This is a genomic window from Verrucomicrobiaceae bacterium (assembly GCA_016713035.1).
Lineage (GTDB): Bacteria > Verrucomicrobiota > Verrucomicrobiia > Verrucomicrobiales > Verrucomicrobiaceae > Prosthecobacter.
Genome location: JADJPW010000014.1, coordinates 1 through 57671, shown reverse-complemented (window position 1 = coordinate 57671; position 57671 = coordinate 1). Strand labels below are relative to the sequence as shown.

Genomic DNA, 57671 nt, shown 5'->3' with positions numbered 1-57671 from the left:
CACCCTGCCCTTGGATGTCCTGCGTGGTGGCAAGCACATCACCATCAACGTCACCCTTGAGGAACTCTCCGAAGAGGCCCTCGCTGAGAACGGTTTCTCACGCCCCAGCCTGCCCAAGAGCAAAGGCAAAGGTGCCAGCGCCACCGTCGAGCTCGTCACGGGCGTCACCGTCCAAAACCTCTCCCCTGCCCTGCGTGAGCGTTACGACGTGCCAGAGAACGCCAATGGCGTCGTCGTCACCAAAATCGACCCCAACAGCCGCGCTGCGGCCATGGGGCTCGAGGTCGGTGACGTCATCAGCCAGATCAATCGCCAACCTGCCGCAGACGCAGCCGCAGCACGCAAACTCGCTGAAAATAGCGATCAAAGCATGCTCCTACGCATCATCCGCAAAGGCGATACCATGCTCCTCATGCTCGGGAACAATTGATGGCCCCGCCCCCGCATGCAGGAACAGGAACTCCTCGAAAAACTGCGCAAAATAGAGCGCCTCTACGCAGGTGCGGCTACGGCAGGTGAAAAAGAAGCCGCAGCCGATGCTATGAAGCGCATCCAGGCCCGCCTTCGCGATCAGATCCATCGCGAAGGCGACAAGCCTGGTGAGTACAAGTTCACCCTCGTCGATGGTTGGTCGAAAAAGCTCTTCATCGCCCTGCTTCGTCGCTACGACCTGAAGCCCTACCGTTACTCACGCCAGCGGCGCAATACCGTCATGGTCCGCGTCCCACGTAGCTTTGTGAACGAGACTCTTTGGCCCGAGTTCATGGAGCTCAGTCGAGTCCTCCAGGACTATCTCCGCGACATCACCGACCGCGTCATCGCCCAGGGCATCCACGGTGACACCACCGAGGAAGAAATCATCAGCGGCGATTATTTGGAGTGATCTGCGCCACGGCCACAGCACGCATCAGCCGCTCCTTCGCCTGCTCCACTGCCGCCGTATCGCTGAAATGGTTCACCATCAGCGCAAAAGCCAGTTCACGGCCACTCGCGACTCGTACATAACCTGCCCAGGTGCGCACCGCACTCATCGCTCCGCCTTTCCAGCGTAGCCCATCCCGCGCAGGCAAAGAATCACGGTAAATCCCACCCGCACTGCCCAGCGCCGCCAGATGCTGCACCTGCGCCAGATCATGCGGCGTGATGTAATCTGCCCTGGCCAGCCCACAGCCATCCGCTAGCCGCAGATGCTGCAAATCCAGCCCACGAGGCTGCCAGTGAGCGCGGATCACCTCCGCTGGCGCACGCCCACCATGCACACCAAGCATGCGAAAGACGCACTCCGTCTCCTGATTGTCCGAAGTCTCGTGAATGTGCTTCACCAAGTCTGCCAGCGGCAATGAATCATGTTGGAGCAGAGCGTGCCGCGCAGTGGCGACGGGCCGCTTTTCACCCCCGATGCGGATTCCAGCCTTTTGCATGCCCCGGACGAAAAAGTGCACCGCCGCAGCCACCGGATCTGGCAGCGCACCATGCACTTGGAAGAGCTCGCGCTGCTGTGGCACCGTTCCGCGCATCCGCAGTGTGTCCACCATCTCACCGCCATACATCATCACACCATCCCCAGAGCCTGCGGGGCCGGTTTTGACCTCATTGATCAATCTCACACCTGGGACGGCATCTTGGCAGGCAGGATCGAGCGCCGCAGCATCGCCCACACGGCCTCCCGGCATCAAAAGCGCTGCCCAGCGATTGTGATTCACATTCAGCCCACACACCGGGCTGCCGTAGCCGTTGCCGATGTCGCCCCAGTTCCAGTGATCGTTGTACAGAGCTTCTCGGAAAAGGCTGCCATCACCGCGCACACGGCCAGTGATGCGCTGCACACCACTCTGCTTCAGTTCCATCGCCATCGCCTCCAGTGCGGCATCATCGAGTGTGGGATCACCACCGCCCAGCAGCACCACATCACCGTCGATCACACCCTCACGCGGTGCTGCTGTGGCCCGCAACTCCGTGCGGAAGACAAACTGCGGCCCCAGCATCTCCAGCGCCGTCGCCGTCGTCAGCGTCTTGATCGCTGAAGCCGGGATGAAGGCCGTACTCGCATTCAAATCGCCCAATACAGCCCCACGCTCATCAAGCAGGCAAAAACCCACCGCAGCGCCCCTCAGCGCCGGATCATGCTCGAAGGACTCCAGAGCCCGCTCCAGCGGTGTTTTGCTCGGTGGCGGTATTTCAGCTCGCGGTGCTTCCACTCGTGGCGGCACAATTGGGGCCACCGGTGCATCCACCAGCACCTGCGGGACCTCTTCTTTGCGACAAGAGCAGAGGCCTAGGAGGAACAAGAGCGTGCAAATCGTCTTCATGCTCGTGGAGTTGGTGGAGCGAGCAAATCTGGGCGTATCGCTCGTGTGCGCTCGATGGACTGTGCTTGGCGCCAGGCGGCGATTTGGGCGTGATTGCCACCCAGGAGCACATCTGGCACGCGCAGTCCGGCCCACTCGGCGGGTTTGGTGTATTGCGGGGCTTCTAGCAGGCCGTTTTCACCGAAACTCTCTTCCACAGCACTCATTTCATGCCCTAGCACGCCGGGGAGTAGGCGCACGATGGCATCCATGACGACAACGGCGGCGATGGCACCGTTGGTGAGTACGTAATCGCCGAGACTGAGCTCTTCATCGACCCAGTGATCGATGACTCGCTGGTCGATGCCTTCGTAATGACCGGAGATGAAGATGAGATGCTCCTCCGCACTCAATCGCCGTGCAGTGGCCTGATCAAAGCGCCTCCCAGCCGGTGACATGAGCACGATCCGTGCGGCGGGCCTGTCGATCTGCTCCAGCGCGGCCCACATGGGCTCTGGGCGGATGACCATGCCCTGCCCACCGCCGTAGGGTGTGTCATCGACGTGTCGGTGCTTGCCCATGCCATGCTGGCGGAGATCATGCACATGCAGTTCGAGCGCTGCTTTCTCCTGCGCTCGGCCCATGATGCTCGCCCCCATCGGGACGGTGACGATTTCTGGGAAAAGAGTGAGGACGTCGATGCGCATGAAATGGGAGAGGGGCTTTCTAGTTCACAGCTTGCTGCGCATGAGCTGCAAATCACGCAGCAATGTGATGAGGTGATGCGCCTGCTGCGTCGGCGGCATGTCAAAGGCGGCTTTGACACGGTCTGTGGGCAGATCGCAGCGTGTGGCGATGCTTTGGATGAAAGTTGGGCTGGTCTCCGGTGCATACGGATCGATATCGGGATGATGAGCGCGGAGTTTTTCCCACACGGCATCACGGGCGGCTTTCAGCAGCACCTCTGGGCGGCGCATGCGCCAATAGAAGTGGCCTAATGATGCGACGTGGCTAGCAAAGTGCCGCGTGTCATCGAGTTGCACGGGGGCTAATGGGCCAAAGCGCGGCATGTGACGCCAGAGCCAGAAAAGGATGCAGGCGGCGAGTGTGCAGAGCGGCATCCAGCCGCGATCCCAGAGCAAGGCGATGAAGCTGGAGGTAGCAGCGGCGATGAAGCGCACCTCACGCGAGTCCTGGTAGTTGCCATACATCATGAGATCGGCCAGCCAGCGTGCGTGATCGTGCTCAGCGATCCAGCGATTGCGAAAAGGGCGTGCGTGCGGCAGCACGGTGACGCGGCCACTGCCGTGGACGAGATGGAGTGCCGCAGCATTTTCTTTTTCACCGACGGCGAACTCTGCGGCACCGAGTTTCCGCTTTAGAGACAGGGAGTGAAATCCAGCGAGCTTAAGGGTGTAGTTTTGATCGCGCCACTTGAGGTCAAAGGTGGCCATTTGGTCCTCCACGAGCGCATCGACGAGTTTTCCGGCCTCTTTGAGCATCTCGGTGGGTTGGATTGTTTTCTTGTTGGGATCGCTTTTTTTCGAGTCGGTGGCTTTGGAGTCTGCTGGGGCCTTGGGGAGCTCTTTTTCGAGCTTTTTGCCTTCTTTGACGATGCGCTTGGCGGTGGCCTCGATGGACTTTGAGAAGTGTTCGGGGTCCCACTTTGTTATTTCGATGTCGAGGCGCTTGAGCAGTAGGTCGCCCTCCTTTTCAATGACGTCTTCGAGGATGCTCATGCCGAGCTCCAGGCCAGAGGCATGATCATTGTAGGCGCGGCAACCACTGAGGCAGTAGATGAGGTGACCGCCATTATCGACCCAATCGAGTATCTGCGTGGTGCGGCCTTCGGAGACGCCGCCTTCGCCTGAGAGGATGATGACGGCATCATTCGATGGCAATTCTCCGAGGTAGAGCCTGCGGGAGGCATCATGGCCGAGCTCATCGAGCATGCGCTCGGCGGCGAGGAAGGGATTCACACGTGCTTTGCCCTGATAGCCGGTGGTTTTCTCCACTTCCTCCCATTTGCCTTTGCAGGAAGAGAGGCTGAGTGCGGAAAGCAGGGCGCAAAGTGCCACCGTAGCGACGCGGACTGCGGGGCTGTTGCTGCCCGACGCTTGAGTTTTGCCGAAGGGCCATGCTGCGCAGAGTGCGGTGATGTCACCACGCTGAAGCGGGATGGTGGCGTAGGCGGTCTGCACCCAAGCTCCCGTGATGGACTCAAAGAATCCTGCCTCATTCGCAGGTGCTGCAACGCGGACGTGATGGAGGCAGTCCTCCTCCGTATCGCTGTCACGGATGGGCACACGGCGCTGGATGACGAGCCAGGAAAGTGAGCCGCGATAGAGGAGGCTGAGTGCCTCACGGGCATTCCCTGCATCCCAAGCGGCGAGCGCAGCAGCGACGATGTCGTCCGGCAGGCTCTCGCGGGTGATGTTCATGCCCATGATGACTTTCGGGGCCTGGTAGGTATCTATTTTCCCACCGAGTGAGGGTGCACGGAGCAGATGCACATTGCGCACGATGAACCACACGACCCACGCGACTGCCGCAGTGACGAGGAGCCAAAACAGAACCTCGCCGATCATCCCGACGAAGCTGAAATCGACGTTTGGTTTATCGACATCGAAGTCTGGTATCCATTCCCACTTTTTTGTTTTGTGAACGGTGAAGTCAGGACTCTCGAGGATGCGTTTGGCGATTTTCGCGGGTTGATCGCTGTTGGCATCCTCTGCGGCTTGGGAGCTGATGGGGCTAAAAAGCAGCGTCAGCATGCCCAGCGCGGCCAAAACGGTCGTCACAGGCCGCAAACGAGCGGCGAGCTTGCGAAAAGCGAGTTCCACGTCCCAGCCTTCGATGCGAGTGCGGCAGTTCAGGTAGAGCCCGAAGCCTGCTCCCACATAAAAAAGCTCCACAAAGCTCACCGCGAGCATGTAGCAGGCATTCGACCACCAGAGCAGTGCGGGCCGATCTAGGCCTGCGGCCTGCGGAGCCGTGAAGATAGCACTCGAATCGATCTGCCAGTCTTCTGGCAGAAAATCATAGGTGGTGAAGAGTAGCGCGATCCACATCACGGCCTCCAGCTTTAAAAAGGCGTAGGAAACGAATACGCCGGAGCTGCCACCATCCATGGAGAGAGTTTTGACACGCTTGCGCACGGCAGCGCCGCGCAGGCCCTCCAGCATCTGCGCGGGCATGGCAAAGCTGCGGATGAATGAAAGTCGCCGCCAGAGCAGCGCGGGCAGAAAATTCGTGAACCAGAGGCGCGGCCACTTTTTGAGCGTCTCCCACAGACCTGGGCGCGCACCGAATGCGGCCCGACTCAGGAAAAAGAGCGGCACGCGGTCATAGAGCGGCTTTAGCCACCAAATGAGAAAACCAACAAGCATCGGGGAGTGCGGCAGAAACACGCAAAGCAGGGCCCAGACAGGAAAGACGGTGCAGGCCCATAGCGCAGCGAGGCGTGCGAAATCACGCCGCACCATCGCGCAGCCGAGATCGACAGCCTCCCACGGCAGGCGTGGGCGGAGCACCACGGTCATGTCCTCAAGCCGCATGTGTCGCTGCGCCCCTCCTTCCTGCGAAAAGGAAAAACGCCGCGATGATGGCCCACTGCACGGCTCCGAAGCTATGCTTGATGAGTGGTGAGAACTGGCGCGGTGACCAGAAGCCTTCGATCACTGCTGCGAGCGTGGTCATGACGGCAGCGCCGATGATGAGCGGCAGCGCACGACGTCCCGCGAGCACCAGCGCCTCACGCCGCAGCATGCGTCCCGGTTTTAAAATGGAGAGCCCCAGCCGAAAGCCTGCGACACCGGAGATCACCATGCCTGTCATCTCCAGTGGCCCGTGCCCGCAGACCCAGAGCCAGAAATTGGTAGGATCACCTGCATACCAGATGTAGCCAGCAAAAGCACCGAGGTAGATGCCATTAAAAAGCAGCACCAGCAGGGCACCCACGCCACCGAGTAGCCCACCCGCGAAGCAGCGGAAGTCGATGCTGACGTTGTTCCAAATGTAAAAGCAGAACATGGCGAAGTCGGAGCCGAATTTCCCGCGCAGCTCCTCGATGAGATCCGCTCCTTCGCCGTACATTTGCTCGGCATCGGCCATGCCATCGGGTCCGAGTAGCGCCATGGCCCACTCTGGATAGTGCGGAGTGAGAAAAAGCAGCGCGAGGAAGGGCACATACACCACCGCGCTGCACCACCAGAAGAGCCGCCACTCCGCACGCACGAGCTGCGGGAAGGTGACGAGGATCATGTTGAGGAAGCTCTCTGCTCCGCCCGCAGTGCGGCGCTCCAGCACGCGGTAGCCACGGATGACCAGCTCATTGAGACGCTGCACGGTGCGCTGCGGGCTCATGCGATGCTGGGCGACACTGAGATCATGACTGACTTCGCGAAAAGCGGCTGGGAGCACGGTCACATCTGCCTCAGCACGCCGGGAGGGCGTCTCTGCCACCTCGATGAGGTGCTGGAGTCGCTGCCAGCGCGGGAGGATGTGTTTTTCGAACTGCGAAGGTGTCATGGCCGGTGGGGATTAGACTTTGAGCCGCGTGAAGCTGTCTTTTTTCTCGGGTTCCTGAAGCCAGAGCGCCATGCCGCAGAGTCGGCTCAGGCCCTCATGGCCGATCGACTGCGTGAGTGGCTCCACCACATTGGCTAGCTCCACCCGGCGCTCATCGGACCAGTGTGGAGCACGCTCGATGAACTGGAGCAGCGCAGCCTGCTCCTCGCGTGTGAGCACCACGGGCGGCGCACGGCGCTCGGCATGGATCTGGGTCTGATTCAGCGTCACCGGCGGTGGATCGGCATAAACCATCACGGTGCCAGCGACCAAGTCACCGAGGCGCTGAAACCGCCGCGTGAAGAGGCAGGCGAGGAAGCCCGTGAGATACATGAAGGGCATGAAGTCGATCACGCGCAGAAAATTCCGCAGCACCGCCTGGGAGACCGTGACGGGGCCACCGGTGAGGCTGACGACGCGGATTTTCATCGCCTTTTGCCCAGGAGTGCGGCCCCAGCGGCTGGCCTCGAAGAACACATTATAAAACCACACGCTGACAAAGAGAACCAGCGCCGTGAAGCCCTGGGACATCTCAAAACCAATCCACTGCGCCACAAACAGATTCAGAAACAGCAGCAACGCGAAGACACCGGCGCAAAAAATCAGCAGATCAATGAGCCAAGCCGTGCTGCGCACTGCCGGACCCGCCACACGTAGCTTAATCTCCACGCCGTCCGCGAGTTCCACAGGTTGCAAGGTATCCAGGCGTGTCGGTGCTGCCATTCGGCCTGCATTGAAGCGGCGACGCTCCCTTTTGACAAGGTGATTTGCCGTCGAGAGCGAGAAGACTCAGGCAAAAAGCCCCGTCACCACCTCACCATACACATCGGTGAGGCGGAAATCTCTTCCGGCATAGCGATACGTCAGCTTCAAGTGATCGATGCCCAGAAGATGCAGGATGGTGGCGTGGAGATCGTGCATGTGGACTTTATCCTTCACGGCGTAGTAGCCGAACTCGTCCGTCTCGCCGTACGCGTGGCCACTTTTCACCCCACCGCCAGCGAGCCACATGGTAAAGCCCTGGGGATTGTGATCACGGCCGTTCGCGCCCTGCACGATGGGCGTGCGGCCGAATTCACCACCCCAGACGACGAGCGTATCCTCCAGCAGGCCGCGCTGCTTCAAATCGGTGAGCAGGCCAGCGATGGGGCGATCCACGGCGGCGGCATTTTTGCTATGGCCTTTGATGAGGTCGCTGTGCTGGTCCCAGACATTCGGGGTGCTGACCTGGATGTAGCGCACGCCTGCTTCGGCAAAACGCCGCGCGAGCAGGCACTGGCGACCGTAGTTGTCTGTCACGCTATCACCGATGCCGTAGAGCGCTTTAATGTGCGCGGGCTCGTTTTCGATGTCCATCACGCCGGGAGCCTCACGCTGCATGCGAAAGGCCAGCTCCATGCTCTGGATCATGCCCTCGACGGGTGCGTGGCGCGTGCGCTGGAGGTGCTCACGGTTCATCGCTTGGAGCAGAGTGAGCTTTCGATTCTGATCGGCGGAATCACCACTGGCATCGAGGAAACGGAAGGTGGCGTCTTTGCCGAGCCTCCCAGCACGACCGACGGTGGTGCCCTGATGCGCCGCTGGCAGGAAAGCGCTGCCGTAATTCCGCGGCCCACCATGCGTCGCAGCGGGGCTGATGCTCACAAAGGCTGGCAGGTCCGCATTTTCACTGCCCAGACCATAGCTGATCCAGGAGCCGATGGACGGACGCACGAAATTGTCCGCGCCAGTGTGCATCATGCACACTGCCTGGCCGTGCGACTGGCCTTTGCTCTGCATGGAGCGGATGACACAGAGGTCATCCAGGCGTTTCGACACCTCGGGGAACAAGTCGCTGCCCCACAGGCCGCTCTCACCATGCTGCGAGAATTTCCATGGCGAACCGAGCAGCTTTGCTTGGCTGGTGGACGATGGATCGAGATTCTTTGCCGGAGCGAAGGGTAGTTTTTTGCCATCCATCTGCGAGAGCAGCGGCTTGAAGTCGAAAGTATCCACCTGCGACGGACCGCCATGCATGAAGAGAAAGATCACCCGCTTCGCCCGTGGCGTGTGGTGCAGCCCACGCGGCAAACTAGCCGCCGTGGCGATGCCATCGAGCGCCAATGCCCCGAATCCGCAGGCGGCGCTTTGCAGAGCGTGGCGACGCGTCATGTAGCCCCCTTGTCCCACAAGATGCGCCTTCGGCATGGCCGAAGCGGAAGACTGACGGGGCTGAGGAGGCGTAGTCATGATGAGAAGGGGACTTTAGTCGAAAAACAGGAACTCCGTGGAAGCGAGCAACACGTGCGCGAGGTCTGCGAGTGCTTTTTCACGGTCTGTGTTGCCGGTGTTGACGAAATCATTCGCACGCTCGGAGGCTGCGGCACTGGGTGCGTGGCCGAGGATGGTCTGGTGGAGCCATGTGACCGGATCAGCCTGGGCGTAGGCTTGCTGGGCGAGTGTGGCGGCACTTTTCTGCAAAAATGAGCTGTTGAGCAGATACAAGGCCTGCGTGGGCACGGTGGTGAGCGGGCGGTCGCCGCTGGTCATCTCTGGATTCGCGGCGTCGAAAATTTCGAGGTCGGGCGCGAGGTTGTTGCGAGCGACGGGGAGGTAAATGCTGCGATGGGTGAGTTTGTCGATTTTCATCGGGTCATCGAGATCTTCGCCATAGGTGATGGCGGTGGCGGCGGCTTGATCAGTCTTCAGCTCTCCGGTGAGCATGAGCAGGCTATCGCGGATCTCTTCGGCGGTGAGGCGGCGGTAGGCATGCCGGGCGAAGAGTTTGTTCTCTGGATCGGCGGTCACCCGATGAGATTCACCTTCGGCAGCGAGCTGGTAGGTGCGGCTGAGGACCATGTCGCGAATGAGTGCTTTGATGGAGCCGCCAGAGGCGCGGAATTTTGCAGCGAGGTGATCGAGCAGCGCGGGATGGGTGGGTTTCTCACCTTGCACACCAAAGTTATCGACGGTGCTGACGAGGCCACGGCCAAAGAGCTTTGCCCAGAGGCGATTCACGATCACGCGATCCAGCAGGGTGTTTTCGGGGCTAACGATCCATTCCGCGAGCTGGAGGCGTCCGCTCGATCCGGTGGCGATTTTTGGTGCGGGGCCACGGTGGAGCACGCTGGGGAAGTTTCGCGGCACTTTGGGGCCGAGTTGGTTCACCTCGCCGCGCACACGGAGGTTTAAATCACCTGCGTCGCGGAAATCACGCGGTGCCATGGCTAGCTCGGCGGCTTTGAGTGAATTGATCTGTTGATCGAGTGTTTTGGTCAGTGCAGCGCTGTCCATCATGAGCAGTGGGTCGCCTTTTTTGCTGCCACTGACCATGGCGATGGCCATGGACTCGCGTGGGATGTCCTTTTCGGAGATGAACTGCACGGCATCGACGATGACATACTCGGTGGTGCCTTCGGTACCGACGATGACATTGACGCGCCCGCCTTTTTCAAAATGAAATCGACCAATGGGCTCAAACAGTCCGCCGATGCTGGGTTTCTTGGTCTGGTTAAAGATGATCTGATGCACGCCATCGAAGGCTTCGACGGTGATGGGGACTTTTTTGTCGCAGTTGCCCTTCGCGGGGTATGCGATGCGTACTTCGTAGATGCCGGTTTCTGGCAGGGCACCGCGAAACAGGGCTTTTTTTGCGCCTTTGCCCTTTTTGTCGTCGTGGATGTAAAAATCGCCGAAGCGGTTTTTAGAGAGACTGGACTGCCGCCAGTCACCGAGGAGCTCTGCGCTGGCTTCATCATAGATCACGCCTGCGAGAGGCAGCTTGGTGAGGGCTTTTTTGCCAGCGACGGTTTCCATGAAGTCGCGCTCGACTTTGAGTCGCATGGCGAGCTCTAGTCGCTCGATTTGCAGCTTCAGATCGGCATAGGCAGGGCCGGGCTGCGGGAGCGGCTGCTCGACCCAACTGGCGACGTTTACGCAGCCGTTTCGCGTGCCCATGACGACCTCTGTGCCGCGCAGGATGCCTGCGAGGGCGTAGTAATCGCGCTGGGTGATGGGATCGAACTTGTGATCATGGCAGCGGGCACAGCCGAGCGAGAGTCCGAGCATGGCTTTGCCTATGGTGTCGAGCTGCTCATCGACGGTATCGAGGTGGAGCTTTTCTTTGTCGCGTTCGGTGAGCATTTTCGGCCCGAGGGAGAGAAAGGTGGCCGCGATGAGCTGCTCGCGGCGTTGCGCATCATTTTCCGCAGGCAGCAAATCACCGGCGAGCTGCTGGCGGATGAAGTCATAGTAGGATTTGTCGCGGTTGAAGCTGTCGATGACGTAGTTCCGGTAACGCCAAGCTTGGTAGAAGGTGTAGTTCCGATCACCGCCATTCGAGTCGGCGTAGCGTGCGAGATCCAGCCAGTGGCGGCCCCATTTTTCGCCAAAGGCGGGGCTGGATAGCATGCTGTCGATTTCAGCCTCCAGATCGGTGATTTCCGCATCATCTGGCGGTAGGCCGGTGAGATCGTAGCTGAGGCGGCGCTTCAGGCTGCGCAGATCTGCATCTGCGGCAGGAGTGAGGCCTTTGGATTCGATCTCCGCGAGCACAAAGGCGTCGATGTCATTGCGTGGCCAGGATGTGGCCTTCACGGCTGGCACGGCGCTTTTTTGAAGCGGGCGGTAGGCCCAAGTTTGGCGTGCAGCGTCGATGTCGATGGTTTTTTTCGGGGCTGCGGTGCTGGGAGTGCTGGTGCGCGGATCTGGTGCTCCGATGGCGATCCAGTGCTCGAGGATGCGGATGGCATCTGCGGGCAGTTTTGACTTCGGGGGCATTTGCAGGTCTTCGTCTTCATAGCGGATGCTATGGATGAAGAGACTCTTGGCCGGATTCCCAGGCAGGAGTGTGGGGCCGGAGTCGCCGCCTTTTTGCCAGCCAGCGCGGTGATCGAGGAGGAGTCCGCCTTTTTGTTTCCCTGCTGCGATGGAGTGGCATTCGTAGCAGTGCTTCACGAGCAGTGGGCGCACCTGAGTCTCAAAGTATTCCACGCCATCTGCTGCGGCAGCGACTGCTGGGATCGCAAGGGCGAGAAGGGCGATGGTATGGATGAGGCGCACGGTGGTTCTTTTGCTTGGCGTGAGCAGCTGGGCCGCTCCACTCAGGCCATCGGATTGCTGAGGGTGCCGATGCCGTCGATGGTGATGTGGACGATGTCGGCGCTGCGGAGGGTGAAGTCATCCCCTGGGACGATGCCGGTGCCGGTCATGAGGAAGGAGCCGGTGGGGAAGGTATTGTCACGGAAGAGAAAGCCTGCGAGCTCGCTGGGAGTGCGCTTGAGCTGAGCGAGGGTGGTATCGCCCTCAAAGGCGGTGGCGCTGGCTCGCTCGATGCGCAGGTGAATGCGTGTGGTGGAGGCGAGGGGCTCACTGTGGATGAGGAGGGCGGGACCGAGTGCGGCGCAGAGCTTGAAGCACTTCGCCTGCGGGAGGTAGAGGGGATTTTCTCCTTCGATGTCGCGGCAGGAGAGGTCATTGCCGATGGTGGAGCCGATGAGCTGACCGGAGCTGTTGATGGCGAGGGTGAGCTCGGGCTCTGGGACCATCCATTTCGAGTCGGCACGGAGATGCATGGCCTGCCCTGGGTGTGCCACGCGCTGTGGTGTGGCTTTGAAGAAGATCTCTGGACGCTCGGCGGCATAGACGCGGTCGTAGAAGCTGCCGCCACCGGCGTCTTTGCTCTCCTCCATGCGTGCGGTGCGGCTGCGGAAGTAGGTGACGCCTGCTGCCCACACTTCCTGCGTGCCGATGGGGGCGAGGATGCTGTCTGCGGCGGGCGCGGGCACTGCGGGTGTGCTCTGAGTGATCTGGGTGAGATGCGCGGCGAGTCCAGGCATGTTAAAAAGCGTGTCCCAGTCTGTGGCGGGGACGAGATGCCAAGAGTTGCTGCTTTGGAGGTAGATGCCGTTGGTGGTGCGGTAGAGGAGCATGGTGGGAGAGAGAAAAGTTAGAGTGTGGCCGGTGTGAGGCTAGGCGTGAACAGATGAAAGACGCGGCGGAAGAGCTGGCGGATGTCCTCCAGGACGAGGTAGGCCATGGGGACGAGGTAGAGGGTGATGATGGTGGCGGTGAGGCTGCCGTATCCCATGGCGACAGACATGGGCGTGAGGAACTGGGCACTGGTGGCTTGGGCAGTACGGTTGTCACCGAAGATCCATTCAAGAATGCCTTTGATGATGGGCGGTGAGTGATCGACGAGCGGCCCCATATTGAAAATCAGCGGAACGAGGCCGACGAAGGTGGTGATCTGCGTGAGGAAGATGGCGCGGAAGCGTGAGGCGCTGCCTTCGGTGACGGCGTGCTTCATGTCGCCCGTTTCGTCACGCAGCTCATTGATGCGATCGACGAGGACGAGGGTGTCATTGACGATGACGCCGGAGACTCCGAGGATGCCGCAGAGGCTCATGATGCTGAGGGGCATGTTGCCATGGAAGACGTGGCCGAGCACGGCACCGACGATACCAAAAGGAATGAGGACGAGCACGATGATGGGCTGTAAGTAGCTCTTCAACGGGATGGCGATGAGGGCGTAGAGGGCGAAGAGGACGAGGACGGAGGAGAGGAGGAGGGCGCTTTTGCTTTCTCGCTCAGCACGGGCCTCTCCTTCGAAGCTCCACTGGATGTGCGGATGGGTAGCGAGGAGCTCCGTGAGGTAGGGTGTGATGGATTCACGCACCGCAGCGGGGTTGGTGGTGTTTTTGTTGACGTCGGCGCTGATGTTGAGGGCACGGCGGCGATCGACACGTTTGATGGAGGAGAAGCTTTTGCCGACTTTGGCCTCTGCGACGCGGGCAAAGGGGATTTCCATGCCGTTGGCACCACGCACACGCATGTTGTCGAGTGTGGCGAGGTTTTGACGATCTGCTTTGGGGAAGCGGAGCATGACTTTGACCTCATTGCGCCCACGCTGGATGCGCTGCACCTCATCGCCATAAAAGACGCCGCGCACTTGGCGTGCGAGGTCATTGACGGTGATGCCGAATTGCTGCGCTTCGGGCTTGAGGCGGAGCTGGATTTCATTGCGCCCGCTGTCGAGGCTGTCGGAGACGTCAAAGACGCCGGCGAGGGTGTTGAGGTGGGCTTTGATCTGATCGGAGAGGGCGAGGAGCTCGTCTGGATTGGTGCCACTGAGCTGGATGTCGATGGGATCACTGGGGCGCATGATTTCTGCGCGGAAGTTCATCTCCTCAGCACCGACGATGGGGCCGCCGTAGTAGTCGGTGATGCGTTTGCGCCAGTCATCGGACATGGCGATGGTGCTGACTTGGAGGCTGCGCTCCTCTGGGCCGTAGGTCTCGATAGTGACCTCACCGACGTGGGAGCCACCGCCACCTCCACCGCTGCTGCTGCCCCCACGGCTGCCCATGCTGGCGCCGGTGCTGGAGATGATGCCACGGATGACGGGGCGGCCATCTGTGCCGACGTAGTCTTTGCGCATCTGCTCGGCGATGGCGTAGATGCGGCTGATGTGGGCATCGGTGGCTTCAAAGGGTGTGCCATCGAGCATGACGAGGTTGCAGGTGATGCGCTCGCTAGCGACGCGGGGGAAGAGTGTGGTGGCGATGCGCCCACTCCAAAAAATGGCGAATAAGACGGCCAAACCGCCAAAAAAGGCCGCGAGCACGCTGTAACGGAATTTGAGGCAAAAACGCAGCGTGGGCCGGTAGGCGATATCGACGGCTTTTTTCAGTGTACGCTCGGAAAGCTGGTGCAGGGGCTCTAAAACGTCTGCGATGCGGCTGAGGATGGGTGTGCGGTGAGCGAGATGGCTGGGGAGAATCAGTTTGGTCTCCATGAGGGCCAAAAGCATGACGCTGACGAAGACGATGGCGATGGGGGAGAGGTAACTCCCAAAGTCACCAATGCCGATGAGCATGGGGAGGAAGGCGACGATGGTGGTGAGGACGCCAAAGGTGATGGGAGCTGCGAGGCGGCGAGTGCCCTCGATTGCGGCCTCGAGCGGCTCTAGGCCCTGCTGGCGCATGGTATCGACCTGCTCAGAGGTGACGATGGCATCATCGACGACGATGCCGAGGACGAGGATGAAGCCGAAGACGCTGCTGAGATTGATGGATTGCCCGAAGTAGGGCATGAGGGTGAAGGCTCCGAGGAAGCTCATGACCATGCCGAGGGCGACCCAGAAGACGGCATCGAGCCGCAAGAAGAGGCCGACGCAGATGAAGACGAGAATGAGGCTGCTGCGAGCATTTTGGAGCAGCAGGGTGATGCGGCCTTTGACGATTTTGGAGCGATCGTTCCAGAACTCGAGCTTTACGCCCTGTGGGTAGCGCTGGGAGGCCTCTGAGATGTATTTTTTGACGGCTTCGGCGATGTGGATGGCGTTTTGGCCACCTTCACGCATGACATTGACCATGACGCAGCGGCGCCCATCGAGCCGGGCGATGAGTGGGTTTTCGTTGAAGCCGTCGTTGATGGTAGCTAGCTCACCGAGGGTGACGCGGGTGCCATCTGCACGGGTGAGGATGACGATGCGTGCGTAGTCGTTGCCAGTGTAGGCACGGCCGCGTGTGCGGATGGAGACGTCACCGGCCTCTGTCTGCACGACACCTGCGGGGAGGTCGATGGCGCTGCTGCGGATGGCGGTGCTGATTTTTTCCAAGGTGAGGCCGTATTTCCGCAGGGTGGCCTCTGGGATCTCGATGCTGATTTCATACTGCCGCACACCGCTGAGGGTGGAGTGAGTGATCTCTGGCAGGGCGGCGATTTCATCGCGTACTTGCTCCCCGAGGCGGCGGAGGTCGCGCTCGGCCATATCGGCACTGAGGACGATGCTGATGACGCTGCTCATGAAGTCGTCATGCTGGATGCTGGGCCGCTCGGCGAGTGCGGGGAAGTTCGGGATGGCATCGACGCGGATTTTGACGTCGTCGATGATCTGGCGTGCGAGGGAGGCGTCCTCCATCTCGATATTCACCGTGCCACCGCTGGAGGATGAGGTGGAAAAGATGCGCTTGATGCCGGGCACCTGGGTGATGGCCTCTTCGATGCGGAGGACGATCATTTCCTCGACCTCCTCCGGGGTGCCTCCAGGATAGGGGACATTGACGGAGAGGAATTTCGATGGCGTGTCTGGGAATACCTCCAGCGGGATGCGGTCGGTGGCCAGTGTCCAGATGCCGAGCCCCATGACGGCGAACATGAGGAGATTTGCGGCGACGGAGTTACGGGCGAACCAGGCGATCATGCTGCATTTTTGATTCTAGATTTCTGATTTTCTGCCACGGAAAGGCCGACGACGAGGAGTAAGGCTGCTGGCCCGTAGTCACGCTGCGATCAGCGGAGCTTGGAGAGGCGTTCTTTGCTCCAGGTGAGGGCGGTTTGGACGACTTCATCTCCAGGTGAGGCGGGTGCGAGCCGCTCCCAGATGACGAGGGCTTTTTGGAAGGCTTCTTTGGCCTCTGTTTTTTTGCCGGCAGCCTCACTGGTGTGTCCGAGGGTGCCATAGAGCTGGGCGAGCTGGCTTTCCCACATTTTGCGCTCGGGGGAGAGCTTGGTGCCACCTACTGGCTGGGCGGCGATGAGGCCCTCGATGGAGGCGATGGCTTTTTGGACGTAGGGGAGTGCGGTGGCGGCACGGCCGAGGTCGGAGACGATCTCGCTGTATTCACCGAGGAGCTTGGCGAGGAGGAATTGGTAGCGGACGTTGTTTTTGTCGTCGGCGAGGATTTCGTTCACGAGCTCGATGGCGTCTTGCTTCTTTTTGCTGGCCTCGCCGGGCTGCCCGGCATCGCGGGAGAGGGAGGCGAGGGCTCCGTAGTTGCGAGCGAGGAGGTATTTCACATCTGCCCACTCGGGGAGAAGGCGATTGAGCTCTAGGAGGATGGGTACAGCTTGGTTGTGGGCTTCTTTGGCATCTGCGGCACTGAAGTGGCGTGCGATGAGGTCGGCGAGCTCGGTGTAGCCTTCGGCAAGGAGGAGAGCTTGGTCCTGATTGCGTGGACTGCTGCCGAGGACGAGCTGGCCCATTTCTTTGACGCTTTCGATGAGAGTGTCGAGGGCTTCTGGGATTTTACCGGAGTCGCGTTGGCTGATGCCTTTGCCGTAGCGAGCACGGGCGAGGATGAATTTTTCATCGCCGAGGAGATCTCCACCGAGGAGCTGTGGGTCCAGGATGACGGGGATGCGAGAGAGGGCGGTCTCTGCATCGGCGGAGTCGCCATTGCGCTGACAGCGGAGGCCGTATTCGAGCCAAGCGCGGGCGGATTCGTCGCGGGCGAGGCGATTTTTCGGATCGGCGGCGAGTCCACTGTCGAGGTTGGCGGTGGCATCACGCAGGAGGGAGAGGGAGTCTGCATGGCGACCTTCACGAGTGCGGATGTCGGAGAGGAGGAGGCTGTAACGCCCGAGCCACTGCTGGTAGAGGGGTGTCTGGGCAGAGTTTTTGCCTTCTTTGATGAGTGAGTCCGCCTGATCGCGTGCTTTGGTGAGGAAGGTGATGGCCTGGGCGGTGTCGTGGAGGCGGAGGTGGATCTGGCCGATGTTGCCGTAGGCGCGGAGTCGCTCGACGCCGAGGCTGGGGTCGTTTTCCAATGCGGGGAGGCCACGGGTGCAGAAGCTGAGGGCGTCTTGGAGCCGCTCGCGGGAGAATTCTGCTTCGAGGTGGTTGCCCGAAGGTGTCTGGAGGAGCTGGGTGAGGAATTGATCGACGGCGCTCTGGGAGTGCTGGAGATTGGTGTCGGCGGTGAGCTTGGCGGTGCGGGCCTGATCACGCTCGCCGGTGAGGGTGGTGATCTGGGTGTGGAGGCCGTCGGTTTCTGTTTTGTGGCTGCTGTGCAGGGTGTTGATGGTCATCTCTGCGTTCTGAGCACGGCGCAGGGTCATGAATCCGTAGAGGATGGTGAGTGCGAGCCCGCCGAGGAGGATGGCGGCAGCGGCCTGGAGGCTGCGGACTTTTTTGACCTGGCGGACACGCTCGGCGGTGGTCTGCTCGCGGGATTCTTCGAGGAGGTAATCGCTTTCGAGCACCTCGAACTCGCGGACGATCTCGCGTGCGTCGGTCCAGCGCTCGGCAGGATTGAGGTCAAGGCAGCGCTCGATGATGTTGCGGCGGCGGTCTTCCCATTTGGACTGGGCGGGGTGCGGCCAGGTGATCTTCGGCTGGGCGCGGATGGCGGCGATGACTGCGGCACCGCTGATCTGGTAGGGATGGCCGGTGCTGGCGGCCTGATTGGCACGGGCGAGCTGGTCGTCCCAGGCTTTTTGCCCACGGGGGAGGGTGCCTGTGAGGAGCCGGTAGGCGAGGACGCCGAAGGAATAGACATCCCAGGAGGCTCCGTAGCCGGCAAAGACACCGTCGGGGTTCTCGATTTGATCGGGGCAGAGGTGGACGAAGTGGTCGTGGATGTCGAGGTGGTGGATGCCACCGATCCAGCCCTGGGCCGCATCTGCGATGCGGATGGAGGACTCGGCATCGTCTTCGAGGAGGACATTGGCGGGACGCAGATTGCCGTGGGGGAGGCCGTGCTTATGCAGCCAGGAGAGGGCATCTGAGGTCTCGTAGATGTAACGCCAGGCCTGATCCGCAGGTAGGCCGGTGCAGGAGGCCTCCAGGGTGGGCGTCTGCCAGAGGCGGCGGCCATCGCTGTCCTTGGTCATGACGCCGACGAGGGGCATGACACTGTAGTAGGGGCTTTTGTCGAAATTAAAGCTCTCCACGCTGAGGATGCCACGGTGGCGTGGGATTTGCTGGAGGGACCGCAGGGTGGTGGAGAGGGCCTTGCGGTTGATGGCCATGCTGCTGAAGACTTTGACCGCACAGGCTTTGCCACCAGCGATGGCGCGGTAAACGGCTCCGCAGCGGCCACTGCCCACGAGGTCTTGGAGTTCATGTCCAGCGATGTCGGGCAGGCTCATGTGTAAAACGGGCTGAGTGGCAGGGTTTGAGTGGCTGTTTCCGACTGTCTCCGGGAGCAGACGGGCCGGGATGATGGCTGCAATTGGGAGTTTTCTCAATCTCCGATTGTTACGAGATGCGTGAAAATGACAAAACAGGGCCTCTAGCTACCCCCATAGGGTCATTCCAGATCGAGCATGAGAATCTGGAAAAGGTCGTGATGGCGGTCTGTCCAGACTCGGGGGTGGATGAGGGCCTCCTTTTCCAATTCGTCATCCGAGGGCGGCTGGGGGGCATGCGCGGAGAGAAAGGCCGCGTTGTTGGTAAAGAGGATGTAGTCGGTCGTCTCCTGATCGAGGTGATCGGTCTCCGTGGTGATGCGCAGGGTCTTGTAGCCGACATCGGCGGCGGTATTCTCCATGAGTGGCGCGAGGCGGAGGTAGCTGTTGGTGATGTGGACGGCGATGATGCCATCGGGCTTCATGTGGCGCTGGTAGATGGCGAAAGCCTCACGGGTGAGCAGGTGTGCGGGCACGGAGTCGCCAGTGAAGGCATCCAGCAGCAGCACATCAAACTGCTGCGAGGGCTCATTTTCCAGGGCTAGACGTGCATCACTGACGACGATCTCCAGCTTCGCCCCGCGTGCCTGGAGGTCTGGGAGGTAGGAGAAGTGCTTCTGCGCGAGGCGTGGCACATCGGGATTGATGTCGTAAAAGCGGTACGTCTGGCCGCTCTCCGCGTAGCAGGCCACCGTGCCCGCCCCCATGCCGACGACGCCCACGCGGGCATCCGGCTTGAGCTTTAAGCTATCGAGAGCCAAGCCGATACCCGTCTCATGCCCATAATAGCTCGTGGGCACACGCCGGGAGGTCGCATCCAGATTTTGCTGACCGTGGACGATGCCACCATTGCTCAACTCACGCGAATGCCCCTCCTCCCCCGCATTCCACTCAGAAACCATCAGCGTCCCATAAAAGTTACGCACCAGCTCCAGGCGATTCTCCGTGTCTTTGAAGCCGAGGCGGCCCATCCACAGCAGGCCTGCCGCCATGACTAGGCCCATGATGGCAAACAGAAGATTCCGGGGCAGACGCCGCTCCAGACCGCACCAAAAACCACGCAGCAGCACCACGCAGGCCACAAAGAAGGCCACCATCAGCCCACCGGGCCACTCCGCATGCGTCACAAAGAGTTTCGGGGCCGCTAGGCTGACAAAAAGCCCCCCGAGAGCTCCCCCAGCAGACATGTGGAGGTAAAAGCTCGTGAGACGGCTCGGGCTGGGCTTCAGCCGAGCCAGCTCGCCATGACAGATCATGCAGGCGAGGAACATCGCCGCAAAGGCCCAGCCCAGCTCGAAGGCGTAATTCGGATCGAGCTCAAAATTCTCCAAATCCTCTCCCAGCACAGGCTGGAGCCAGGATTCGTTCGCTGAGAGCCAGGTAGTGACCTTGTCCCAGCCGTTCGACTCCTTTTGCAGATTCTCCATCGTGCAGGTGAGAAAGAGGATGGGCAGCGCAGGTAGAGCCCACAGCAGCGGCACCCTCGCATACCAGGCCTCCCGCTCAAAGCAGATGATGAAAGTCACCAGGTACAGACTCAGCGGCACCACCCACATAAAGGGGATCACCGCCACATCGCGGGAAACATGGCTGGTAGCCCCCAGCAGCACCGCACTGGCCAATGCAGGCAGAAAAACCCACATCATCCGCCGCCACAATGAAGGGGGCTCATCCAAAACGGGTACTTTTTCCTGCGCAGAATTTTCCGCAGCATCCGTGCGGCAGCGGTCTAGCCACAGTGCTGCCAAAGTGAGCACGGCATACCCCCCAAAAGCCCAGGACCACGCCTTTGCCAAAGTCTCCACATCCCAACGCGGCTCAAAAAAGAAAGGAAAGCTCAACAGCGCCACTAGGGAGCCGATATTCGACAGCGCATAGAGCCGCCAAGGGCTGCTACCCGGCATGCCACGCGTGAACCACACCTGCACCAGCGGACTGGTACTAGAGAGCATGAAATACGGCAGCCCCACACACACCAGCAGTAGAGTAAGGATTCGCCAGCTCGGCTCTGCACCGTCTGCGGCAGGCTTCCAGGCATCTGTCGGGATGATCGGCAACAGTGCCGCTGCGAATGCCAACATCGTGAGGTGAATGATGGCCTGCCTGCGGCCCGGCAGCCGCCCCAGGATATGGGCATAGGTGTAGCCCAAAAAGAGCGTGATCTGGAAGAAGAGCATGCACGTCGTCCACACCCCTGGACTGCCGCCAAACCAGGGCAGGATGTATTTGCTGATCAGCGGCTGGACCTGGAAGAGCAAAAAAGCACTCAGAAGGCTCAAAAGACTCAAAATGAGCGAAAAAAGGATGGGGGAGGGAGCTACGCGGCGCATGGCCCTGAGTGGGGTAAAAGTGGCAAAAAGCCCGAATAGTCTGCGGGAGACAGAATGGACGGCTGGGGAGACAAAAAGGCCCCGAGGCTCCCACAGTCCGCCGTTTTTGGGAAGGACGATTTCCGGCGTTCAGTCGAGAAACCGAATATTTTATAAATTTTACCATTTAATCCTCATATATATAGAATACGTGCTTTTTAACTCTTGAAAGAACCTGTGAGATGTTATATTTATGGTAATTAATATTTTATAGCCCACATTACGCCATGAAGTTACTCTCGAATTTTGCGCCCAATCGCCTCTCCCGACTGCGGAGAGGGTCCATTGGCCCGAGTGGTTCCCCCTTGGCTCAAAAGGCGAGGTCATCGCTCCCTGGTGGTTTTAGCTTTGTAGAGGCCATTTTCACCATCGCCATCATCGGCATCATGTCCTCGATCGTAGTGGCCTCCATCAGTCGCGTCGCCTCAGATGCGAACCGTGCCGTGGCTAGGAATCTCCAGGTCAGCATCCAGTCTGCTCTGACGCAGTATGTCATCGACCAGACCACCAATTCCACCACGGGGCGGCTGCGGAGTCTGGAGGCCGTGCGGGCCGAGTACAATGATAGCGGCCTAGAGACGATGCACCGCTTTAACCTACTGATCCCGCGGCCTGCATCTGGCTCGACGCCAGCGAGCCCAGGCTATCTCGATCAAACGACGGTGGATCACATTTTAGAGTACTCCACTGGCCAGACCCAGAAGCTACGTAGCGCCGCACTCGATAACTTGGGCGAGTGGCTGGAACTCCCAGATTGGGAGACCGGCGGGGAGCCGACAGTCATTTTCAAAAGACCCTAAAGTAGCGGCAACTGCACAACGACTATGAATACCCCTACCCGACTAACAATATGGCCCGCTGTGTGGAGCACACAGAGTCTGCGCCGCGCCTTCTCCCTGGTGGAGATGATGGCCTGCGTGTCGATCATCGGCATCGTGGCTTTCATGGCCATCCCATCGGTCACGCGCATGCACTCAGAAAGCATCCGCAAGAACGCCATCTCGAAGTGTGAAGGGCTGAACATGGCGAAAGCCAGCTTCATCCAGATGTATGGCCGCACCCAGGCCAATGCGGTGTGGCAGGCGAAAAATGACCAGCAGCGCTATGACCTGCTGCGCCCCTACCTCTCCTTCGCAGAGGCTCTTTTCATCAATTACATGCCAGAAGGCTTCAGCACGAACCTGTCGGACAACAGCCTGCTGAATCTCTCCAAGGTGCCGCTGGTGAATTCCACGTCGAACGAAAGCATCTCCTACTGAAGAGCCTCTCCACATGCGCTTTTTCGCCCGCTCAACTTCCGAAATCTGCTCCGCCCGCCCTTTGCGCGGACGCAGTGGTTTTTCAATGTCGGAGCTGGTCATCGTTATCTCCATCCTCGGCGTCTTGAGTGGGCTGGCCGTGTCTGGTTATGGAAATCTGCTGGAAAGCTCCAAGGCCGTGCTGGCTCAGGAGCGAGTGGAGGCACTCAACCAATCGGTGTACCGTTTTGCAGAAGAAAACTTCGAGCAGACCTTCCCACGTATGAATGGTAGCGCGGTGGACGAGACAGCGGTCTTGCAGATGCTGCAATACGAGAACCCCGAGCCTGAAAATCCGGCACGTCAGCGCTCCATGCCTGCGGCCCCTTATTACGATCCACGCTATCGCCCCGTGGCCACAGCTGAGACGGATACTTACCGCATCCGCTGGACCGGACGCATGTATGAACTGATCCGCAATGGCAGCACCGGTATCGGGCTGCTGATGAACTTCGACGGATCGGACTTCACGACTCCTTACACCTATCCAGAATCCTATCGGATGTCCGGCAGATGACCGCAATCACAGGCCGCCAGACTCCAGACCGCGCACCCCATGCCCGCCCTTCTCAACATTCCCAATACGGCACAATCCGCCTCCAAATCCTTTGGAGAAGCGAGTAGTCCGTCTGCGCCAAATATCGACAATCGACCCGCCGCGATCCTTTCCATCGAAGGACTCGCACTCCAACATAACATGATCCCTCTCACGCTGCTGCGTGAGAGCTGCTCCCCCGAAGCGGAGCGAATGGTGCGCAAGCTCGGCCGCGTGCCGTATGTGGCCGATCCGTGGCTACCGATCACGACTCTGGGGCCACTACTCGTCATGGCCCATCATAATCCCAGGGCCGGAGATCTCTGGGGCGTGCCGCCATTCCTGGTCATCAAGGTACTCATCACCGCCGAGCAGTATCAAAACACACGCAAAGAGCTGGTGCAGCGCTTTGGCCAGATGCCGATCAATCAGAGCAACACGATCGAGTCTCTCCAGCCGGCCAATTTCAAAGAGCTGGGGCTCGAAGGCACCTATCAATGGCTACTAGCACATTATCCCTACGAACCTTCTGAGATCACCAAGCTCAACGGCTTTTACGAAGCGCAGAAGGGCAAGGCAGACAAACTCGCCATCACGCATTTCAATGTGATGCAGCGTAATTTGGGCATCGCATTGCAGCACCTCGTCAGTGGTGGCAAGCAGATGGTCTTCAGTGCTGCGGAGGCCCAGCGCCAAAATCATTTCCCCCTGCCCTTGCTGGAGCGTCACTGCGTCTATCCCATCTACATCGGCAAGAATGTCGTCTTCATGCTCAGTGACTCGGGTGATTGCTATCGCTTCGAGGATGAGTGGGTCTCCATGGGCCATCCCGTCGTCAAAATCGTGCCCGTCCTGGCCGATCTGGCCACCATCCGTGATGCCATCAACCGTGCCGGGGCCACCTTCGATAAAAGTGGCGTCGCTGACATGGAGAGCGTCACGCTCAGCGTCGTGGATGATGCCAATGTCGTCGAGATCTACCCCGATGACATGAACGCCATCAATCCCCAGGCACAGGGCGTCGCGCCGGAGGATTTGGTGAAGTGGGCACTCTACACAGCCATCCGCTGCCGTGCCTCCGACTTGCATCTGGAGAAATTTTACAGCTTCACCCGATTCCGTGCCCGCATGGACGGCTGCATGAAGACCATCCTCACCGCGCATGAGAGCCAGCTCAATCGCTTCGTCGCCCTGATCAAAAACTGGGCCGGCATGAGCCAGACCCGCGCAGAGTGCCAAGATGGCCGCCTCGCACTCTCGATCGGCAAGCGCCGCGTGGATGTCCGTATCGCTGCGGTGCCCACTCGCCGCGAGTTCCAGAAGGTCATCATGCGCTTCCTCGACAAGCAGGATGGCGTGAAGCGCCTCAGCGACTTCAACCTCGGCCAGCGGCAGATCGACATCCTGACCCGCACCATGCAGCGGGATCAGGGCCTCGTCCTCGTCACTGGCCCTACTGGATCGGGTAAAACGACCACGCTTTATGCCCTGCTCAACAGCGTCAATGACGAAGGCGTCAACATCCAGACCATCGAGGACCCCATCGAGTACGAGATCGAAGGCATCAATCAGACGCAGACGAACAACTCCCGCGGGCTCGATTTCGCCAACGGCCTCCGCTCCCTCCTCCGTGCTGACCCAGACATCATCCTCATCGGTGAATCACGCGATGCCGAAACTGCGGGTGCCGCTGTGAATGCCGCCCTCACCGGCCATCTGGTGCTCACCACTCTCCACGCGAACGATTCCCTCCGCGCCATCACCCGACTGCTGAGCATGGGCGTGGAAAAATACCTCCTCTCCGACTCCATCGCCCTCTCCCAGGCCCAGCGACTCGCCCGCAGGCTCTGCACCTATTGCAAACAGCCCATCCCCGTGCCGCAAGAGGTACAGGAGCTCCTCGCCAAGCAACAAGTCATCACCGCACCCGTCACCACACCCATCTTTCAGGCCCGTGGCTGCGATGAGTGTCATAACACCGGCTACTCAGGCCGTGTCGCCCTCATGGAGATCTGTGAAGTCAGCACCGAGCTACGCGACCTCATCGAAGAAGCTGCTCCCATGTCCGCCATGCGTGCTGCCGCCTTCAAGACCGGCTTCCGCTCCCTTTACCAAGAGGGCCTCGTCCAGGTCCTCGCCGGGCATACCTCACTCGATGAGATCAAGTGCCTCAGCTACACCGCCATGTGATTTCCAAGTTCAAATAAGCCCTCTCAACCCATCCTCATTTATGGAACTCCCCACCGTCACCATCACTCGTGAGCCTACACTAAGCCCGAACAGCCTCCTGCTGATCGATGACGAGCCCCATGTCCTCGCCGTCGGCAAAGCGATCCTCTCCTCCCAGGGCTTTAGCGTCATCTGCGCCACCTCTGGTGAGCAGGCACTCGACCTCATCCGCCATGCACACAGCATCGGCAAAAGCTACGCCGCCGCCTTGCTCGACCTCACCATGCCTGGCGGTGCCTCTGGCTTCGATGTGCTCGAAATGATCCGCGCCGTAAACACGGACCTACCCGTCATCGCCTGCAGTGGCTACTTCCAAGAAGACGCCCGCGAGCTCTGCCAGGCCATCGGCTTCTACGACATCCTCTCCAAGCCTTTCCATATCGAAACCCTCGCCATCACCGTGCGTCGCGCCATCAACGGTGAGGCAGCTCCCCGCAGTGTCGCCGCACCCGCGTTCGCCTCTGCCCCGATCACACAATGGGGCTGATCGCCGCAGCACCTGCCTCCACACATCGCCTGACATCTCTGCACCGCCTGCATGAAATCTTTTGCCCTGTTCATCAATCGCCACACCCTCCTAGGACTCAGCTCCGTGGTGGTCGCGGTCGTTGTGAATGCGGCTGTTTTCTTCTGGCAGGAATACGCCACGCTCAGACACTCCCAGGCGGGCTACCTCGGTGCCGTCGCCCTCTCGGGCCAGTTCGAGCTCGATCGCATGCAGATCACGGAGGAGCAGTTTGCAGGCCGCACACCGCTACCCGCAGATACCGCATCACTCCTGCGCATGCGGGTCGATACCATCGAGATAGCGCCCTCTCTCACCACCCTCGGTCTTGAGTGCCTCTTGGTCCCCGTAGATGTCCCAGGACTCGCCGACATGGTCAAGCCACTCATCCTCCGCGCACCCACCCACGCCTGGGATGCACGCCAGACAGATCCAGGCGTCATTGAGGGCCTCATTCAGCGTGTCCGCCAGGGAGCCACCCTCGTCACCGCAGACTCACGTCAGCAGCGCTCCCTCAGCTACATGGATCATAGTCTCTGGAGCCTCGCCGCCGTCCCCATTCATCGCAAAGGCGACCCCCGCACCGCCGCAGTCCTCCTCGTGCGTCAGCCTCTCGTTCAGCTAGGCCACATTCTTTCCCCTGCACGGCTTTCCATCCCCCTGCTCGCCACCTTTTGCGGCATCTTCATCGCCGTGCTCGGCTTCATCGCCATCGCCAAGGCCAGCTCCTCCAAGCTCTCCGCCATCGTCCAGGCATTCCGCCAGATGCGCCTGGGCAATCTCGGCATCCGCCTACCCCAGGGCGGCATCGGCGAAATGGCAGCCCTCTCCCAGGAGTTCAATCAGACCCTCGAGCGCATCCAGGAAGAAGACCTGCGGAAGCAAACCATGCTCACCGAGTTCGAAGGAGCCCGCAGGCAGGCAGAAGTCGCCACCGCCGCCAAAAGCGACTTCCTCGCTAACATGTCGCATGAGATTCGCACGCCCATGAACGGCATCATCGGCACCACCAGCCTCCTCATTGAAATGGGCCTCGATCCTGAGCAGGAAGAGCTCGTCCGCATGATCCGCTCCTCCGGTGAGAGCCTCCTCCACGTCATCAATGACATCCTCGACTTCTCCAAGCTCGAAAGCGCCAAAATGGAGATCGAAAACATCCCCGCCGACATCGAAAAACTCCTCAGTGAAACCATGGACGTCTTCTCCCACCGCGCTGCGGAGAAAGGCATCGAGCTCAATGTCCACATCGACCCCGCCCTCACACGCCGCTTCATGGGCGACTTCCAGCGCGTGAAGCAGATCCTCGTCAACCTCGTCGGCAACGCCCTAAAATTCACCGAAAAGGGCGAAATCCTCCTCTTCGTCCGCCAGATCGCCCGTCAGGTGCCCGGTGGCGGCGAAAAAACCGTCCTCCACTTCTCCGTCCGCGACACCGGCATCGGCATCCCCGCAGAAAAGCTCGGCATGCTCTTCCAGGCCTTCACCCAGGCAGACGCATCCACCACACGCAAATACGGCGGCACAGGACTCGGACTGGCCATCTCCAAAAAACTCATCCGCCTCATGAATGGCGAGATCTCTGTCGTCTCCGAGGTCGGCAAAGGCTCCGACTTCTTCTTTGAAATCCCCCTCACTGTCGCCCCAGATGGCGAAGAGCGATCCGAAGAAATCGCCTGGATCGACGTCGTCAAAAACCGCCCCGTCGTCTTCCACAGCGGCCATCCCACCACCCAGCAAGTCCTCAATCAATGCCTCTCCGCCTGGAGCATGCGCATCAGCATCCTCAAAGAGCGCTCCATCGACGACCTCGACACCCTCCTCGATGAATCCGGCATCTTCATCCTCGACTGCACACGCCTCCGTCCAGAAGACGCCCAGCCACTCCTCCGTCACGCCGCAGCCAAAGGGGCCGCCATCATCACCCTCCTCCCCATCACTCGCGCGAAGCTCGACCGCGAAAAATTCTCGCCCCCCGTCGGCTGCCGCCACCTCACCCTCTCCAAGCCCATCAAGCGCCGCGACATCCTCCGCGCCCTCTCCGAGCTCTATCGCATGCCGCGCCGCGTCGTCGTCGCCTCCCCCGTGCTCAATGCACCACCGCTCTCCATCCCAGCACCCATCCTCGTCCCCACAGCCGCGCCCGCCCCACCCGTCCTGCGCTCCGCAGCATCACCGCCCGCCTTCCAGGGCACTCCGCAGATGCCACTCATGGCCCAAGTGGCCACCTATGCCTCCCAGCAGATCTCACCACCTACCCACGACTCCGCTGCATCTGTCCCAGCCTCCCCACAGCCCTTCAGCGACCTCCAGAGTAGCTTTGAAACCAGCATCGTAGGCTCCCGTGCAGCCGCAGGCGGGCACGATGCCCAAATCTCCATCACCACCAACCGCGCCATCGCCAAAGCCGCCAAAGCCGACGGCGGTGACAACTTCGCACGTCAGCACCCCGCCACCATCCTCCTCGTCGAAGATCAGCCCCTCAATCAAAAGATCGCCTGCATGCTCCTGCAGCGCCTCGGCTACACCAAAGTGGACATCGCCAACAATGGCCAAGAGGCCGTGGACATCAGCGCCTCCAACTCCTACGACATCGTCTTCATGGACCTCCAGATGCCCGTCATGGGCGGCATCGACGCCACCCGTGCCATCCGCAGCAACTTCAATCTCAAAAAACAGCCCAGCATCATCGCCATGACCGGCCACGCCCTCGTCGGCGTCAAAGAAGAATGCCGCGAAGTCGGCATGAACGCCTTCCTCACCAAGCCCGTCAGCCTCGATGACTTCCGCCGCGCCATCCCCCCAGCCCTCTCCAGCGGTGCCGCCAAAGTGCTCCTCACCCTCTGAAGGCCGATTTTTCGTCCAAAATCTCCCCGGTTAAAACCTATTGGATGTGACGTTCTCATCCCACTACCATGTTTTGCCGCCGAATCGACCACCCACACTCTCGCCGCGAATTCCTCAACCGTGCCGGTTGCGGATTCGGAGCCGTCGCAGCCGCCGCGCTAATGAATGAGCCCCTTTTGGCCGCACCGAAGGATCTCAGCCCCATTTTGACCAAACTGCCCAACAAGCTCGGTCAGGCCAAAAGCGTCATTTTTTGCTTCATGGAGGGCGGCCCCAGCCATCTCGATACTTTCGACCGCAAACCGCTCCTCAACCAGCTCGCAGGCCAAAAACTACCCTCCAGCTTCAAAGTCCCCGTCTTAGCCATGGGCGAGAGCGACGCCCCGCTCTTCGCATGTAGCCGCACCTGGAAAAAATACGGCCAAAGCGGCCTCGAAATCAGCGACTGGTTCAAACACGTCGGCGAACACGCCGATGACATCGCCGTCATCAACTCCTGCGTCTCCGACGGCATCAATCACGCCGGTGGCGTCTGCCAAATGAATACAGGCAGCATCTTCGGCGGCAGACCATCCCTCGGCGCCTGGGTCAACTACGGACTCGGCAGCGAAAACCACGATCTACCCGGCTTTGTCGTCATCAAAGACAGCGAAGGCACCGTGGTGAATGGCGTGCGCAACTGGGGCAGCGGCTTCATGCCCAGCATCTATCAAGGCGTCGAATTCAGCTCCGAAGGCACCCCCATCAAATACCTCGACAACCCCAAAGGCCTCAGTGACCGCCGCCAACGCGACAAGCTCGACCTACTAGCGACTTTGAACCGCGACTACGCCTCCATCCGCAGCGACAACACCGAGCTGGAGGCCCGCATCCGCTCCTACGAGCTCGCCTACACCATGCAGGCAGAGGCCCCCACCGCTGTCGATCTCAGCAAAGAAAGCGAAAGCACCAAAGCCCTCTACGGCATGAACTACCCAGAAACCGCCGTCTATGGTCGCAACTGCCTCCTCGCCCGCCGCCTCGTCGAGCGTGGCGTGCGCTTTGTGCAGCTCTACAGCGGCGCCGGAAGCAAATGGGACAGCCACTCCAAACTCGAAGAAAACCACGGCCGCCTCACTGCCGCCGTCGATCGCCCCATCGCAGGCCTCCTCACCGACCTCAAACAGCGCGGCCTCCTCGATGAAACCCTCGTTATCTGGGGCGGCGAATTTGGCCGCACCCCCATGAGCGAGCAAGGCGCAGGCCGTGACCATAATCCCACCGGCTTCACCATGTGGATGGCCGGCGGCGGCGTCAAAGGCGGCCAAGTCCTCGGTGAAACCGACGACCTCGGCCTCTACGCCGTCCGGGACCGCATGCATGTCCACGACCTGCACGCCAGCATCCTCGCCCTCATGGGCGTCGATCACACCCGCCTCGTCTATCCCCACAAAGGCCGCCCCGAGCGCATCGACCTCAACGAAGGCAACGCCAACACCAAACTCATGGCGTGACCGGTCGGCTGCGCCGGAATGACGAAACCGCACCTCTCCTCAGCCATTCGTCATTCTGCATTCAATTTCGTTAAGTGATGAAGGGATTGCCGCAGATTCAGGAAAGCCACAGACTGGATTGTTCAGAGAAGTAATCTGCGGCAAAGATCATGGGTAATCGTAACTTAACGACATTCTGCATTCGCCATTCTCTCGCCCATGAGCACCGACATCGACCAAACCGAATCCTACCTTCGCCTGCTCACCCAGCATGACCGCTGGCTCGCGGCCTACGTGCACAGCCTCGTCTCCCACACAGCCGATGCAGAAGACATCCTGCAGGAAGTCAAAATCACCCTCTGGAAGCAATTCGCCCGCTTTGAACAAGGCACAAACTTCCGCGCTTGGGCACGCACCATCGCCACGCACCAGATCCTCAATTACCGCCGCGCCAAAAAGAAGCACCAGCACGAAGAAATCGACGAAGCCTTCATCCAAGCCGTCGCCGCCGAAATCGACCGCCGTGGCGACTCCCTCGACCAGCGAGCCGAAGCACTCTACACCTGCCTCCGCAAGCTCCCCGACGCCCACCGCAAAATCGTCCTCTGGCGCTACCAAGAAGACTGCGGCATCGAAGACATCGCCGCCAAAAGCGGACGCACCGTCGAAGCCGTCTATCGCCTCCTCAGCCGCATCCGCCTGAGCTTGAACGACTGCATCACTCGGCAGCTGACGCATTCATGAACTGTGCACGGTCACCAGATCGGATGAACTAGGCTAAGGGATTTCGCCTTAGGGAGCGAGTTTTATTGGGGTTAAGATGAGGGGGCTTTCAGTCAGCCAGACGTTTTGACACGGTGAATCCGTGAAGCAGCACCCTTCCTTGTATTTCATGCTTTGATGCCTGCCAGGATTCAATCATTTTGCCAATATTAGTCTTTCGAGGCTCGAGTGTCGGGTCATAGGCAAGAACCTCCTCTGCAACCTCTAGAGCTGCGTCACGATCGTGTTCACCTCGCAGAATTCCGTACCAAGCAGAACGCCGTATCGAGCCGATGGAGTAGTTCCCTGGAAGAAGCGTAGGGGTGTCCAGGCGCACCAGGACTTGGCGCAATCTTGTGAGATCTGCCTCACGCATTGCCATGGCATCATAAGCGCTCAAGCTCAGGTTATCCGTGGAATAGACTCCATCGGGTGAATGTTTTTGTGCTATTTCCAAAAATAATAGGGATGCAGCTCTCTCTATCGTTTATTTGTCGAAAACCCTCCCGCTTTTTCTCGATCCCGAGTCCCAGGCAAAAAAAACGCGGACCGTTGCCGGTCCGCGCTTGGATTTGACTCGATGGTGGTCTCTTAGACGTAGCTGGCTTGTTGGCCTTTGATGTCGCGCTTCTTGATCCAGGGCATCAGGCTGCGGAGGCGGGCACCGGTCTTCTCGATGGGGTGCTTCTCGCCGTCTTTGAGCAGCTTGTTGAACTTCTTGTAGCCGGTTTCGGTCTCTTTGATCCATTCCTTGGCGAACTTGCCGGTCTGGATGTCTTTGAGAGCGGCTTTCATGCGCTTCTTGACGGATTTGTCGATGATTTTCGGTCCGACCTTCACATCGCCCCATTTGGCTGTTTCGGAGATGGAGAAACGCATGCCGGCGATGCCTGCTTCGTTCATGAGATCGACGATGAGCTTGAGCTCATGGAGGCACTCGAAGTAGGCCATCTCAGGGCTGTAGCCAGCCTCGGTGAGGACTTCGAAGCCTGCCTGGACGAGGGCGCTGGTGCCGCCGCAAAGAACGGTCTGCTCGCCGAAGAGGTCGGTTTCGGTTTCTTCCTTGAAGGTGGTCTCGATGACACCGCCGCGGGTGCCGCCGATGCCGTGCGCCCAGGCGAGGGCGATCTTCTTGGCCTGCTTGTCGGCGTTCTGATGGATCGCGATCAAGGAGGGCACGCCCTTGCCTTCGGTGTACTGGCGGCGGACGATGTGGCCGGGGCCTTTCGGGGCCACCATGATGACGTTCACGTCCTTCGGCGGGACGACGGTCTTGTAGAGAATGGCGAAGCCGTGGGAGAAGAGCAGTGTCTTGCCCTTGGTGAGGTTCGGGGCGATGTCTTTCTTGTACACGCCACCGATCTTGGTGTCTGGCACAGCGACGAAGATGACGTCTGCGGCTTTGACGGCATCTGCGGTGTCGAGGACCTTCAGGCCTTTTTCTTCGGCGACGGCGCGGCTCTTGGAGCCTGGGTAGAGGCCGATGACGACTTTGACGCCGCTCTCTTTGAGGTTGAGTGCGTGGGCGTGGCCTTGGGAGCCGAAGCCGATGACGGCGCAAGTCTTGCCTTTGAGAGGAGCGAGGCTGGCGTCTTTTTCAGTGTAGATTTTGGCGGGCATTGTGTGATCTGGTTTAAGGGGCGGCGATACTGGGGCATGGCCCATCATGGGTCAAACGCCTTTTTCCCGGCCTGTGAGCGGTATCCTGGCCTGTTTTGCGCACTCCTTCGGGGGCAAAAAGCACCTCAGTTTGTTTTCGTGTCCGCCTTGTCGGAGTGCTCAGTGCTTAGTGCGAAGTCGGATTTCCACGCCATGCGGATGTCTCTACTAAGCACTGAGGACTGAGCACTTTTTCTGAGACGAGTTTTACTGCTTCTTCTCGGTGGCGGCCTCGCGCTCCTGGCGCTGGCGCTGCCATTCTTCCCCTGCGAGCTGGCGGTAGAGGTCTTTGAGCTTGCGAAAGCGCTCGATGCGCTCGGCGGGCTGGGCGGCTTCGAGCTGGCTGATGGACTCGCGGATGCGCGGGAACTGCATGATGCGATCGTGAAAGCGGCGTGTCTCCTCATGCCGACCAGGACGTGCGACGGACATGGTCTCTGCTCCGAGGCGTGCAGTGGCAGCGCGGGCGAAGTCGGGCGACTCGGGCGGCGGGAGCTGGGGGAGGCCGCGCTCGTCCATGGGGTAAGGTGGACGCATCTTTTCTAAGATCGCCGCGATGCGTGGATCTTGGCGGCTCATTTTGTCGTGCAGCACGCGACGCACTTTTTCATTGGCCTTGAGGGCCTCATCACGGGCGGCGAGCACGTCGGGGTCGTTCCAGTTTTTTTCAAAAGCCTCACGTAGGAGTTTTTTGTCTTCCTCACTGAGTTTTTCAAATCCCGGCGGTGGTGAACGCATTTTTCCGCTGCCGCCAGGGCCACCATTGTATTTGCCGGGGCCTCCTGGGTCACCTGGACCACGGCGGGGGGGCTCGCCAGGCTTTGGCGGTGGTTTGGGCCCTTCAGGTGGCTGCGCAGATGCAACGAGGCTGAGAGCGGAAAAGGCGATGATGAGGCGCTTCATGATCATGGGGGATAAAAACCACCTTTGAGGGAGAAAGTTGCACTTGGGCGTCACTTCACACGTTCGAGTTTCAGCAGCGGTGCGGCGCTGGAGGCGAACTGGGCGACGTAGAGGTTCCCCTCAGCATCGACAGCGACGCCATGCGGGTGGATGAAGGTTTTTCCATCGCTGCGCATGGGCTGAAGGACGCCTTTTTCATCATACGTGGCGGGAGGTGCGCCGATATTGGAGATGATGCGCCACTGCGCATCGACGATGGAGATGAAGCCGGGGGCATTTTTGTCCTTGGGCCACTGATCGCCGAGATGAGGCACGATGGCGTTTTTTCCAAAGAGTACGATGTCACGCGGATTCCCACCTGGCATGGTAATGATGTCGATGAGCTGCCCTCCGGGCGTGAAGCGGCGTATCTCTTGCTGATCGCTCATGCCGATGATGATGCGCGGCGTGCCATCGCGGTCATCGAATGCGCCGCCATGGGGTCCCCAGTGCTTCAGGTGATCTCGCTCGGCCCCGAGTGTGCCGCCCCAGGCTCGCTGAAAGCTGCCATCTGCGGTGTAGTGGAGGATGTAGTCCTTTCCGTAGCCATCAAAGGCCGCGAAGGAGCCATCTGGGAAGTGGATGGTCTTGGAGGGACGGTATTCCTTGGCGTCTGCGTGTAGTTTGGCCTCTGCGGGCCAGGGATAGGCAGCGAGTTCTTTGCCATCGAGGGTGAGCTTCCGCACCTCATGGAGCTGCGTATCGGTGATGTAGAGGACTTCGATACCGTCCTGGCGCAGGAGGCTCATGCCGTGGGCTCCTGGCATGCGAGCGGTCCATTGAGCAAGGAGGGCACCGCTCTTGGAGTCGAGGATGATGACGTTATTCCGCGCATCATCGGTGAGGAAGAAAAGTCGGCCCTGGGAGTCGATGGCGCAGGCGTGGCCGTTTTTGATGTGTAGTCCTGCCAGCGCTGAATGTCCCCATCCGGGCACCACACGGTAGCGGAAGGCTCCCTGCCCGAGTATCTCCGCCTCCTGTGCGGCTGCGCGGTGCAGGCTCAGGATGCAAATGAATGCGAAAATGCAGAAAAGGCGGCTCATAACACGGCATCCATGCATCAAGGCACCACGACTGGCATCTGCAAAAAATAGCGGGACGGCTGTGAGGCCGTCCCGCGTGGATACGAATGAGCTGATTCGGATGGTGAGGGCTGATTAGGCTGCGTCCTTCGGCTTGTCGCCACCTTCGGGCTTCGGAGCATCGGGCTTGTCACCGCCTTCACGCTTCGGGGCATCGGGCTTGTCGCCGCCTTCACGCTTCGGGGCATCGGGCTTGTCGCCGCCTTCACGCTTCGGAGCATCAGGCTTGTCGCCGCCTTCGACGGGTGGGCGGCGGAAGCCACCTTCGCCATCACGCGGAGCACCGCCAGGGCCACGATCACCATCTGGACGGCGGAAGCCACCACCAGGGGCCCCGCCTTCACCACCAGGGCGCATGCCGCCACGGCTCATCATTTCGCGGAGCTTGGTCATCGCGGTGACGAATTCTTGTTCGGTAACGCTACCGTTGCCGTCTGCGTCCATGCGCTTGAAGCTCTCTTTGGGATCGCCAAACATGCCACCGGGGCGACCGCCAGTAGGCGGACCACCAGGTCCACGCTCACCATCGGGGCGACCACCTTCTGGGCGGGGACCATCGGGGCGTCCGCCTTCTGGACGCCCACCTTCTGGACGGGCACCACCTTCTGATCCAGGTGGACGGCGGAAGCCGCCTTCACCGCCGCCAGGAGGGCCGCCTTCACCACCAGGGCGACGCATTCCACCCTCACGCATGCGCTGGGTGATCTGACCGAACTCCTGCTGGTCGATGAAGCCGTCGCTATTGGTATCTGCTTTGCCAAAGCGGTCTTCGCTCTCCTTACGGTTCATGGCGGAAAACTCGTCTTTGCTGATCTTGCCGTCTCCATCCGTGTCGGCACGTTTGATGAACTCTGCGAGGCGTCCAGCGGCATCACCGCCTGGGCCACCGGGGCGTGGGCCACCCTCTGGCGGACCTTTGGGGCGCTCGCCCTCCTGTGCATTGACGAACGTGGCGCTGAGGCAGATGAAGCCCAGGCCGCAAATGAATGAGAGAGTCTTTTTCATAATGGATGTCTGTTGGGTTGTGCGCTTTGGCGAGGGGCTGAAACCGCGCCCTCCGCATCCAGTTGCGCGGTGCTGCATAAAAAATCTTCATGCCTGCGTGCTAGCCCTGTATGCGGAGGTGTGCATCATGGTCGCTGTGATGACCTACCGCCTCCTTCCACGCCCTTTGCCGATCTTTTGTGTCATGCTGCTCACGACACTGACTGCCTGCTCACAAAAAAGGTCTCAGGACGACGCTGGCCTGCTCAATCCACGCCTACGGACGCCTCCGAGCACGCAGCAGCGCCTAGATCGTCTCAATGACATCACTGAGCCACACACCGCCGGGATGGAGCAGCGGCTCGAGCGCTCGAACGAGCTGGCTCGGCGTCATTTACGCCCCAGCATGGCGGGTGACGCCACGCCTACGCGGTAAGCGACCCGCCTTCATCTCACACCACATCACTGCGCAGGCCGCAGGTCAAAGCAGACGAGCTTGTCCTTCTGTCGCACGATGAGCTTACCATTGGCGAGCGCAGGCGAGGAGCAGCCTAGGGCATCTGTCTTGGCACGGCCCAGTTGCTCATACGCAGTGGGAGTGGCTTTCACCATGCGGACGTGAGTGCCGTTGTTTTCATAGACGAGCAGTTTGCCATCCGCGAGCAGCGGTGAGGTGATGGTGCTATTGATCTCATTGGCCACCCACTTCTCTGCGCCTGTGATCAAGTCGATGCATTGATGCTTTTCACCGCAGCAGAGATAGACGAGGCCGTCGTGAATGATGGGACTGCCGGTGTAACGGCGTGTGACCCAGAATTTCGACCAAGCAGCCTTCGGCTTGCCATCCGCCTGCATTTGATACGCACGCAGCCCCACTCCCTCTGTGCCGCTGTAGAGCACGAGCCAGTCTCCCTGCGCCACAGGCGTGCTCTGGCTGCCACCTTCCGCAGTCCAAAGCATGTCGCCATTTTCAGGATTCACGCCGTAGAGAGCATTGTTGCCATTGATGACGAGCTGGGGCTTTCCAGAGGCAGGTGTCCACCATGTAGGGCTGGCGGTGTTGCCTTTGGCCTGCTTTTGCTCCCAGAGGAGCTTGCCATCTGTCTTGGAAAAAGCGCATGCGGCACCCGTGGCCATATAGATGCGGTCTCCGACGATCAACGGCGATGCGGCGGGGCCTTTGATCGAGAGCGGCGTGGCCCATAGCAGCTTGCCATCATCTTCGTTCACGCAGATGAGCTCGGTGCTGAGTGCGGCATACACTTTGCCGTCGATCACCGCGCAGGTGCTGGAAGACTGGCGACCGCTGGGTTTTCCAGGCCGGGAGAACTTCCATACCTCCTTACCACTGGCTAAATCGAGACAGAGAACCACGTCCTGAGCGATCTTGACCGTATTCGGCACTGTGGCGATCATCTTTTCCTTCACATCGGTTGGGAAGCCCTCCTTATCCAACCAAGCCTGAAACTCCGCCGCATTGGCAAAGGGCTTATTTTGACGGTCTGACATCTTCGAAAGCCATTCGAGGCCGATGGCGTTCTTTCCAGCCTTGAAGCGGCTAATGACCCAGGAGCCGATGTTGATTTGCTCTTTTTCGTTGAGGTTGTCCTTCACCCATTGATCGGCCCATTCGTCAAATTTTGCGCCACGCAGCTTCGGTAGATTCAGGCGTGTTTCTTCGAGCTTCTTGGCCAGCTCCGGCGTGGTGCCACGGTGATTGAGCTGCTGCATGACCTCGGTGTCGATCTCGCGTGTCTCAGAGGGCACCCGCTCATGCCAGACGACACTGAGGAAGACTCGCTCACCACTGACGACTGGGCTGCCATGGCCACCATACTCATTGCTGGGGATGAATCCGCTCTCCCACACCTTTTTGAGGCCCTCTGTCGGGAAGCTGTCCGCGATAGGCGTGGTATCCTGAGACACGCCATTGCGATCAGGGCCGCGCCACTGATTCCAATCAGCAGCTTGAATAGGGAGAGTTAAAGCGAGCGCGGTGACGAAGAGCGTGGATTTCATACGAGGCGCATCTGAACGGTGCCTAACAGAGCGGCTTTGCAGTTTGTTCGACAAAGTTCATCGCCCTCGCAGCCAGAGGTCTCCACAGAAAAGCACCACTCCAGTCCAGATGAGTGCGAAGGATGCCAACGCGGCCGCAGTGATGGGCTCGTGATAAAGAAAAGCCCCAACCAGGAACTGACCCGTAGGAGCCAAAAACTGCAACACCCCCAGCAGCGCAAAGGGCAACTGCCGCGCTCCATGAGCGAATCCAAGAAGCGGGATCGTCGTGATGACCCCAAGCCCGATGATGAGCAGCAAATCACGCACGGACTGTGTGCCCCAGATGGAGCCCCCAGCCCCATGGCTCCAAAAGAGATACAGCACCGCCAATGGGACGCCCACCACCGTCTCCACACCCAAACCGGGAAGTGAGCCCAGTGGCGAGCGACGCCGCGCCAACCCATAAAGCGCAAAAGTGCCCGCCAACACGAGCCCGATCCATGGGAAGCGCCCCGCCAACGCCATCTGCAAAGCCACCCCACATGCAGCGGCCGCTACACTGAGTTTTTGCAGCCAAGTTAGCCGCTCACCGAGCATGACGGCACCGATGAGCACATTCAGCAGCGGATTGATGAAATAGCCGAGGCTGCACTCCAAAATACGCCCATGCTGCGCCGCCCAGACAAAAACGCCCCAATTGATGGCTAACAAAAAAGCAGACCACGCATGCGCCCGGACCAGCCTCATATCGCGCAGAGACCCCAGAAAGCCGCCCCATTCCCCGCGTAGCATCAAAAGCGGCAGGACGGTGAAGAGTGTCCAGAACACGCGCTGCGCCAGAGCCACATCACTGCCCAGGTGGCTGAGTTGCTTCCAATACACGGGTAACACACCCCAAAGTCCAAAAGCCAACATCGCACTGAGCACGGCATTGGCAGAAACACGGGGCTGATTCATGAAAATCGCCCTTTCATCCAAATCATGCGCCCTCCGGCAGCGCCACGTAGGCATCCTCATGCAGCACGGCTTTCTTGGAGCCGCCGAGGAGCTTCACCCACTCGACGAGGCACCCAAGAAAGATGATGGCGACGGCGCATAGAAAGAAACCCGTCACATACACATCGACCATGAAATTAAACTTCTGCGCAGCCCAATCACCGAGTTGCTTCTCAGTGCCACCCGCAGCGATTTTCGCTGCAAAGTCATTCGCAGCAGCCAAAAAGCCGATTTTTGGATTCGGATCGAAAATTTTGATCCATCCAGCGCTGAACGTCGCACAGAGCAAAAACGCCAAAGGAATGAGCGTGACAGCCATATAACGCGATTTGCCCATTTTGATGAGAATCGTCGTCCCGAGGCTGAAAGCGATCACCGCTAGCAATTGATTCGCAATGCCGAAAATAGGCCACAGCGTATTGATACCGCCGAGCGGGTCGATCACGCCCTGATAAAGAAAATAGCCCCATGCAGTGACAAGCACCGCACTGGCAAAAACGTTTGCCAAAAGGCTCCGCGTATTGCCCAGCGGCTTCCAGATGCCGCCCAGGAAGTCCTGTAGAATGAATCGGCCCACCCGTGTGCCTGCATCAATAGTCGTGAGAATAAACAGGGCCTCAAACATCAGCGCAAAGTGATACCAAAAGCTCATCCAACCGTCCCCAAAGGCTCGCGAGAACATCTGCGCCATCCCCACGGCAAAAGTAGGCGCACCACCCACGCGACCAAACATCGTCTCCTCACCGACATCCTTTGCCAGTTTTGTCATGCCATCCACACTCACTGGGAACCCTGCCGCAGTGATGGTGGCCACGACTTGATCAGGAGCCATCGTCTTGTTAATGCCAGCATTGATGGCGAAGTATTCACCCGGAGGCAACGCAGAAGCGGCCACCAGCGCCATCAGCGCCACGAGCATTTCCGTAACCATCGCGCCGTAGGCCACACTGCGAATATTCGACTCATTATCGAGCATCTTTGGAGTCGTGCCGGATGAAATAAGTGCATGGAAACCCGAGATAGCACCACAGGCGATCGTGATGAAGAGGAATGGGAAAACCGTGCCAGCGACGACGAAACCGGTGCCATCAATGAACTTCGTGATCTTGGGCATTTGCAGCTCAGGAGCCACCCAAATGACGACCAGTGCTAAAACAGCCACCGTGCCGATTTTCATGAACGTGCTCAGATAGTCGCGTGGAGCGAGCAGCATCCATACCGGCAGCACGGAAGCAGCAAAGCCATAGATAGCGATCGCCCAAACCAGCCATTTCCCATCTTGGTTGAACATGTCCTTCAATCCGAGTTCATCGAGGTAGTTTCCGCCCGCAACGCTGGCGATGAGGCCCACAATGCCAAAGATCGTCACCGTCCGCACACTGAGGCCCAACTTCGTATGCCCAAAACCCATGATGAAAGCCAATGGAATAGTCATCGCAATGGTGAAAAGGCTCCACGGACTGCCCACCATCGCCTTTACCACCACTAGGCCCAACACGGCGAGCAGGATCGTCATGATCGCAAGCACGCTTACCATTGCGACGATCCCCACCACGGGATTCACCTCCTCCTTGAGCATCTGGCCCACCGATTTCCCACCGCGACGAATAGAGGCAAACATCACAATGGCATCATGCACGCCGCCCCCTAGAGTAGCCCCGATCAAAATCCACAGCATGCCCGGCAGGTAACCGAACTGAGCCGCCAGCACCGGTCCCACCAGTGGCCCCGGTCCAGCAATCGCCGCGAAGTGATGACCAAAGACCACCCACTTGTTAGTCGGCACATAATCTTTGCCATCCTGATGCGTCACCGCTGGAGGCGCACGATGAGAATCCAGCACCAGCACCTTTGTCATCAGCCACTTGCTGTAAAAGCGATACGCCACCGCGAAAGAACACAAACCCGCAACGACCAACCAAAGAGCATTGATCGTCTCTCCACGGTGCAGGGCTGAAAACGCGACCGAACCGGCCCCGAGCGCGGAGATGGCGATCCAGATGAGAATTTGAAGCGGCTTAGGCATAGAGGGAAGAGGCTAGCGGTCATGCGCAATTGCATCAAGTTGGAATGCGTGCGAACTAATAAAATGTCAGTCCTTTTATTGATTTCCACTTGCGCAAGCACCCCACCCCTCCCACTTTCGATACGATGCGTCAGGCCCGTCTCAAAGCCCCCCGGCATTATGCCTTTGCTTACTACCACTGCGTCTCGCGTGTGGTGGATCGCACGTTTCGGATACATGAAGCCGAAAAAGAGATGTTTGTGGCGCTTATGCGAATGTACGAAACACTCTGCCAGGTGCGCGTGGTGACGTTTTGCGTGCTCTCGAACCACTTCCATGTGCTCGTGGAGGTGCCCAGGAAACCAGATGTGCCACTTTCGCAGGAGGATGTGCTGGGGATCGTGCGAAAGGCATTCGGAAGGAGTGTGGAGTACTCGGTGCGATCTGAGGTGGAGCATCTGCGGAAAATCGGAGCGCATGAGGCGGCGCAGAAGATCATCGACAGTTTCACCGCTCGAATGTGGGACATTTCGGCCTTTATGAAGTCGCTGAAGCAGCGTTTCACGCAGTGGTTCAACAAGCGCCACGATCGTAAGGGCACGATTTGGGAAGAGCGCTACAAGAGTACGCTGGTAGAAGGTGGCGGGCCGCCACTGGCGATGGTGGCAGCGTATGTAGATCTGAATCCAGTGCGGGCGAGGCTAGTGAGCGATCCGAAGGATTACCGATGGTGCGGCTATGCCCAGGCGGTGGCAGGTGTGAAAGCTGCGAGAGCGGGCATCGAGGTGGCGGCACGGGCACAGCTAGGCGAGGTGAGGGCGGAGAGCGGGCTCCTTGAGCACTATCGGCGATTGCTTTTTAACTGGGGGATCACGGTGAAAAGCAATGCAGATGGGACAAAAAAGGGAGCTATCAGCCCAGAGGAGCGGCGAAAGGTGATGGAGTCGGGGGGCACACTGCCGGTGGCCGCGGCTTTACGATGCAAAATGCGCTACTTTACGGATGGAGCGGTGATCGGTGGACGTGAGTTTGTGAATTCCATTTTCAAGACGCAGCGACGAAGATTTGGCCCCAAGCGAATCGATGGTGCTCGAAAGGTGCGTGGATTGGAGACTGTGGATGACGAGCCTGTATTGTATGTTCTGAGAGATCTGCGTGTGGATGTTTTCGGGGAGTCTTGAGCTGAGACGTTGTCCGCGAAAGAGGCGGAGTTCTTCATTTTTAGTTCTGCTACTATTTGAAGCTCCTGCCTGCGGCCCCTACACTGTGCCCCAATGTCCAATTCCATCACCCAGGCCCGCAGGGTCATCCAAATCGAGATCGAGGAGCTTCAGCGCCTTCATGGACGGATCGACGCTGCGTTTGATCGTGCCGTTGAGCTGTTGCAGGCCTGCTATGCAGGGAAGGGCAAGGTCATCGTCTGTGGCGTGGGTAAAAGTGGCAGCATCGGACGTAAACTAGCAGCCACACTTAACAGCACAGGTGCCACCTGCGTTGCGCTGGATGTGGGGGATGCCTTGCATGGTGATCTGGGAGTGATCGATCCAGGAGACCTAGCCATCATGCTCAGTCAGAGTGGCGAGACGTCGGAGCTGCTTGCCCTGCTGCCACATCTCAAACGGCAGAGCATGCCTATCCTGGCTCTGACGGGTGTAAAGGACTCCACTTTGGCGAAAAACGCTGATGTCGTGCTCGATACGCATGTCACGCAGGAGGCTTGTCCGCTCAGGCTGGCCCCCACGTCGAGCACCACGGTGATGCTGGTGCTCTGCGATGCACTGGCGATGGTGCTGCTGGAGGCACGCGGCTTTCAGACGGAGGATTTCGCCAAACTGCATCCCGGTGGGGCTCTGGGCCACGCGTTGCTCACTCGCGTGCGCGATGTGATGCGCAGTGGCTCTCAGTTAGCCGTTGTTACTCCAGAGACGACGGTGCGTGAGGCTCTCCAGGCCATGACGCGTGCCCGCTGTGGAGCAGCGGTCGTCACGCATGCGGACGGGGTGCTGGCGGGAGTATTCACCCACGGGGACTTTGTCCGTGCTTTCCAGAAGGACAATGCCATCGCCGAGCACGCTGTGCGTGAGTTTATGACGGTGAGCCCTGTACAAATCCAGGCAGATAAGCTCGCGGCGGAAGTGGTCTCTACACTCGAGAAAAGCCGTGTGGATGACATCATCGTGGTGGACGCCGACAATCGCCCCGTAGGCATGGTAGATACCCAGGACCTCACACGCCTGCGCATCGTTTAATTTGCCACGTGGGAGATCCTGCGCCGTTTTTTAGAAATCCTTTACCTCGCGGTAGTGCCGCACTTTGTAGCCACGCCTTGCCATGAGTTCGATGAGGCCATTGGGGCCAGCGAGATGGCCTGCGCCGACGAGGATCATGGCCTTTTCTCGTTTTTTGAGCATGAGATCGAGCTTATCCACCCACACGATGTTCCGCGCGGTGAGAAAGAGGTTCACAATGTCGGGATACTTATCGGCTTCAGCAAAGAGCATTTTATAGAGATCATCAAGCCGACCGTAGCGCCACGCTTTGATCATTCTCTCATACTCACGCGCTACCACATCCATTTCGCCCATGGTTTGATCGAGCAGGTCACTTTGCTGCTTCTTGGTAAGCGCAGCAAAAAGCTGGATTTGAAAATCTGCGGTCTCTAGCCCCTCTCCTGGCTTGCCCTCCTCCCGAGCACGTTTTTCAAAGTGGGTATCGACTCCCAGATTCGGTGTGGCACCGAGCGCGGCGTATTCCGTCGCGGTGAGCATGAGGGAGACATACCATGGCCGATAGCGATTGAGGTCAGATGCTTTGAGGCCATGTTTTTTGGCCCAGACATTCACCTTTTCCCAAGTCTGGGGCGAGATGTTCTCATTGAGAGAGGCGTCTGCGCTGTACATGCCGAATTGAGCCATTTTTTTCGGCAATTCGGCACTGGTGCTCTCATCCGGCGGTAATTCATAAACCAGCTTGTCCGAAAACATGTAGGCAGCCTCGTAGGCAGGAGCGAGAGGGTAATCCTGCTCACGCAGGATGTGAATGGTACCACAGAGGAAAAGCCGTCCTCCACTGGGACTATCTACGACCCATACGCAGCCATCGCCTTCACCATCTTGGACGTAATCGGCCATGCCCGAAATACCAGTGGGTCCAGAGCTCTCCCCATCCTTTGTAACGCTGGTCGGCAACTGTCGGCGACAGGAGAGGCCGCCGAGAGAAAGCGCGAGCACGAGCAAGATGGAGCGGAAGACGGGCACGGGAGAGCCATTCAGTGACGCACTCAGGCGCAGATGCAACTCCCTTCTCATCTCTGCGACACATCAGACCGCTGCCCGCATCCTTAGCTTGAATTCACCCCCGGTAACTGCCAAGGAATCTCCACGTCCATGTCTCCGTAGTTCAATGGATAGAACGAGGGTTTCTATCCTCCCCCTCACGGGAAATCATTTCACTGGGGAAAAGACGAAGTTGGACACCTTAAAACGAGGGTGGACATTCTTACTTTTATTCTTACTGTTTTCGGCATCCAATTATGGCCTCACTCTGGAAACACCCAAAATCCCCTTTTTGGACGGCCTGCTTCACCGATGAAACGGGCAAGCAAGTGAAGCGTTCAACCAAGCTAGAGGATCGCCGCTTGGCACTCAAAGCAGCGGAGGCTTTCGAGGAAGCCGCGAGGAAGGCCCGCAGTTGTGAACTCACCCGCGCTGCCGCTGTAAAGACGCTCAATGAACTCATGGAACGGACGCATGGTGAAGGCTTGGACAGTCGTTCCACTCGCCAGCACTTTGCAGACTATCAGGCCAGCTTGGCAGCACGTAGCACGAAGGAAGGCACGCTGAAACGCTACCGCCCCATTTTCGACGGCTTCCTTGCGCATCTTGGCGATGCACGCTCAAACGCCCGCCTTGCCAGTGTTAGCACACAAGAACTCGAAGCCTTCCGCGATGCTGAACTAAAGGCAGGTAAATCACCCGGCACGGCAGATTTCGCCCTGAAAGTGCTCAATGGTGTTTTCGAGGATGCACGCCGGAAGGCCGTCATTCTCCATAATCCCGTTCAAGCCGTGAAGCCGCTGGCAGGTGGATCGAGCGAGGAACGCCGCCCCTTTACCGATGCGCAGGTTTCCGCGCTGGTGTCCGTGGCGGATGTGGAGTGGCAGGGAATGATCCTGTTGGCCTTCCATACCGGCATTCGATTGAATGATGCCGCGAACCTCACCCGCGCCAATCTGGACGGTAAACTTCTGCGCTTCCGTGAGGCAAAGACCGCACACCGCAAGCAACGCGCTAGCGAGCGTGAAACCGTGGTCGTGATGGCAAAGGATTTGGTGGACTACTTCAAAAGCCAGCCCATCCCCATGAAAAAGGACGCGCCGCTTTTCCCGTCGCTTCATGGGCGGACAACGGGCAGCGCTGGCGGTTTGTCGAATACGTTCACCCGAATGCTGGAAAAGGCCGGTATTGACCGCGAGCAAGGCAAAGCACGAAAGGGCAAGGGACGCCGTTTCAGCGCCCTCAGCTTCCATTCCCTTCGCCACACGATGATTTCCCGACTGGCGAACTCCGACGCTCCAGAAGCCGTCACAAAGGCCATGAGTGGACATTCCACCGATGAAGCTCACCGCCGCTATGTGCATCTCGATACGGAAGCACAATCCCGCGTCGTGGCGAAAGCTCCGCGCCTTTGGCAACGGGCAAGTGTGGCCGCTTGATTTTCATCCCCTGCCTATCGCCTGCCCAATCCGGCACCTGAAAGCTACCGCCTTAAAAACCGATTGCCCGGCCTAGTGTACCTATTACTCTTCATTCGATCAGCCTACACACTGATCCGGGTCTAGTAAGCCCGCTCAAAGCGTCTCGGTGTGGACGCAAAACGACACCTCCAACGCCGCTAAAACGGCCTGGGGGACGGCAGTGTATGTCCAACCTCACGGTTCATCCCCTGGGGTAAAGACTGCCGTGGTCGGTCTTTGAGCGGCTTTACTACCCCCAGACCACCTGGGGGGAGATTCGGAAAAGTACGGAGGCTTTTTGAAGCATCAAACTCCTATGAAAACACGATACCTCCGAAACTTATTCTTGGCATTCATGATTCTGCATCTGCCCTTTTTTGCTCATGCCGAATGGCGAATTGGTTCATCCGTCGATTCGATGACGGACAAGCAAACAAAAATGGCGACGACGACAAACAGCACTGGCCATCGTCTTTCGATTTATCGCAGCCCCAGTGGCGCTGTATATGGACTTTTCTCTTTACCCGAAACCAACGCTGAAATTCTCGATTCGCGGCTACCTATGTACCGGGTCGATAAACTGGAAGTTGTGGACATGGATAGCGCTAAGTCGGCGGCATCCATTGTTGAGAGAAGCGGGGGCGGGCGGCTATTTGTGAGCAAACCCAAGTGGCTAAATTTTCTCGTTTACCACGGAGAGGGTGAGCCCAAAACGGGGCATTTGCGTGACATCATGGATGGGAAGGCTATGATTATTAGATATTGGCTTTTAAGCGGGGGGCACCGCGAAACGACCTTTGATTTAATTGGAGCAAAGCAGGCCATCGCGGCTGCATTATCGAAAGATGATATAAGCTTATCGCCTCCCATTAAAGCGGCAGCGACTCCATCGGCAGTGTCACAAGGAACCTCAAAGACGGCGTTGGAAGTCTCCAACATCATGGTCAAGAGGGTAAAGGTTCCTGGGACTTTCTTTGGTGAGAATATCGTTTTTCGTTATTTCTTCTTGGTGGAGAACAAGAGTAAGGTGCCATTTACCGGCCAAGTAAGGATTCAACTAATCAACAAGACTACCGGCACAAATGGTACTGCTGAGGGAACATTCAAATGTGAAATTGTGGGAGAGGGCGCTGCAAACAGCTACTTTGACGCTTCCACAGGGCCGGAACGCTTCCACGGCGAATATAGCATCGTGGGCTATCTCTATGAAGTAAAAGTCGGGGAAGACGTAGTAGCCAAGGGAAAGTTCGCGCTAACCGACCGTTTTGAAGATACCACGAAGTAGTGACCCCCTGCATAAATTTGATCTTTCTCCGGCCATTGTCACCGCAGACTTGATATAACCACAGCTTTTCAGCCCCCCTCCTGTCATTATCTTTGCGTAAATCGCCCATTTTTCAATGATTTCACGGTGAGTACTGATTTGTCCTGACCGCGATTTTCACCGCCTCCGACCATGAAAATCACCAAAGCCGAACTCCGCATGGATCAAGGATGGGAACGGCTTTTTGTCACAATCGACGGCCAAGAATACCTTTTGCCAGTCGCAAAACCGATCTTCCTAGCCCAAGGCATGACACAAGCGCCGGAAGCATGGCCATGAAATCCAGCGCCGCGAAATCTTTGTTGAACTTGGAGACGAGGAAGCCGACACAGAAGACGCGCAAGGGATCACAGACCCGGTGCTTGTGGGGATCGCAATTCGGGCGGCCTTTCAAAGGGCAAGCGGCCAACTCGGAGAGATTGCAATTCCGACGGAATCGGAGGCATTCGCTGAAATCCAGCGAATACGCAAATACCACAGAGATTGAGGGCACCTTTTGATGGCTTCGCTCCGCCGGAATCGACAAATGGCCCGATGGCCGCGTGAAGATGCAATCCAAGGATAATCCCATGATAACAAAAGAACAGCTTTCCAAACTCACACGCGACGGGGCCGCACTCTACGGACTCGCCTCTACGCTTGTAGTCGCCCGCGTTGGCGTTACATCGAAAAGCCGAATCTGGCTCCAAATCGGGGAATCGCTGCTCTTGTTGCCAGCTCTCAAAGACTGGACAGAAGATGGTTGTGGCATCGCTGCCACAGGACAGAACGGCGAGAGGCTGTACATTGTTGCCCCTCAAGATGCCGACGATTTGCGGCACGGCGAAGTGCTTGAGTCCATCGGCGAGGGCCGCGCCATCATGACAGAGGAGGTTTGCTTGAGCTTACTCGGAGACGAGGCGTAGGGGTCACTTTCTGCCGCCTCACAGTGAGGAAATTGACGGTCATGACAGATTTGTCATGACCGTTGCATGGCGGCAGAATAATTGTATGTAATCTGGGATTTTTTGCCCGTTTGAGATTCGTAAGGCCGTGGATACTTAGCGAAACAGAGCCGTTACAAATGCATGATCTGCGCCATAGGCTACGCCCCCAGCGAGTCCGGCAAACTGGACACTCCGAGCGTCCATCCTCCCCCTCTTTTTCCGGGGGTTGTGCGGATTGGTGGTAGCCCCCAGTTTTCCGAGGCTCCTTGTGAATCTCCCTCTCATTTTCCGAGCTATACTGTGAGGCACATTTTTCCCCCTGTTTTTCCGAGGGGCGCAAACGCCTGTGGAAGCCTACGTCCCATACGGGATTAAAGCACAACCAGGGCCATGCGCCTTTGACTGTGATTCCACCTTTGTCGCGCGTTTTGAGGAGGTACGAAGCGATCTTGTCTGGCTCTACATCCGGGTTCCAAAGATAGGCGTCATCTGGCATTGGTTCGCCAAAGTCTTTGAGCCACTTTTTCTGCAATCGTGCTCTCCAAGCATGTTCTATGTCGGCATCGTGTTCGATGCCGAGAGCAATGTGCTGATGCCTTCCAGGCCCCTCCCAGACTGAGCGTGCTGGTATCTTTTTCTCTTTGCAGAACCCGCGCATGCAGTCGTTGAAGCTCTTGAGTTGATCTGTTGTGGCCTTGGCAGGGTAACAGACGGTTACGCCAGTCTTGATGAAAGGGCGGAGCGAGTTAAAGCGGGTATGGTTTGATCTTCGCTTATGCTCTGTCCATCCGGGCCGGTCTTTGCGCCCTCCCCCTTGGCGGAGATTGCGCGGACGAGGGGGAACGATGCGCTCTATAATGGCACCGACGGCGGATGCTGGATGAAGTGTGTAGTCCACGCGGAGGGCGGTTTCTGCGCATCCTTGTGCCAGCCTGCATGGAGCCGCCTGCTTGAGGCAATTCCCTTGCCGCTGTCTCCAAGAAAGCGGCGGGTTTTACTGGAGGTTGCCGCTTCCTTTCTCGGGATGGCTGGAGATGAAACGATCAAGTTCCTCCCGGTCAATGAGGCGGCATCCTCCCACGCGGTACGAGCGGATGTTTCCCGCTCCCATTTCCTGATAGAGGCTACTGCGGCTCAAACCGCAATAGTCAGCGGCGGCATCGGGGCGCAGCCAGCGAGGTTGGAGGCAAATGGTGGAAACCGATTTGGCATCGGCTACGGCTTGGTCTTTTTCGTGTTTCAACATAAGGCCGTATGATTCCATACCGACCTCTCACGCTTGGCTGTTGCTCATGTCACGCTATGCGGAAGTGAAAACGGATTTTGTCACGCTGCCGTGCCCTTATCGTCCGCCATTGTCATGCTCTTGGGTGTCACGTATCACGCTTTTGCTTTGTGAGCGGCGATCCCCTGCCACGCTAACGGCCCTCAAGAAGCGCAAAACGTCCATGCAAATACTATTTCATTCAAGCGTGCCTTTTTCCAGTACCGCCATGCATTCAGCCACCGCCTTTTCAGTGGCGTTTGGGAATCCATGCTGCTTTAGCCTTTCACAGAGTCCATCTTTTAGACTGGGAGTGCCTAATGCATTGATGAGAGTGCGCAGGAGTTCGTCAATGCGGGAACGAGTGATTCGTTTTGGCTTCGGAAATTGATTGGTGGAAGTTAGGCTGATGAGTTGGCTGTTATCCATCACCCATCTCACATAGTCATTGACGCATCGTATCAAGAGCGTGCTTTCACGGCTCTCTGTGGCATTCTTACCTCCTTTGCTCCGAGCTGGTTTGCGAGCTATCCTTGCTGCTTTTTTCGCCTCTTGCTCGGCAAGCTCTTGAGCCTCCCAAGCCGCAATAGCCGGTCTAATTTTGTCTTGATGTTTCGGAAGCATTTCATCGTAATAAACGCTCAATAATGGGCCGACGACTGGATGAATGCGGCGAACTCCATCCGGCAGCTTGCCCACTTTGGTATCCACCATTGCCCAAACAGCACCCATCGTGTGACTGTCCCAAGTTTGCACCATTTCCACACGGATTCGCCATGCTTCATTCTTTCCGTCCTGAATCACTTGCAGCGCTTCACTCGCGGAAACTGCGGGGCGCATGCGGCTGACAATGGCATCGGCATCGGGCAAAGTCAGATACTCATAGAACGCTCTTTCTGCCGCTACTTTGCTTGCTTGGGGTATTGCGGCGCAATCGCCGGCGAGGGGTGGTGATGGCGCAGATTCAACCTTTTTCTCAATACTTTTTTTCTTCGCGGACATGGTCAGAAAATGGAGTCGATTGTGCAATTACCTGGTGATGCGTCAAGCCAGTGAGGGCAGCACATTCAGCCCCTCTGCCGCCGCGACTTCACGCTGCAACCCGTCAAAGCTCAGAAATACCGCAGCCTCCCATTTCAAGGCCGTAGCGATGTGTAGCAGGTCAAAGGAACGAGCGCCGCGCTTCATCGTGTGTCGTTCGCTCAGTCGATCCACTTCTACCGCTATCTCTGTCCAGTCCGCACCGGCTTCGATGACCACGCCGGATTCCAGATCGTTCTCGAATTGCGCCAGCATGGACATTGCTTCCGTCTCCAGATAGCCTTTCTTCGGATCACGAGAGCGCAGGTACACCTGGAAGCGCACCGCCTGCCTGAATTCGTAGGCAAGTAAGGGAGAGATAACGATTGGACCACCTATGGCCTCCAAGGTGGCAATGGCACGCTCCGAATTCGCCTGTTGGCGATAGAGAGCACACAGAAAGGAAGTGTCTGCGCAGTGCATTAGCCGTGGCAGTGTTCAAGTTCTGCCTCGCGCATCGCCTTCACTTCCGCATCGCTGAAAACCCGGCTGCCCCATGTCTTCCGCAGTCGGGCGCGGAAATCAGGGAGAGGGACGCTTTGCGGCTTGGGTGTGGTTGGGAGGAAGACTCCCAGCTTCTCGCCCTTGTTGAAGACAATAACTGGCTCGCCTGTCGAAAACAGGCCGAAGAAAGGCGCAGAGGGATCAAGGACTAGGGTGGACACGGCTGCATGATTGTAACCGCCCCTCTCGCCACATGCAATACGCACCTCTCCCTTCTACTGGACAGAAAAGACAGCCTGGGATAACCATGAAAACGAGTGGACGTATTCTTACTTTCATTCTTACTTTGAGGTTTTACGACGCCTAAAAACGCTGGAAGCCTTGATTTTACAAGCGTCTCCGTAGTTCAATGGATAGAACGAGGGTTTCCTAAACTCTAAATACAGGTTCGATTCCTGTCGGGGATACGCTTCTTACCTTTTAGACCCAATGCCGCTAAGCAAAAAAAGCGAAGAGGGGCGAAAAGAGTGCTGTACAACTGAGTAGCTGAGTCAACTAGCGGTAGATGGTAAAGCCATCCAGCCCACCGCGATACGAACATCATCTCTCTGCACGCATCCGCAAAAAACTCGGCGTCGAGCAGTTGCCCGAGGAACTGCGGGCAGAACCAACGCACCAAGGGCCGCGACGCAAACTTCTCGGTTGGCAACTCATCGCCGGCATGGTCGCCCAAAGTCTGCACGCTTGCGGCAGCCTGCAGCAGATCATCGGTCGTTATTTTGCTGTGCGCATCGGCTCCGCGGCGCTAAGCCAGCGTCGTTTGAAGATATCCACCCAAGCTTTCGATGCCTGCATGCGCCACTCCCTGGTGCCGCTAGCCTGTGAGCAGCGGCATCCAGCGTGTTTTTTCGCCGGGCTGCGCTTGGTCGGCATCGACGGTGGGCAGTGGAACCTGCTTAACACCGTGCAGATCAACGCCCAAGTGCCCAAAAGCCGCAGTCGTCGTGCGCAGGCAGCCTTTGCCAAGCTCTCCATGAGCACGCTGGTCGAGCCTGGCACCCATGCACCGCTGGCCGTATCGATGTCACTGGGTGCGCTCAATGAGAAATCGCTGGCCGATCCGCTGCTCGCCGCGCTACCAGCTCGCAGCCTGCTCATCGCCGACCGCGATTACGGGCAGGCTCCGATGCTCAAAGAACTGCAAAAACATTCGCAGCGCACGCAGAGTCACTTTTGGTCCGAGGTGCGGCAAAAGCTCTCCGTGCGAGTGCAAAGCGTGCATGCCGATGGCAGTGCGGAGGTGGTGGTGAGTCTGCGCGAGCGTGAGAGCCCATGCGCAGACTCGTCAACAACAGCTCCGTCCAAAGCTGACGAGAAGCAGACACCCGAGGCGAACAAAGCGCGGGGCCGCCCGCGCAAACATCCGCCGATGCGCCAGAGCGAGTTGCCAGTGCGCGAGATCGTGGGGCGAGTGCGCAACGCCGCTGGAGAGTGGGTGAAGGTGCGGCTGTGGACGAGCCTGAGCGTGCAGCAGGGCAGTGCGCGTGAGTTGTTGGCGTTGTATGCGAAGCGCTGGGAACAGGAAGTCTTTACAAAGAACTCAAGCTCGTGCTTCACGGAGGGCATTTGCTCAGCGCACAACGCACCGAGACAGCACAGCAAGAACTCGCCGCGCTCCTCATCGCCAGCTCACTGGTGGCTGAGGAGCGACTAGCCTGCGCACAGAGCAGTGAGGATGAAGAAGTCCGGCAGGCAGGAGCGCTGCGCATCAGCATGAGCCACTGTTTGGAGCACACCGTAGCGCTGCTACTGGTGCTGGAGGCAGCGCAGGGCCTCATGGACGAGGCGGCACAAGGAGTGCTGGTGCGCCGAGTGCGAGAGCAAATCGCCCAAGCCGCGTTGCCAGCGCGACGAAGACGTAGTTGCCAGCGCAAGGTGCGACAGCCCGTGAGCAAATGGCCACGCCTGCTCTCGACCTCTTCTCTCCAAGCCAGCGACGATCTCATCATCGACCCTTTTGCTTAGCGGCATTGGGTCTAGTAACGGCTCGAAGGCTATCTGTCGTGTCAGCAACGTCTTGCGCTCGCCGTCGCCTGATCCGAGTCGTTGATATGGCTAACCAACAAAGTCCACCGCCATGCCCCCTAAACAGATAGCCGTGATTATTGTCAGTCTGGCGCTCATCTTCTGGATCATTCCGTCCAGCTCATTTCTTTCTGGACTTACCGAAAACATGGCCCCCGGAGTTGTTCCGGCGCACCGCTGGGCAGCGAACCTTGATTCCCCCGATAAAGACTTAGTGCGAGAGAGCCTGTCATTCCTCACCACGCGAGCTGATCCAGTTGCCGTTGATCGAGCGATACTGCTTTTGAAGCATCCAGACGACTACGTCTGGTTGAACGCTGCCTACTACATTGGTGCGTGCAAGCGGCAGGAAGCTACACCTTACCTCATCAAGGCTCTTCGTCACACAGCCCGGAAGTCATTAGACGAGAACGTGTCTCGGCTGGAGTCGATCACTGGGAAGCACTTCGGACGCGATTTCGAGGCGTGGAGAAGTTGGTGGCAGAATGGCCATCCGAACGAAGTAATCGCATGGGACACCGGTCTCGGTTTTGCGCCGAACTGGAAAGTTGAGAAAAAGTTATGAAACCAACAAGGTCAAACAAAACGGATACAGGCCTCGAAGGCTGTCTTTCGTGCCCGCAACGTCTTGCGCTCGCCGTGGCCTGATCCGAAGCCTCGCCCAATTAACAAGCGTCTTTCGCGACCATGATCTTCCTAGCTCAGAGAGGTGACCCGATGCCATTATGGTTCCCGTTTTTCTTTGTCGGGATGTGGCTGTTTATCAGTTACAAGGTTGCACAGAGTGGATGGAGAGCCTTTGCCGAGCGTCACGGCGGCAGCGTTGGTCGCCCTAAGGGGCCTTCATTCGGATCTCCTCATACTAGGTTTAACGGGTCTTGGCACGCAAACTACAGCAATGTCGTTCGTGTTGTTCCAAGCACTGAAGGACTTTGGTTTTACGCTATGATACTCTTTAGAGCCTTCCATCCGCCATTTTTCGTGCCGTGGAGCCTGGTCACACATGTGGAGTCCCTGTCCACTTGGTCTTTGGGAGGTTACAGAGTTCATATTCAGTCAGAAGCCGGATCTATAGCGGTGAGGCTGCGATGGACGTTTAGAGATGCATTGCTTCAGTTTCGGCCCGATCTGCTCCGACCAAGTAACACGCCCACTATCAGTCAGTTGCCCTAGACATGAGCTTCCACCATAAACCAACCAAGGAAGGCGAAACAAAACGGATGCATGCAACGACTCGAAGGCTATCTGTTGTGTCAGCAACGGCTTGCGCTCTCCGTCGCCTGATCCGAAGCGTCTCGCCCAACCCAACAAGCCACCGAAATGCCGCACGAGTTTGAGGTCACAGTTGATTCGTCCATGATGAAGGCCGCTTGGCACGCTTGGTTTTTCCGGGGACAGCGCATCTGGACTCTGCTGGTAGCCGCTGGGCTCGTTCTGGTCAGTGCCTACTTTGACTCTCGCTCGGGAGGTCTTGGCACTATTTCGATCATCGGACTGACAGTGCTTGGATTGGCGGCTCTTATCTTTGTTACCAGCTACATGATCGGGCTGCGTCGCTCGCTCTCCAAGCTCGATATGATCACAGACGGCAGAGCTGCATACCGCCTGACCGACGAGACCATCGAGGCACGGAGTTCGCTTGGTTCCGTTTCACTCGCATGGACAGCCATTGCCGAGCTGCGGAGATACAGAGACCTAGTTTTGCTCGGTTTCCAAGGTGCCATGTATTCCATTGTTCCAGCCTCGCAGATTCCAGACGCATCCCTCGCCTTCATGGTGGAGAGGTGCAGGGCCGCAGGGGCTAAGATTACCGACCGATGAATCCAGCAGACAGAACCACAGGGCAACCCAAGGGCGAACAAAACGGATCTAGTAACGGCTCGAAGGCTGTCTGTCGTGTCAGCAACGTCTTGCGCTCGCCGTCGCCTGATCCGAAGCGCTCACCTCTCAGCGCCATGCGTCTCTCAGCAGCATTGATTGTCCTATTCGTTTGCTTTGTGAGCGCATGTAGCCGGAATAATAGCTCTATGGACGACATCCCAGCAGCCAACAAGTCAGATGGTCGAGGTCTCTTCCTTTCATGGAAGCACCCCAACTCACATCGTACAGCGATTCTTGAGGAGATGGATGGCATGGTTTGGCTTTATCTATCTCAGCCCGAAAGCACCAAGCCTGCGAGAGACTGCCCAGCCTCCGTGTATATCGAAGGATGTCGCTTCGGATCGAGCACTAATTGAGCATCCAGCCTCCACAGACTTCTCTACTGTCTGGAGCCTTGATGGTGAGTCCGTTGGATTGCGGCATAGGGGCGAGATCATCAGCATGATTGTCGCAGGACAACAGCGAGGCCATTCGAGAGCACTCAGGATCACCAGTCCGCTTGGACTGCCATTCGACGACATTTTGGCCACATCCACCTTCACGAGTAGTCCGCCACAGCGATGAACCGCCATACTGAACCACCAACGGCGAAATCGGGTGGAGGTGACAGGATTGGGCCTGTCAAACCTCCCTCACCATCCGGCCAGGCAGATCACTAAGCTTTGATTTCCATTCCACCTCGGCTCCGTGATGCAGTTTGATCCAGATCGTTGCCTCCTTCGTGGGCTGTGCCTTCAGGCTTTGCTAAAAGTCACGGTGGCTGCGCTTAGGCGATCCATGGCTTGATGACTTTTCCGGCGACGTCGGTGAGGCGGAAGTCGCGGCCTTGGAAGCGGTGGGTGAGGCGTAGGTGATCAAAGCCGAACTGATGGAGTAGGGTGGCGTGGAAGTCGTGCAGATCGACGGGGTCGCGGGCGATGCTCCAGCCGATTTCGTCGGTTTCGCCGTAGATTTGGCCGCCTTTGATGCCGCCGCCTGCGGCGAGCATGGTGAAGGCAAAGGGGTGGTGGTCGCGGCCTGTGGCGTTGGGATTGCCGCCGCGGTTTTCGCCCAGTGGAGTGCGGCCAAATTCACTGCCCCAGATGATCATGGTGTCATCGAGCATGCCGCGTTGCTTGAGGTCTTTGATGAGTGCGGCGATGGGCTGATCGGCCATACCGGCGTTGAAGGCGAGTTCATTGTCGAGGCCGCTGTGGTGATCCCAACTGGCGTGCATGATGCTGGACAAAGCGCACGCCGCGCTCGACGAGGCGACGTGCGAGCAGGCAGTTGGTGGCAAAGGGATTGGTACTGGCCGGGGCCGCCGCCGCGTGGCTTTGATCTTGGCGTCTGGACGATTGACGCCGTACATTTCGAGGGTTTTGGCGTCTTCGCCTTTGAGGTCGATCAGCTCCGGGGCGGAGGCCTGCATGCGGAAGGCGAGCTCATACGCGGCGATGCGGCTGGCGATCTCTGGATCGCGGATTTGGTCGTAGCGGCTCTGGTTGAGCTCCATGAGGGTATCCAGGCCCTTGCGCTGGAGGTTCATGGGGATGCCGGGCGGGTTTTTCAGGTTCAGGACGGGCTCGCCCTGATTGCGAAACAAGACGCCTGCATAGGTGCTGGGTAGGAAGCCGCTCTGCCAGAGGGATGCGCCGCCGCTGGTGCCGCGTCCGCTGTTGAGCACGACGTAGCCGGGCAGATTCCGCGACATGCTGCCGAGGCCGTAGTTGAGCCACGATCCGACGGTGGGTAGGCCGAACTGGGCGCGGCCGCAGTGCAGCACGAGCTGGCCGGGATGGTGATTGAACTGGTCCGTGTGCAGGCTGCGGATCATGAGCCAGTCATCGGCTTGTTTGGCCATGTGAGGCAGTAGGTCGCTGAAATCCATGCCGCATTGGCCGTGCTTGGTGAATTTCCGCGGGCTGCCCATGAGTTTGGCGGTTTCTTTGCGGATGAAAGCAAAGCGCACATTCTTGGTCATGCTGTCGGGCAGGCTCTGACCGTTGAGTTCATTGAGTTTTGGTTTCGGGTCAAAGAGATCGACTTGGCTGGGGCCGCCCTCAAAGAAGATGAAGATGCAGTTCTTTGCTTTGGCCGGGAAATGGGGTGCTTTGGGCAGTAGGGGATCGGCTCCAGCGGCGGTTTCAGCGCTGAGGAGGCCTTCTTGAGTCAGGAGCGAGCCGAGGGCGAGTGCTCCGAGGCCGCTGGCCGTCGTGTTGAAGAACTCGCGGCGTGTTTGCTGGATCTGGTGCTCGACAGGATGCATGGGGTGAGTGCCCGGTTCTCGGGGATCTTGGGTTGCGTGTGTGTGAATAAAACGAATTTCAGGGCAGGGGACTTGCTTGGAGGCGGGACTCTGGGGGATGAAATGAGCTTGCCCCCGGCTCCGCCTGCGCAAACCGGGTGCCGCGTTCTCCATCTTCCCGCACTTTTCCCATGCCGACTACCTATCACATCATCCCGCCGCAGTTCATAATGATCTCGTCCGTGCTGCTATCAGCACCGTGGCTTCTATCGACCGCAGAGGCGGAGGATGCGGCCCGTTTTTGTGGAAGGCCAGTGCTCATGGCATCCGCACGCATAATGCCATCAAGGCGCTGCATCTCGATCATCTCTTTGGCAGTGCCAGGGTGGCTGCAAGCCGGGTGCGGAGAGGTGAAGGTGATCGACAAGAAATTTCTCTGCCAGTGAGGTCTGGGATGGCAATCTGACTCGGTCAGAGTGTGGCCTTCCGCGCCGTTTTGGAGCGCTGCATGGAGCTAGCGGACAAATACGGCATCGGTCAAGTCCATGTGGACAATGCCTTCCACTACCCCTCTGGGGCGGCGGCTACGCGTGATGGATGCGGCGAAGAAGGGCTACATCGCCCTACACAACTGCACCTCCACCCTCGGTGAGAGGTGGTGCCCTGGTGGTAAATTCCCGTGCTGGGCACCATCCCACTCCTAAATGTCCTACCCACGCAGGATGCCTGCGGCTTCCGATCTGTGATCGACTGGGCTACATCCACCGTGGCTATGGGCCAGCGTGCGGCAGCTGAAGCGTGTGGGCAAGCCTCTCCCGCTGGTGCTGCCGTCGATAAAAACGCACAACCCACCACCGATGCCAATGAAGCTGCGTGGTTGCTGCCTTTGGTGCGCATAAAGGCTACGGCCTGCTCTGCTCATCGAGGTGATGGGTGGCATGATCGGCGGTGGACTGCCACGCTGCGTGGTGGCGGTGCGCATCTCGACATCAAGTCCGTGTTTTCCTGCGGGTGAAAAGCGCACGAGCAGCTTTACTTCCAGGTCATTCATCCAGATGCGATCAGCAGTGGCCTCTTTGCCAATGGTCGTGGCTTCAAAGAGAATGTGAAGGCCGTCATCGACGACATCCTCGGTCACGGAATGAGTCCTGCATGCTCCCCTGGTCAGCCAGAGGCGCAACGCCGCACACCGCCAAAGCCGGTGGCTTGCTCTTCTCCACCGCTGAGGTCGAGGCGTTAATGAACCTGCCACCGAGTGTGGCTTCGCGAAATT

44 protein-coding genes, 1 tRNA gene and 2 pseudogenes (1 of these 47 running past the window's edge) are annotated in these 57671 nt (G+C 58.7%); 23 read left to right on the top strand and 24 right to left on the bottom strand.

Going from position 1 to position 57671, the window contains the following annotated elements:
• Nucleotides 1-430, top strand: partial view of a Do family serine endopeptidase gene (locus IPK32_24730; GenBank protein MBK8095086.1) — the final stretch only. 1283 nt of this gene lie to the left of the window's left edge; 430 of the gene's 1713 nt are visible here — the last part of the coding sequence; the start codon falls outside the window, past its left edge; its stop codon occupies nt 428-430.
• 15 nt (nt 431-445) lie between these two features.
• Nucleotides 446-883, top strand: coding sequence for a hypothetical protein (locus IPK32_24725; protein MBK8095085.1), 438 nt, complete (start codon nt 446-448; stop codon nt 881-883).
• On the opposite strand, the gene dacB is transcribed toward IPK32_24725, so the two are convergent.
• From dacB to IPK32_24670, 11 genes are all read right to left on the bottom strand, one after another.
• On the bottom strand, nt 861-2309 hold the full coding sequence (dacB, locus tag IPK32_24720) for a D-alanyl-D-alanine carboxypeptidase/D-alanyl-D-alanine-endopeptidase (protein ID MBK8095084.1): 1449 nt from the start codon (nt 2307-2309) through the stop codon (nt 861-863). The genes IPK32_24725 and dacB overlap by 23 nt on opposite strands.
• A complete protein-coding gene (gene trmD, locus IPK32_24715) occupies nt 2306-2995 on the bottom strand; it encodes a tRNA (guanosine(37)-N1)-methyltransferase TrmD (protein ID MBK8095083.1) in 690 nt (229 codons plus the stop codon). Before trmD ends, dacB begins: the two co-directional genes overlap by 4 nt.
• A gap of 24 nt (nt 2996-3019) precedes the next feature.
• Nucleotides 3020-5830, bottom strand: a complete 2811-nt coding sequence (locus tag IPK32_24710) for a DUF4129 domain-containing protein (protein MBK8095082.1) — start codon at nt 5828-5830, stop codon at nt 3020-3022.
• Between the two features lie 4 nt (nt 5831-5834).
• Entirely contained in the window at nt 5835-6818 is a 984-nt protein-coding gene (locus IPK32_24705) for a stage II sporulation protein M (GenBank protein ID MBK8095081.1), read from the bottom strand.
• Nucleotides 6819-6830: 12 nt separating this feature from the next.
• Nucleotides 6831-7580 (bottom strand): RDD family protein, encoded by a 750-nt coding sequence (locus tag IPK32_24700; protein MBK8095080.1) that lies wholly within the window; start codon nt 7578-7580, stop codon nt 6831-6833.
• A 66-nt stretch (nt 7581-7646) separates the two neighbouring features.
• A complete protein-coding gene (locus IPK32_24695; protein ID MBK8095079.1) occupies nt 7647-9008 on the bottom strand; it encodes a DUF1501 domain-containing protein in 1362 nt (453 codons plus the stop codon).
• 93 nt (nt 9009-9101) lie between these two features.
• Nucleotides 9102-11897 carry a DUF1553 domain-containing protein gene (locus IPK32_24690; GenBank protein ID MBK8095078.1) on the bottom strand — a complete coding sequence of 932 codons (2796 nt, stop codon included), beginning with the start codon at nt 11895-11897 and terminating at the stop codon, nt 9102-9104.
• 41 nt (nt 11898-11938) lie between these two features.
• Nucleotides 11939-12766 carry a fumarylacetoacetate hydrolase family protein gene (locus IPK32_24685; protein MBK8095077.1) on the bottom strand — a complete coding sequence of 276 codons (828 nt, stop codon included), beginning with the start codon at nt 12764-12766 and terminating at the stop codon, nt 11939-11941.
• Nucleotides 12767-12783: 17 nt separating this feature from the next.
• On the bottom strand, nt 12784-16041 hold the full coding sequence (locus IPK32_24680; GenBank protein MBK8095076.1) for an efflux RND transporter permease subunit: 3258 nt from the start codon (nt 16039-16041) through the stop codon (nt 12784-12786).
• An 89-nt stretch (nt 16042-16130) separates the two neighbouring features.
• Nucleotides 16131-18710, bottom strand: coding sequence for a protein kinase (locus tag IPK32_24675; protein MBK8095075.1), 2580 nt, complete (start codon nt 18708-18710; stop codon nt 16131-16133).
• A gap of 161 nt (nt 18711-18871) precedes the next feature.
• Nucleotides 18872-21079 (bottom strand): fused MFS/spermidine synthase, encoded by a 2208-nt coding sequence (locus tag IPK32_24670; GenBank protein MBK8095074.1) that lies wholly within the window; start codon nt 21077-21079, stop codon nt 18872-18874.
• Between the two features lie 425 nt (nt 21080-21504).
• Between IPK32_24670 and IPK32_24665 the strand changes: the two genes are divergently transcribed.
• The 8 genes from IPK32_24665 (at nt 21505) to IPK32_24630 (ending at nt 30745) form a co-directional block, all read left to right on the top strand.
• Nucleotides 21505-21918 (top strand): hypothetical protein, encoded by a 414-nt coding sequence (locus IPK32_24665; protein MBK8095073.1) that lies wholly within the window; start codon nt 21505-21507, stop codon nt 21916-21918.
• Between the two features lie 24 nt (nt 21919-21942).
• The gene (locus tag IPK32_24660) at nt 21943-22377 is read left to right on the top strand and encodes a prepilin-type N-terminal cleavage/methylation domain-containing protein (protein ID MBK8095072.1); all 435 of its coding nucleotides are present in this window, start codon (nt 21943-21945) and stop codon (nt 22375-22377) included.
• 13 nt (nt 22378-22390) lie between these two features.
• A complete protein-coding gene (locus IPK32_24655; GenBank protein ID MBK8095071.1) occupies nt 22391-22933 on the top strand; it encodes a type II secretion system protein in 543 nt (180 codons plus the stop codon).
• 39 nt (nt 22934-22972) lie between these two features.
• Complete coding sequence (locus IPK32_24650) at nt 22973-25141, top strand: type II/IV secretion system protein (protein ID MBK8095070.1); 2169 nt, start codon at nt 22973-22975, stop codon at nt 25139-25141.
• Between the two features lie 40 nt (nt 25142-25181).
• On the top strand, nt 25182-25667 hold the full coding sequence (locus tag IPK32_24645) for a response regulator (GenBank protein MBK8095069.1): 486 nt from the start codon (nt 25182-25184) through the stop codon (nt 25665-25667).
• A gap of 51 nt (nt 25668-25718) precedes the next feature.
• Nucleotides 25719-28529 (top strand): response regulator, encoded by a 2811-nt coding sequence (locus IPK32_24640; GenBank protein ID MBK8095068.1) that lies wholly within the window; start codon nt 25719-25721, stop codon nt 28527-28529.
• Between the two features lie 68 nt (nt 28530-28597).
• Nucleotides 28598-30022 (top strand): DUF1501 domain-containing protein, encoded by a 1425-nt coding sequence (locus IPK32_24635; protein ID MBK8095067.1) that lies wholly within the window; start codon nt 28598-28600, stop codon nt 30020-30022.
• Nucleotides 30023-30220: 198 nt separating this feature from the next.
• Complete coding sequence (locus tag IPK32_24630) at nt 30221-30745, top strand: sigma-70 family RNA polymerase sigma factor (GenBank protein MBK8095066.1); 525 nt, start codon at nt 30221-30223, stop codon at nt 30743-30745.
• A gap of 609 nt (nt 30746-31354) precedes the next feature.
• Here IPK32_24630 and ilvC read toward each other — a convergent pair.
• The 4 genes from ilvC to IPK32_24610 all read right to left on the bottom strand — a co-directional run bounded on the left by ilvC (nt 31355) and on the right by IPK32_24610 (nt 35451).
• Nucleotides 31355-32383 carry a ketol-acid reductoisomerase gene (gene ilvC, locus IPK32_24625; protein ID MBK8095065.1) on the bottom strand — a complete coding sequence of 343 codons (1029 nt, stop codon included), beginning with the start codon at nt 32381-32383 and terminating at the stop codon, nt 31355-31357.
• Nucleotides 32384-32629: 246 nt separating this feature from the next.
• On the bottom strand, nt 32630-33325 hold the full coding sequence (locus tag IPK32_24620) for a hypothetical protein (protein ID MBK8095064.1): 696 nt from the start codon (nt 33323-33325) through the stop codon (nt 32630-32632).
• 50 nt (nt 33326-33375) lie between these two features.
• Nucleotides 33376-34407: a hypothetical protein gene (locus IPK32_24615; protein ID MBK8095063.1), complete on the bottom strand. Its 1032-nt coding sequence runs from the start codon at nt 34405-34407 to the stop codon at nt 33376-33378.
• Between the two features lie 114 nt (nt 34408-34521).
• Nucleotides 34522-35451, bottom strand: coding sequence for an EF-hand domain-containing protein (locus IPK32_24610; protein ID MBK8095062.1), 930 nt, complete (start codon nt 35449-35451; stop codon nt 34522-34524).
• Between the two features lie 97 nt (nt 35452-35548).
• Here IPK32_24610 and IPK32_24605 point away from each other — a divergent pair, with 97 nt between their 5' ends.
• Entirely contained in the window at nt 35549-35866 is a 318-nt protein-coding gene (locus tag IPK32_24605) for a hypothetical protein (protein ID MBK8095061.1), read from the top strand.
• A gap of 26 nt (nt 35867-35892) precedes the next feature.
• On the opposite strand, the gene IPK32_24600 is transcribed toward IPK32_24605, so the two are convergent.
• From IPK32_24600 to IPK32_24590, 3 genes are read right to left on the bottom strand one after another with little or no spacing between them, the layout of a single operon-like run.
• The gene (locus tag IPK32_24600; GenBank protein MBK8095060.1) at nt 35893-37449 is read right to left on the bottom strand and encodes a PQQ-like beta-propeller repeat protein; all 1557 of its coding nucleotides are present in this window, start codon (nt 37447-37449) and stop codon (nt 35893-35895) included.
• Between the two features lie 57 nt (nt 37450-37506).
• Complete coding sequence (gene rarD / locus IPK32_24595) at nt 37507-38388, bottom strand: EamA family transporter RarD (protein ID MBK8095059.1); 882 nt, start codon at nt 38386-38388, stop codon at nt 37507-37509.
• Nucleotides 38389-38410: 22 nt separating this feature from the next.
• A complete protein-coding gene (locus IPK32_24590) occupies nt 38411-40453 on the bottom strand; it encodes a carbon starvation protein A (GenBank protein MBK8095058.1) in 2043 nt (680 codons plus the stop codon).
• An 89-nt stretch (nt 40454-40542) separates the two neighbouring features.
• Here IPK32_24590 and IPK32_24585 point away from each other — a divergent pair, with 89 nt between their 5' ends.
• Together IPK32_24585 and IPK32_24580 are read left to right on the top strand one after the other, a co-directional pair.
• Complete coding sequence (locus IPK32_24585) at nt 40543-41613, top strand: transposase (protein ID MBK8095057.1); 1071 nt, start codon at nt 40543-40545, stop codon at nt 41611-41613.
• A 93-nt stretch (nt 41614-41706) separates the two neighbouring features.
• Nucleotides 41707-42681: a KpsF/GutQ family sugar-phosphate isomerase gene (locus tag IPK32_24580; protein ID MBK8095056.1), complete on the top strand. Its 975-nt coding sequence runs from the start codon at nt 41707-41709 to the stop codon at nt 42679-42681.
• 30 nt (nt 42682-42711) lie between these two features.
• On the opposite strand, the gene IPK32_24575 is transcribed toward IPK32_24580, so the two are convergent.
• Nucleotides 42712-43563, bottom strand: coding sequence for a TraB/GumN family protein (locus IPK32_24575; protein ID MBK8095055.1), 852 nt, complete (start codon nt 43561-43563; stop codon nt 42712-42714).
• 401 nt (nt 43564-43964) lie between these two features.
• On the opposite strand from IPK32_24575, the gene IPK32_24570 reads away from it, so the two are divergent.
• The 4 genes from IPK32_24570 (at nt 43965) to IPK32_24555 (ending at nt 47396) form a co-directional block, all read left to right on the top strand.
• The gene (locus IPK32_24570; protein MBK8095054.1) at nt 43965-45146 is read left to right on the top strand and encodes a tyrosine-type recombinase/integrase; all 1182 of its coding nucleotides are present in this window, start codon (nt 43965-43967) and stop codon (nt 45144-45146) included.
• Between the two features lie 376 nt (nt 45147-45522).
• A complete protein-coding gene (locus IPK32_24565; GenBank protein ID MBK8095053.1) occupies nt 45523-46452 on the top strand; it encodes a hypothetical protein in 930 nt (309 codons plus the stop codon).
• Nucleotides 46453-46623: 171 nt separating this feature from the next.
• Nucleotides 46624-46770 carry a hypothetical protein gene (locus IPK32_24560; GenBank protein MBK8095052.1) on the top strand — a complete coding sequence of 49 codons (147 nt, stop codon included), beginning with the start codon at nt 46624-46626 and terminating at the stop codon, nt 46768-46770.
• Nucleotides 46771-47060: 290 nt separating this feature from the next.
• Entirely contained in the window at nt 47061-47396 is a 336-nt protein-coding gene (locus IPK32_24555; protein MBK8095051.1) for a hypothetical protein, read from the top strand.
• A 1015-nt stretch (nt 47397-48411) separates the two neighbouring features.
• Here the strand turns inward: IPK32_24555 and IPK32_24550 are convergent.
• The 4 genes from IPK32_24550 to IPK32_24535 form a co-directional block, all read right to left on the bottom strand.
• Nucleotides 48412-48663 (bottom strand): helix-turn-helix domain-containing protein, encoded by a 252-nt coding sequence (locus tag IPK32_24550; GenBank protein ID MBK8095050.1) that lies wholly within the window; start codon nt 48661-48663, stop codon nt 48412-48414.
• Nucleotides 48664-48879: 216 nt separating this feature from the next.
• Complete coding sequence (locus IPK32_24545) at nt 48880-49683, bottom strand: hypothetical protein (protein ID MBK8095049.1); 804 nt, start codon at nt 49681-49683, stop codon at nt 48880-48882.
• Nucleotides 49684-49725: 42 nt separating this feature from the next.
• Entirely contained in the window at nt 49726-50184 is a 459-nt protein-coding gene (locus IPK32_24540; protein MBK8095048.1) for a type II toxin-antitoxin system VapC family toxin, read from the bottom strand.
• Nucleotides 50184-50426 (bottom strand): hypothetical protein, encoded by a 243-nt coding sequence (locus IPK32_24535; GenBank protein ID MBK8095047.1) that lies wholly within the window; start codon nt 50424-50426, stop codon nt 50184-50186. Before IPK32_24535 ends, IPK32_24540 begins: the two co-directional genes overlap by 1 nt.
• Before the next feature lie 174 nt (nt 50427-50600).
• On the opposite strand from IPK32_24535, the gene IPK32_24530 reads away from it, so the two are divergent.
• The 5 genes from IPK32_24530 (at nt 50601) to IPK32_24510 (ending at nt 54111) form a co-directional block, all read left to right on the top strand.
• A tRNA-Arg gene (locus tag IPK32_24530) sits at nt 50601-50672 on the top strand.
• 98 nt (nt 50673-50770) lie between these two features.
• Nucleotides 50771-51919: a transposase gene (locus tag IPK32_24525; protein MBK8095046.1), complete on the top strand. Its 1149-nt coding sequence runs from the start codon at nt 50771-50773 to the stop codon at nt 51917-51919.
• Nucleotides 51901-52230: a hypothetical protein gene (locus IPK32_24520; GenBank protein ID MBK8095045.1), complete on the top strand. Its 330-nt coding sequence runs from the start codon at nt 51901-51903 to the stop codon at nt 52228-52230. Before IPK32_24525 ends, IPK32_24520 begins: the two co-directional genes overlap by 19 nt.
• Nucleotides 52231-52342: 112 nt before the next feature.
• The gene (locus IPK32_24515; protein MBK8095044.1) at nt 52343-52855 is read left to right on the top strand and encodes a HEAT repeat domain-containing protein; all 513 of its coding nucleotides are present in this window, start codon (nt 52343-52345) and stop codon (nt 52853-52855) included.
• 755 nt (nt 52856-53610) lie between these two features.
• Complete coding sequence (locus IPK32_24510; GenBank protein MBK8095043.1) at nt 53611-54111, top strand: YcxB family protein; 501 nt, start codon at nt 53611-53613, stop codon at nt 54109-54111.
• Nucleotides 54112-54937: 826 nt separating this feature from the next.
• On the opposite strand, the pseudogene IPK32_24505 reads toward IPK32_24510, so the two are convergent.
• Nucleotides 54938-56419, bottom strand: a pseudogene (locus IPK32_24505) (DUF1501 domain-containing protein).
• 229 nt (nt 56420-56648) lie between these two features.
• On the opposite strand from IPK32_24505, the pseudogene IPK32_24500 reads away from it, so the two are divergent.
• A pseudogene (locus IPK32_24500) lies at nt 56649-57671 on the top strand (Ldh family oxidoreductase).

Bases quoted from the DNA above. Each gene is read 5' to 3' on its own strand.
- IPK32_24725 (MBK8095085.1), top strand. From the start codon at position 446: ATGCAGGAACAGGAACTCCTCGAAAAACTGCGCAAAATAGAGCGCCTC.
- dacB (MBK8095084.1), bottom strand. From the start codon at position 2,309: ATGAAGACGATTTGCACGCTCTTGTTCCTCCTAGGCCTCTGCTCTTGT.
- trmD (MBK8095083.1), bottom strand. From the start codon at position 2,995: ATGCGCATCGACGTCCTCACTCTTTTCCCAGAAATCGTCACCGTCCCG.
- IPK32_24710 (MBK8095082.1), bottom strand. From the start codon at position 5,830: ATGACCGTGGTGCTCCGCCCACGCCTGCCGTGGGAGGCTGTCGATCTC.
- IPK32_24705 (MBK8095081.1), bottom strand. From the start codon at position 6,818: ATGACACCTTCGCAGTTCGAAAAACACATCCTCCCGCGCTGGCAGCGA.
- IPK32_24700 (MBK8095080.1), bottom strand. From the start codon at position 7,580: ATGGCAGCACCGACACGCCTGGATACCTTGCAACCTGTGGAACTCGCG.
- IPK32_24695 (MBK8095079.1), bottom strand. From the start codon at position 9,008: ATGACGCGTCGCCACGCTCTGCAAAGCGCCGCCTGCGGATTCGGGGCA.
- IPK32_24685 (MBK8095077.1), bottom strand. From the start codon at position 12,766: ATGCTCCTCTACCGCACCACCAACGGCATCTACCTCCAAAGCAGCAAC.
- IPK32_24680 (MBK8095076.1), bottom strand. From the start codon at position 16,041: ATGATCGCCTGGTTCGCCCGTAACTCCGTCGCCGCAAATCTCCTCATG.
- IPK32_24675 (MBK8095075.1), bottom strand. From the start codon at position 18,710: ATGAGCCTGCCCGACATCGCTGGACATGAACTCCAAGACCTCGTGGGC.
- IPK32_24670 (MBK8095074.1), bottom strand. From the start codon at position 21,079: ATGCGCCGCGTAGCTCCCTCCCCCATCCTTTTTTCGCTCATTTTGAGT.
- IPK32_24665 (MBK8095073.1), top strand. From the start codon at position 21,505: ATGTCCTCGATCGTAGTGGCCTCCATCAGTCGCGTCGCCTCAGATGCG.
- IPK32_24660 (MBK8095072.1), top strand. From the start codon at position 21,943: ATGAATACCCCTACCCGACTAACAATATGGCCCGCTGTGTGGAGCACA.
- IPK32_24655 (MBK8095071.1), top strand. From the start codon at position 22,391: ATGCGCTTTTTCGCCCGCTCAACTTCCGAAATCTGCTCCGCCCGCCCT.
- IPK32_24650 (MBK8095070.1), top strand. From the start codon at position 22,973: ATGCCCGCCCTTCTCAACATTCCCAATACGGCACAATCCGCCTCCAAA.
- IPK32_24645 (MBK8095069.1), top strand. From the start codon at position 25,182: ATGGAACTCCCCACCGTCACCATCACTCGTGAGCCTACACTAAGCCCG.
- IPK32_24640 (MBK8095068.1), top strand. From the start codon at position 25,719: ATGAAATCTTTTGCCCTGTTCATCAATCGCCACACCCTCCTAGGACTC.
- IPK32_24635 (MBK8095067.1), top strand. From the start codon at position 28,598: ATGTTTTGCCGCCGAATCGACCACCCACACTCTCGCCGCGAATTCCTC.
- IPK32_24630 (MBK8095066.1), top strand. From the start codon at position 30,221: ATGAGCACCGACATCGACCAAACCGAATCCTACCTTCGCCTGCTCACC.
- ilvC (MBK8095065.1), bottom strand. From the start codon at position 32,383: ATGCCCGCCAAAATCTACACTGAAAAAGACGCCAGCCTCGCTCCTCTC.
- IPK32_24620 (MBK8095064.1), bottom strand. From the start codon at position 33,325: ATGAAGCGCCTCATCATCGCCTTTTCCGCTCTCAGCCTCGTTGCATCT.
- IPK32_24615 (MBK8095063.1), bottom strand. From the start codon at position 34,407: ATGAGCCGCCTTTTCTGCATTTTCGCATTCATTTGCATCCTGAGCCTG.
- IPK32_24610 (MBK8095062.1), bottom strand. From the start codon at position 35,451: ATGAAAAAGACTCTCTCATTCATTTGCGGCCTGGGCTTCATCTGCCTC.
- IPK32_24600 (MBK8095060.1), bottom strand. From the start codon at position 37,449: ATGAAATCCACGCTCTTCGTCACCGCGCTCGCTTTAACTCTCCCTATT.
- rarD (MBK8095059.1), bottom strand. From the start codon at position 38,388: ATGAATCAGCCCCGTGTTTCTGCCAATGCCGTGCTCAGTGCGATGTTG.
- IPK32_24590 (MBK8095058.1), bottom strand. From the start codon at position 40,453: ATGCCTAAGCCGCTTCAAATTCTCATCTGGATCGCCATCTCCGCGCTC.
- IPK32_24580 (MBK8095056.1), top strand. From the start codon at position 41,707: ATGTCCAATTCCATCACCCAGGCCCGCAGGGTCATCCAAATCGAGATC.
- IPK32_24575 (MBK8095055.1), bottom strand. From the start codon at position 43,563: ATGGCCGATTACGTCCAAGATGGTGAAGGCGATGGCTGCGTATGGGTC.
- IPK32_24570 (MBK8095054.1), top strand. From the start codon at position 43,965: ATGGCCTCACTCTGGAAACACCCAAAATCCCCTTTTTGGACGGCCTGC.
- IPK32_24565 (MBK8095053.1), top strand. From the start codon at position 45,523: ATGATTCTGCATCTGCCCTTTTTTGCTCATGCCGAATGGCGAATTGGT.
- IPK32_24560 (MBK8095052.1), top strand. From the start codon at position 46,624: ATGAAAATCACCAAAGCCGAACTCCGCATGGATCAAGGATGGGAACGG.
- IPK32_24555 (MBK8095051.1), top strand. From the start codon at position 47,061: ATGATAACAAAAGAACAGCTTTCCAAACTCACACGCGACGGGGCCGCA.
- IPK32_24550 (MBK8095050.1), bottom strand. From the start codon at position 48,663: ATGTTGAAACACGAAAAAGACCAAGCCGTAGCCGATGCCAAATCGGTT.
- IPK32_24545 (MBK8095049.1), bottom strand. From the start codon at position 49,683: ATGTCCGCGAAGAAAAAAAGTATTGAGAAAAAGGTTGAATCTGCGCCA.
- IPK32_24540 (MBK8095048.1), bottom strand. From the start codon at position 50,184: ATGCACTGCGCAGACACTTCCTTTCTGTGTGCTCTCTATCGCCAACAG.
- IPK32_24525 (MBK8095046.1), top strand. From the start codon at position 50,771: ATGGTAAAGCCATCCAGCCCACCGCGATACGAACATCATCTCTCTGCA.
- IPK32_24515 (MBK8095044.1), top strand. From the start codon at position 52,343: ATGCCCCCTAAACAGATAGCCGTGATTATTGTCAGTCTGGCGCTCATC.
- IPK32_24510 (MBK8095043.1), top strand. From the start codon at position 53,611: ATGCCGCACGAGTTTGAGGTCACAGTTGATTCGTCCATGATGAAGGCC.